This window comes from Campylobacter sp., assembly GCF_052169515.1.
Classification (GTDB): domain Bacteria; phylum Campylobacterota; class Campylobacteria; order Campylobacterales; family Campylobacteraceae; genus Campylobacter_A.
On sequence record NZ_JBQNCH010000015.1, the window covers coordinates 1 to 57,289 of the forward strand.

48 protein-coding genes, 1 other RNA gene and 2 pseudogenes are annotated in these 57,289 nt (G+C 37.9%); 29 read left to right on the top strand and 22 right to left on the bottom strand.

Annotated elements, in window-relative coordinates; genetic code table 11:
• Positions 1-164: 164 nt before the first annotated feature.
• The 7 genes from ACTTKV_RS06525 to dnaG form a co-directional block, all read right to left on the bottom strand.
• Positions 165-1,154 (bottom strand): argininosuccinate synthase domain-containing protein, encoded by a 990-nt coding sequence (locus tag ACTTKV_RS06525; protein ID WP_442549800.1) that lies wholly within the window; start codon positions 1,152-1,154, stop codon positions 165-167.
• A 59-nt stretch (positions 1,155-1,213) separates the two neighbouring features.
• Entirely contained in the window at positions 1,214-2,437 is a 1,224-nt protein-coding gene (gene pepT / locus ACTTKV_RS06530) for a peptidase T (protein ID WP_442549801.1), read from the bottom strand.
• A gap of 10 nt (positions 2,438-2,447) precedes the next feature.
• Positions 2,448-3,758, bottom strand: a complete 1,311-nt coding sequence (gene dcuC, locus ACTTKV_RS06535; RefSeq protein ID WP_442549802.1) for a C4-dicarboxylate transporter DcuC — start codon at positions 3,756-3,758, stop codon at positions 2,448-2,450.
• 14 nt (positions 3,759-3,772) lie between these two features.
• Complete coding sequence (gene pepE, locus ACTTKV_RS06540; RefSeq protein ID WP_442549803.1) at positions 3,773-4,471, bottom strand: dipeptidase PepE; 699 nt, start codon at positions 4,469-4,471, stop codon at positions 3,773-3,775.
• A complete protein-coding gene (locus tag ACTTKV_RS06545; protein WP_442549804.1) occupies positions 4,468-5,787 on the bottom strand; it encodes an amidohydrolase in 1,320 nt (439 codons plus the stop codon). Before ACTTKV_RS06545 ends, pepE begins: the two co-directional genes overlap by 4 nt.
• A 10-nt stretch (positions 5,788-5,797) precedes the next feature.
• A complete protein-coding gene (locus tag ACTTKV_RS06550) occupies positions 5,798-7,033 on the bottom strand; it encodes a M20 family metallo-hydrolase (protein ID WP_442549805.1) in 1,236 nt (411 codons plus the stop codon).
• Positions 7,034-7,136: 103 nt separating this feature from the next.
• The gene (gene dnaG, locus ACTTKV_RS06555; RefSeq protein WP_442549838.1) at positions 7,137-8,816 is read right to left on the bottom strand and encodes a DNA primase; all 1,680 of its coding nucleotides are present in this window, start codon (positions 8,814-8,816) and stop codon (positions 7,137-7,139) included.
• Positions 8,817-8,871: 55 nt separating this feature from the next.
• Here dnaG and ACTTKV_RS06560 point away from each other — a divergent pair, with 55 nt between their 5' ends.
• From ACTTKV_RS06560 to aroC, 4 genes are read left to right on the top strand one after another with little or no spacing between them, the layout of a single operon-like run.
• Positions 8,872-9,903: a tetratricopeptide repeat protein gene (locus tag ACTTKV_RS06560; RefSeq protein ID WP_442549806.1), complete on the top strand. Its 1,032-nt coding sequence runs from the start codon at positions 8,872-8,874 to the stop codon at positions 9,901-9,903.
• The gene (gene rnhA, locus ACTTKV_RS06565; protein WP_442549807.1) at positions 9,881-10,315 is read left to right on the top strand and encodes a ribonuclease HI; all 435 of its coding nucleotides are present in this window, start codon (positions 9,881-9,883) and stop codon (positions 10,313-10,315) included. The genes ACTTKV_RS06560 and rnhA overlap by 23 nt, the downstream gene beginning before the upstream one ends.
• Positions 10,312-10,983 (top strand): ribonuclease III, encoded by a 672-nt coding sequence (rnc, locus tag ACTTKV_RS06570; protein WP_107691527.1) that lies wholly within the window; start codon positions 10,312-10,314, stop codon positions 10,981-10,983. Before rnhA ends, rnc begins: the two co-directional genes overlap by 4 nt.
• An 8-nt stretch (positions 10,984-10,991) precedes the next feature.
• Complete coding sequence (gene aroC, locus ACTTKV_RS06575; protein ID WP_442549808.1) at positions 10,992-12,059, top strand: chorismate synthase; 1,068 nt, start codon at positions 10,992-10,994, stop codon at positions 12,057-12,059.
• A gap of 178 nt (positions 12,060-12,237) precedes the next feature.
• On the opposite strand, the gene ACTTKV_RS06580 is transcribed toward aroC, so the two are convergent.
• The 3 genes from ACTTKV_RS06580 to typA all read right to left on the bottom strand — a co-directional run bounded on the left by ACTTKV_RS06580 (position 12,238) and on the right by typA (position 17,271).
• Positions 12,238-14,679 (bottom strand): molybdopterin-dependent oxidoreductase, encoded by a 2,442-nt coding sequence (locus ACTTKV_RS06580; protein ID WP_442549809.1) that lies wholly within the window; start codon positions 14,677-14,679, stop codon positions 12,238-12,240.
• Positions 14,680-14,700: 21 nt separating this feature from the next.
• Positions 14,701-15,276, bottom strand: coding sequence for a hypothetical protein (locus ACTTKV_RS06585; protein ID WP_442549810.1), 576 nt, complete (start codon positions 15,274-15,276; stop codon positions 14,701-14,703).
• 192 nt (positions 15,277-15,468) lie between these two features.
• Positions 15,469-17,271, bottom strand: a complete 1,803-nt coding sequence (gene typA, locus ACTTKV_RS06590; RefSeq protein WP_442549811.1) for a translational GTPase TypA — start codon at positions 17,269-17,271, stop codon at positions 15,469-15,471.
• A gap of 1,223 nt (positions 17,272-18,494) precedes the next feature.
• Between typA and fliK the strand changes: the two are divergent.
• The 3 genes and pseudogenes from fliK to ACTTKV_RS06605 form a co-directional block, all read left to right on the top strand.
• A pseudogene (fliK, locus tag ACTTKV_RS06595) lies at positions 18,495-18,717 on the top strand (flagellar hook-length control protein FliK); the annotation flags it as partial.
• Positions 18,718-18,838: 121 nt separating this feature from the next.
• Complete coding sequence (locus ACTTKV_RS06600) at positions 18,839-19,546, top strand: flagellar basal body rod modification protein (protein WP_442549812.1); 708 nt, start codon at positions 18,839-18,841, stop codon at positions 19,544-19,546.
• A gap of 5 nt (positions 19,547-19,551) precedes the next feature.
• A complete protein-coding gene (locus ACTTKV_RS06605; RefSeq protein ID WP_442549813.1) occupies positions 19,552-21,153 on the top strand; it encodes a flagellar hook protein FlgE in 1,602 nt (533 codons plus the stop codon).
• 59 nt (positions 21,154-21,212) lie between these two features.
• Here ACTTKV_RS06605 and ACTTKV_RS06610 read toward each other — a convergent pair whose 3' ends face one another.
• The gene (locus ACTTKV_RS06610; RefSeq protein ID WP_442549814.1) at positions 21,213-21,638 is read right to left on the bottom strand and encodes a hypothetical protein; all 426 of its coding nucleotides are present in this window, start codon (positions 21,636-21,638) and stop codon (positions 21,213-21,215) included.
• Between the two features lie 113 nt (positions 21,639-21,751).
• Between ACTTKV_RS06610 and ffs the strand changes: the two genes are divergently transcribed.
• Positions 21,752-21,849: signal recognition particle sRNA small type (ffs, locus tag ACTTKV_RS06615), an RNA gene on the top strand.
• Here ffs and ACTTKV_RS06620 read toward each other — a convergent pair.
• The 5 genes from ACTTKV_RS06620 to dnaA all read right to left on the bottom strand — a co-directional run bounded on the left by ACTTKV_RS06620 (position 21,836) and on the right by dnaA (position 28,641).
• Entirely contained in the window at positions 21,836-23,071 is a 1,236-nt protein-coding gene (locus ACTTKV_RS06620) for an HD domain-containing protein (protein ID WP_442549815.1), read from the bottom strand. The genes ffs and ACTTKV_RS06620 overlap by 14 nt on opposite strands.
• Complete coding sequence (gene queF / locus ACTTKV_RS06625; protein WP_442549816.1) at positions 23,071-23,730, bottom strand: preQ(1) synthase; 660 nt, start codon at positions 23,728-23,730, stop codon at positions 23,071-23,073. The genes ACTTKV_RS06620 and queF overlap by 1 nt, the downstream gene beginning before the upstream one ends.
• A 53-nt stretch (positions 23,731-23,783) precedes the next feature.
• Positions 23,784-26,093 carry a DNA topoisomerase (ATP-hydrolyzing) subunit B gene (gene gyrB, locus ACTTKV_RS06630; protein WP_442549817.1) on the bottom strand — a complete coding sequence of 770 codons (2,310 nt, stop codon included), beginning with the start codon at positions 26,091-26,093 and terminating at the stop codon, positions 23,784-23,786.
• Between the two features lie 15 nt (positions 26,094-26,108).
• Positions 26,109-27,176, bottom strand: coding sequence for a DNA polymerase III subunit beta (dnaN, locus tag ACTTKV_RS06635; protein ID WP_103582138.1), 1,068 nt, complete (start codon positions 27,174-27,176; stop codon positions 26,109-26,111).
• Between the two features lie 154 nt (positions 27,177-27,330).
• Positions 27,331-28,641: a chromosomal replication initiator protein DnaA gene (gene dnaA, locus ACTTKV_RS06640; RefSeq protein ID WP_054195855.1), complete on the bottom strand. Its 1,311-nt coding sequence runs from the start codon at positions 28,639-28,641 to the stop codon at positions 27,331-27,333.
• Positions 28,642-28,763: 122 nt separating this feature from the next.
• Between dnaA and ruvC the strand changes: the two genes are divergently transcribed.
• The 6 genes and pseudogenes from ruvC (at position 28,764) to ACTTKV_RS06670 (ending at position 33,731) form a co-directional block, all read left to right on the top strand.
• Positions 28,764-29,243 carry a crossover junction endodeoxyribonuclease RuvC gene (ruvC, locus tag ACTTKV_RS06645; RefSeq protein WP_442549839.1) on the top strand — a complete coding sequence of 160 codons (480 nt, stop codon included), beginning with the start codon at positions 28,764-28,766 and terminating at the stop codon, positions 29,241-29,243.
• 17 nt (positions 29,244-29,260) lie between these two features.
• Entirely contained in the window at positions 29,261-29,950 is a 690-nt protein-coding gene (locus ACTTKV_RS06650; RefSeq protein WP_442549818.1) for an MOSC domain-containing protein, read from the top strand.
• A gap of 125 nt (positions 29,951-30,075) precedes the next feature.
• Positions 30,076-30,819, top strand: a pseudogene (locus ACTTKV_RS06655) (cache domain-containing protein); the annotation flags it as partial.
• Between the two features lie 741 nt (positions 30,820-31,560).
• Positions 31,561-32,001 carry a methyl-accepting chemotaxis protein gene (locus ACTTKV_RS06660; RefSeq protein ID WP_442549840.1) on the top strand — a complete coding sequence of 147 codons (441 nt, stop codon included), beginning with the start codon at positions 31,561-31,563 and terminating at the stop codon, positions 31,999-32,001.
• A 106-nt stretch (positions 32,002-32,107) separates the two neighbouring features.
• Positions 32,108-32,623 carry an S-ribosylhomocysteine lyase gene (luxS, locus tag ACTTKV_RS06665; protein WP_442549819.1) on the top strand — a complete coding sequence of 172 codons (516 nt, stop codon included), beginning with the start codon at positions 32,108-32,110 and terminating at the stop codon, positions 32,621-32,623.
• Position 32,624: 1 nt separating this feature from the next.
• Positions 32,625-33,731 (top strand): DNA adenine methylase, encoded by a 1,107-nt coding sequence (locus ACTTKV_RS06670; RefSeq protein WP_442549820.1) that lies wholly within the window; start codon positions 32,625-32,627, stop codon positions 33,729-33,731.
• A 52-nt stretch (positions 33,732-33,783) separates the two neighbouring features.
• Here ACTTKV_RS06670 and thyX read toward each other — a convergent pair whose 3' ends face one another.
• The 3 genes from thyX to ACTTKV_RS06685 form a co-directional block, all read right to left on the bottom strand.
• Positions 33,784-34,413: an FAD-dependent thymidylate synthase gene (gene thyX, locus ACTTKV_RS06675; RefSeq protein WP_442549821.1), complete on the bottom strand. Its 630-nt coding sequence runs from the start codon at positions 34,411-34,413 to the stop codon at positions 33,784-33,786.
• Between the two features lie 118 nt (positions 34,414-34,531).
• Complete coding sequence (gene flgE, locus ACTTKV_RS06680) at positions 34,532-36,985, bottom strand: flagellar hook protein FlgE (protein WP_442549822.1); 2,454 nt, start codon at positions 36,983-36,985, stop codon at positions 34,532-34,534.
• 122 nt (positions 36,986-37,107) lie between these two features.
• A complete protein-coding gene (locus ACTTKV_RS06685; RefSeq protein ID WP_442549823.1) occupies positions 37,108-38,475 on the bottom strand; it encodes a Na+/H+ antiporter NhaC family protein in 1,368 nt (455 codons plus the stop codon).
• A gap of 119 nt (positions 38,476-38,594) precedes the next feature.
• Between ACTTKV_RS06685 and pyrE the strand changes: the two genes are divergently transcribed.
• The 15 genes from pyrE (at position 38,595) to ACTTKV_RS06760 (ending at position 54,266) form a co-directional block, all read left to right on the top strand.
• Complete coding sequence (pyrE, locus tag ACTTKV_RS06690) at positions 38,595-39,203, top strand: orotate phosphoribosyltransferase (protein WP_442549824.1); 609 nt, start codon at positions 38,595-38,597, stop codon at positions 39,201-39,203.
• A 272-nt stretch (positions 39,204-39,475) separates the two neighbouring features.
• Positions 39,476-40,165 carry a response regulator transcription factor gene (locus ACTTKV_RS06695; RefSeq protein ID WP_442549841.1) on the top strand — a complete coding sequence of 230 codons (690 nt, stop codon included), beginning with the start codon at positions 39,476-39,478 and terminating at the stop codon, positions 40,163-40,165.
• A complete protein-coding gene (locus ACTTKV_RS06700) occupies positions 40,155-41,582 on the top strand; it encodes a c-type heme family protein (protein WP_442549825.1) in 1,428 nt (475 codons plus the stop codon). Before ACTTKV_RS06695 ends, ACTTKV_RS06700 begins: the two co-directional genes overlap by 11 nt.
• A 98-nt stretch (positions 41,583-41,680) precedes the next feature.
• Complete coding sequence (locus ACTTKV_RS06705) at positions 41,681-43,747, top strand: cytochrome C (RefSeq protein ID WP_442549826.1); 2,067 nt, start codon at positions 41,681-41,683, stop codon at positions 43,745-43,747.
• A 44-nt stretch (positions 43,748-43,791) separates the two neighbouring features.
• Positions 43,792-44,550, top strand: a complete 759-nt coding sequence (locus ACTTKV_RS06710; protein ID WP_442549827.1) for an FKBP-type peptidyl-prolyl cis-trans isomerase — start codon at positions 43,792-43,794, stop codon at positions 44,548-44,550.
• 21 nt (positions 44,551-44,571) lie between these two features.
• Positions 44,572-45,243, top strand: coding sequence for a 4Fe-4S dicluster domain-containing protein (locus tag ACTTKV_RS06715; RefSeq protein WP_442549828.1), 672 nt, complete (start codon positions 44,572-44,574; stop codon positions 45,241-45,243).
• A gap of 1 nt (position 45,244) precedes the next feature.
• Positions 45,245-46,186, top strand: a complete 942-nt coding sequence (gene nrfD / locus ACTTKV_RS06720) for an NrfD/PsrC family molybdoenzyme membrane anchor subunit (RefSeq protein WP_442549829.1) — start codon at positions 45,245-45,247, stop codon at positions 46,184-46,186.
• A 15-nt stretch (positions 46,187-46,201) separates the two neighbouring features.
• Positions 46,202-48,826, top strand: a complete 2,625-nt coding sequence (gene ccsA / locus ACTTKV_RS06725) for a cytochrome c biogenesis protein CcsA (RefSeq protein ID WP_442549830.1) — start codon at positions 46,202-46,204, stop codon at positions 48,824-48,826.
• Positions 48,827-48,831: 5 nt separating this feature from the next.
• Positions 48,832-49,659 (top strand): SEL1-like repeat protein, encoded by an 828-nt coding sequence (locus tag ACTTKV_RS06730; protein WP_442549831.1) that lies wholly within the window; start codon positions 48,832-48,834, stop codon positions 49,657-49,659.
• A 78-nt stretch (positions 49,660-49,737) separates the two neighbouring features.
• Positions 49,738-50,859 carry a nitrous oxide reductase accessory protein NosL gene (locus tag ACTTKV_RS06735; RefSeq protein WP_442549832.1) on the top strand — a complete coding sequence of 374 codons (1,122 nt, stop codon included), beginning with the start codon at positions 49,738-49,740 and terminating at the stop codon, positions 50,857-50,859.
• A 1-nt stretch (position 50,860) separates the two neighbouring features.
• Entirely contained in the window at positions 50,861-51,046 is a 186-nt protein-coding gene (locus ACTTKV_RS06740) for a hypothetical protein (RefSeq protein ID WP_149725087.1), read from the top strand.
• Positions 51,036-52,145 carry an ABC transporter permease gene (locus ACTTKV_RS06745; protein ID WP_442549833.1) on the top strand — a complete coding sequence of 370 codons (1,110 nt, stop codon included), beginning with the start codon at positions 51,036-51,038 and terminating at the stop codon, positions 52,143-52,145. Before ACTTKV_RS06740 ends, ACTTKV_RS06745 begins: the two co-directional genes overlap by 11 nt.
• Complete coding sequence (locus ACTTKV_RS06750) at positions 52,142-52,810, top strand: ABC transporter ATP-binding protein (RefSeq protein ID WP_442549834.1); 669 nt, start codon at positions 52,142-52,144, stop codon at positions 52,808-52,810. Before ACTTKV_RS06745 ends, ACTTKV_RS06750 begins: the two co-directional genes overlap by 4 nt.
• A complete protein-coding gene (locus ACTTKV_RS06755; RefSeq protein WP_103649229.1) occupies positions 52,807-53,760 on the top strand; it encodes a hypothetical protein in 954 nt (317 codons plus the stop codon). The genes ACTTKV_RS06750 and ACTTKV_RS06755 overlap by 4 nt, the downstream gene beginning before the upstream one ends.
• Positions 53,757-54,266 carry a hypothetical protein gene (locus ACTTKV_RS06760; protein ID WP_107793657.1) on the top strand — a complete coding sequence of 170 codons (510 nt, stop codon included), beginning with the start codon at positions 53,757-53,759 and terminating at the stop codon, positions 54,264-54,266. The genes ACTTKV_RS06755 and ACTTKV_RS06760 overlap by 4 nt, the downstream gene beginning before the upstream one ends.
• Positions 54,267-54,562: 296 nt before the next feature.
• Here the strand turns inward: ACTTKV_RS06760 and ACTTKV_RS06765 are convergent, their stop codons facing one another.
• The 3 genes from ACTTKV_RS06765 to ACTTKV_RS06775 all read right to left on the bottom strand — a co-directional run.
• Entirely contained in the window at positions 54,563-55,336 is a 774-nt protein-coding gene (locus ACTTKV_RS06765) for a pseudouridine synthase (protein ID WP_442549835.1), read from the bottom strand.
• 2 nt (positions 55,337-55,338) lie between these two features.
• Positions 55,339-56,292, bottom strand: coding sequence for a KpsF/GutQ family sugar-phosphate isomerase (locus ACTTKV_RS06770; protein ID WP_442549836.1), 954 nt, complete (start codon positions 56,290-56,292; stop codon positions 55,339-55,341).
• A 9-nt stretch (positions 56,293-56,301) separates the two neighbouring features.
• Positions 56,302-57,289 (bottom strand): ribonuclease J (locus tag ACTTKV_RS06775; RefSeq protein WP_442549837.1); only part of this gene is annotated, 988 nt, incomplete at its 5' end.

The window sequence follows — 57,289 nt, forward strand, 5'->3', positions numbered from 1 at the left end:
ACTCCCGACCTCCGGCTTATGAGACCAGCGCTCTAACCAGCTGAGCTACCGTGACACTTAAAAATAAGTTTTGGATTATATAATTTTTAAACTTATTTGTAGATAAAAACTATTTTTATTAATCCAAATACAAATCAAAAATGTCTGCAAAAATCAATAAAAAACTACCTTACGAAATAATTTTGAGCCAAGGCTTTATCGATAGGAGATATCCTAAATTTATCAGCTCCCACAAAAACATCAAATTTCTTCTCTTTATCGGCTTTTGTATATGCTAATGCAAGTTTAGCAGCAAGCTCTCTATCGGCCATACTAGCATTTTTACTTATAAAACTAACAGCTCCCACGATATCGTCACTCGCTTTAAATTTCACCTGTTCAAATTTATCGTTTGGGTGCGATAAAAGTTCGTTGTTGTCGCTCTCGTCACGGCCTATTATCATTTTAGCGCCATCTGGTAAACGCAGATGCCTACCAAGTTTTAGCCACTTCACGTCAATGTCTCGCATCTCTTTATCAAATTTCAAATAGTCTTTTATTTTTACGGCAAAGCTCTCGATGGTGAGCAAGCAACCACCTCCTGGCGTCTCGTAGTCCTCAAAGCCAAATTCCTTTGCCAAAGCAAGCTGTGGCTTTCTGTCGCGCCCACTTATACCAAACAGCTTCTCTCTATCAACCCAGCCCTCACGCTCAGGCTTTGTTGGCGGTAGAAGCTTGGCGCACATCGGACGAAGCACTAGATCGTCCTCATCATCAGCTAGACGTTTAACCTGGAAAAGTGCATCTCTGCGCTGGCTCATCGGCCTTTGTCCCACTACTTCACCTGTGATAATAAAATTTGCATTTTCGCTTTTTAACATATTAAGAGCTGTTTTAAACATATATCCATGGCAGTCAATACATGGGTTAAACTGCTTGCCGTAGCCGTATTTTGGGTTAAAAAGCACATCGCGAAGATATTCATTTCGTAGATCAACGACCTTTAAGCTTGCCCCAGCCATAGCCGCGCGCTTTCTTAATATCTCGTGCTTTTTCTCATCCGCACCAAAGCCAGTATCCATATAAAGTGCGACTACTTCAATGTTTTGATCGCTTATAATTTTGATCGAGAGCATGCTGTCAAGCCCTCCGCTAAACAAAGCTAAAGCCTTCATTTTTGTCCTGAAAGTGAAATTTAAAGCCTAAATTTACTAAATCTAGGCTTTTATGAAGTTTATTTAGCAGCGTTAATTATGATTTTTTTGATCACTTCGCTTGAGGCTTTTAGGCTGCCAACTGGTAGGTACTCATATATCGAGTGGAAGTTGTTAGCTCCTGTGAATAAATTTAGCGTTGGCACGCCTTTTGCAGAGATCCCAGCACCATCGTATCCGCCACGCATCGGCTTTATATTTGGTGTGATATTTAGTTCACTAAAGGCATCTTTTGCAAGTTTTATCGGGAGCGAATTTTCGTCTTTTAAAAATTTAAATACATTTTCATAGCGTGTTGTTAGCGTGATCTCACAGCAATCGCCATAAATTTTGTTAAAAGAATTTGCCATGTCGCTTAAAAACTCGAGTCTTTTTTGAAATTTAGGCTCGTCAAATTCTCTTATGTCGATCTTGAGTGTCGTTTTTGCGCTATTTCCGCTAAGCTCTTTTACCCAGAAGTAGCCCTCTTTGCCCTCGGTGCACTCTGGCACTTCGCCGCCTGGCAAGAGCGAGATAAATTTATGTGCTAGAAGTAGCGAATTTACAAGCTTACCCTTTGCATTCATAGGATGAGCCGGAACGCCTTTAAATACCATAGTGCAGTCAGCTGCGTTCCAGTTTTCATATATGAGCTCGCCTACCTCGCAGCAGTCTAAGCAGTAACCAAAGTCAGCTCCAAGCAAGCTCACATCAAGCGCCTTTGCGCCAAGCAAACCCTGCTCCTCATCAGGCACGAAGCAGATCACGATCTTGCCGTGCTTCACATCAGGATTTTGCATGAAATAGCTAGCCATATTTACGATACTAGCGATCGCGGCCTTATCATCAGCACCAAGCAAGCTAGTGCCATCAGTCACTACGATATCATCACCCTCATACTTTTTAAGCTCTGGGTTGTCACTAAATTTAAGATAAATTCCCTGCTCTTCGTTTAGACAGATGTCGCCACCTGTGTATCTTACGATCTTAGCTTTTGTATCGTTTTTTTGCTCGCTACTTGTATCTAAGTGCGCAAAAAAGGCTATGCTTGGAGCATTTTCACAGTTTGCAGGAATTTTTGCTATCAAGATAGCATTATCTTGCAAGAGGATGTCTTTTATACCAAGCGAGCTAAGCTCGTCTTTCAAAAAACAAGCTAGCTCGTACTCGGTTGGATTAGAAGGCATGATGCCTTTTAATCCATTCTCTTTATTTGTCGTGGTGTTAAATTTCGTATAGTTTATAAATCTCTCTACGATATCCATTTTTCATCCTTTAGATGACGAAAAATGCGATCGCCACAACAGAGATAAACATACCTAAAAATGTTCTTTTTGCAAGCTCGACTGGGCTAACCATAGCGATACCTGCACAAACGATAGCAGCACCTGCTATTGGAGAAGCTGAACGTCCAAGTGAGCCAGCGATGGCTGCGGCCATACCAAGCTTATCTTGTTCAAAGCCAAGTGCAGCGGCATTTGTTGTGACGGCTTCATTAAACGCAAATGTAGCAGCGTCACCAGAACCTGTAACTATACCCATGATAAATGGCACAAATGTTCCGCCAAATTTAACATAGCTTTGATCTGTCTTTAACCATGCAATAACTACGTCAACAGCTCCGCATGCCTTTAAGCCAGCGACAAAGACGCCAGCTGCGATGATGATACCGATAACATCAGCGTAAGCGTGACCCATGCCGTTAAAGAATTCTTTTGTGATCTTTTGTGGGTTGGTAAGCGTAGCAAAGATAGCTATGATCGCACCAAGTATCATTGCCTCAGCAACACCCATCTTTGTCCATGCAAGGAAGCTATAGTCTTTTGAAAGGCTTGTTCCGCCGATAACTAAGATCACAAGTGGAACAAGAGGCATAATAGCGTAAATAAAATTTACTTTGAAAGCCGAATTATCTTCGTTTTTAGCACTACCCTCAAGAGTGAAATTTGTATTTTTTTGATAGTCTTTAAAAAGTATCGCAACAATAGTTAGTGTAATAACTACGATAGCAAGAGCTGTAAATGCACTAGGAATTTGCACTTTTATGACATCTTGAACAGTGTAATTTGCAACTGTCTTTTTAACAAGATCAGCCACGTATACGTTGTGAGCAGAGCCTGGGCTTAGAACTGAGCCAAATGTACCAGCAAAAACAGCCGCACCAGCCATCGCAGGGCGAACGCCTGAAGCCATTAGAAGCGGTATAAGCGTCGCACCAACAGCGGCGGAGCATCCTGCAGCTGAAGGGATGGCTATGTTTATAAAATAAGTTAGCACTGTTGTTGCTGGGATTAATATAAATCCTACGTTTTTAAGTGGCTTTGTAAGAAGTCCAACAAGGTGTTTATCGCACATTGTATATTTCATAACAAAAGCAAAACCCATACTAGCACAAATCGCTTTTATAAGCCCTGCTTTAGTCATATAGTCAGTAAAAGCACTTAATGCCCCCATAGGTTTTAGTGCGATTAAACAAAGCACCAAACCAACGCCTATTAGCACCGTTCTTGTCTCTTTTTTTAAGACAAGAAGTGCCACAACTGCAACTATGCCAAGAATGGCAGCTACGAGTTTGAATGATTCCATGCCTCTCTCCTTGTTTAGATTTTAAATTTTGTTTTAATTGCTATCTTTTCTATCTCTTTTTTGTACTCAAGCTTTAAAATGTCGCTATGTCCGATGACCTCAACCTCATTACCCCTTATAACCAAAGCTGTGCCTTCAGGTAGAGCATAGATAGTATCTTTTGGATTTGCTATTAAAAATTCCTCCAGTCTCTCTTCTCTACTCTCGCCGTTATGACCAGCTAGCTTACCACTTATAAAGTGTGGGTTGATCTGATAAGGGAAGATATTTAGACTATCAAATGACTTTGGCATAATGATAGGCATATCATTTGTAGTCATCATCGTCTTGCCAGCGATATTTGCGCCAGCCGACCAGCCAAAGTATTTTGTGCCGTTTGTCACCGCCTCTTTTATAGGCTCAATCAAATTTAGCTTATAAAGCATATGAAGTAGCATGAAGGTATTTCCGCCGCCAACCGCAATGCTTTTTACATTTTTGATAGCAGAAATTTTATCTTCATAGCGGTGGATAGATTTGATATTTTTATTATTTAGACACTCTATCACCTTTTGTTCATATTCGTCATTTGTACGTCTAACCCCAGCATAAGGGATAAATAGTATCTCCTCGTCCGCGTCACTTCCTAAAAATTCCTTAATCCAACCCTCGCAGTGTCTTAAGTAACCAGTATCTTTATAGCTTGAAGCGCTGATTAGTAAAGCGTTTTTCATTTTTTTACTCCATTTAGTTTGTAAGCAGATCTTAGATAGACATCAACTCCGGCAACCAAACACTCCTCATCAAAGTCAAATTTGCAGTTGTGATGGCCTGCTTTTAGGTTTGTTCCTATCATCATATATCCGCTCTTTGCGCCTTTGTCTTGCAAAGCTCTCATAAAATGAGCAAAATCTTCGCAAGCACCAAAGTCAAGCTCTTTTACGATCTTATCATCATCTATAAATGGACTCTCTTTAGCTGCTTCATAGAAAATTTCTGTTACCTCTTTATCGCTGTCAGCTCCGCTTGTGCCACCAGTCATTACGACTTTACTCTCTACGCCGTAAATTTGGCTAACACCTTTAACGATATCCATGCATTTTTCATACATAAATTCGTTTAAATTTGTATCCTCGCCTCTTGTTTCGCAAGCTAGATAGCCGTTTGGAGCGATGACGTTTCTGCCTTCGCCCGCTTTTAAAACGCCCACATTTATCCTAGTTACACCCTTTGCATGTCTTGTGATGCCATGCATATTTAAAGCCATTTGTGCTGCGGCTAAAAGAGCATTTGCGCCGTCTTGCGGTGCTCCAGCTGCATGAGCCGAGCGACCTGTGATATGCACATCAAATTTAGAAGTTGCAAGTAGCTTATTTGTTCCGCAGATGATGCCGCCGTTAGTTTTTGCCTGAAAGCCGATGTGTCCGCCTAGTAAATACTCTACACCATCAAGCACACCAGCAGCTTCCATAGCTACAGCTCCTCTTGTGCCCTCTTCTGCTGTTTGAAATATAAATTTAAATTTGCCATTAAATTCATCTAAATTCTTAGCTATAAGTTTTGCTAGACCTAGGCCAATAGATGCGTGTCCATCGTGTCCGCAAGCGTGCATGATACCAGCGATATCTGCGCCAAAGCCCTCTTTGCAAGGTCTGTGATCAGCATCTGCGCTCTCCGTCACATCAACGCTATCTATGTCAAATCTAAATGCTGTAAATTTTCCAGGCCTTTTTGTATCTATAAAGGCAGTTAGGCCAGTTAATCCATCTTTCATATAAGGAAGATATTTTGCCTCTTCAGGACTTAGGAGTTTTTTGGCTCTTTCTATTGCTTTTTCGCATTGCTCTTTTGAGCCAAGGCCAAGCCTTGCATCGGCTTTAACGACCTTGTCGCCAAGGCTTATTTCATATCCTAGATCACTAAGCCTCTTTGCTAGTACGGCGGTTGTAAAAAATGTAAACCAGCCAGTCTCTGGATGTGAGTGAAAATACCTGCGATCCTTGATCAGCTCATCTTTTAAAGAAAGAGCCAAATTTGCTATTTTGTCCATAGATTTCTCCTTATTCATTTGATAGTTTAATTAGTACATTTGTTAAAATTTGTGTAGCTTTGAAAGCATCATCAAAATTTATAGCCTCTGCTATATTGTGACTAATGCCGCCAACGCAAGGTATAAAAAGCATGCCAACACTACTTGCAAGTTTTGTTAGATTCATCGCATCGTGTCCGGCTCCGCTTGGCAAAGTAAGCGTTTTTATGCCAAGCTTAGCAGCCTCTTGGGTAAGTAAATTTATAGCGTGTTCGCTTAATTTTACCGGCTCGTCGCTGCTAAGCTCTCTTATCTCGTAGCTAAATTTTAGCTCACTGCTTAATTCGTTTATAAAATTTCTAAGCTCATTATTTAGCTCATTTAAGCTCGCTTTGTCTATATCTCTTAGATCAACTCCTAGTATAGCTTCACCTGGAACTACATTTAACACTCCTGGTTTTGCATGAGCGTAGCCAACGGTTGCCACGGCCGTTTTTTTGTTTTTTGCAAATTTATTTGCAGCGATTATTATGTGTGAGGCGGCAAGCAGAGCATCATTTCGCATATTCATCGGAGTCGCACCGCTGTGATCTGCCTTACCATGAATAATAATTTCAAATCTAATAGGAGCGGCGATACCGCTTACTACACCAACGCTTATATCACTTCGCTCAAGCACTGGGCCTTGTTCAATGTGAAGTTCTAAATATGAATGAAGTGAGTGTTCTTTTAAAATAGAATCATTTAAATTTTGTGGGTCAAGTCCAAATTTACTCATCGCCTCAAAGAGCGAGATACCATCTTCATCTTTTAGCTCATGAAGCCTTTGCAAACCAAGCTTGCCACTTATTATCTTACTTCCGATAGTTGCTGTCTTAAAGCGACTCGATTCTTCGCAGCAAAAGTTAATCAGCCAAAGCGGACGCTTTAACTTAATGCCAGCTTCTTTTATCGAGGTTAGCGCTTCAAGTCCTGCCATGACACCAAGCGTACCATCGTAAAAGCCACCATTTGGCACACTATCGATATGAGAGCCCACACAAACCGGCTTTTCGCCTGGCTCACAGCCATCGTCATATACAGCATAGATGTTACCGATATTGTCAATTTTAAGCTTAAATCCATTTTCTTCTATTAAATTTATAAGAAAATTTCTAGCTTCCAAGTCTTCTTTGCTAAATGCAAGCCTTGTAAGACCACCTCCTTTTAATGCTCCAAATCTACTTATAGCATTAAAATTCTCTTCAAATCTTTTAAAATTTATCATAATAAACCCTTAAAAATAAAACTAATCTTAAAAACATTTATTACTTTATGCATTTTACATTTAGTTTTATGATTTGAAGCTGAAAACGTGTTAAATATTTAATTTAAGTTTTTTGTAGCTTGTTATGTAAGCCTTTTATGATCTCTGAAATTTTTTGCATTATTTCGATTTTGTTGGGTTTTTGTGACTCTTTAGTCTCCGCACGAAAATGTTCATAATATTTCAGTTTTAGCTTTATAATAGCCTCTCTTAAGCTCTCTTCGCTTGAAGCCACTTTTGCACTCTCTTCTACATAAATTTCTCTAATTAGCGCGGCATTGCTTTCGATCTTTGGTAATAGAATAGCTTGAAAATAATTTTTATGCTGCAAAAAGAATTTCTCATTAAGTTCGCTTAAAACGATGTTTTCATAATTTTTATCTGCAAGCATACTTTTTAAAATGCTAAGCTCCAAAAGATCGGTTTTTTCTTTTTTTTGAGAGCCTTGCTCATTTTGCTTATTTGCATTTGCAAATTTTTGATTTTGAACACTGCCATACCTTTGGTTGCTAAGACTAAACGTGCCTACCTCGATCTTAAGCAACTTTGCAACCAGCGACTCATAGCTTTTTGCGATTATTGGCTTTAGAGAATTTGTAAATTCCGCTATCTCTTCTAAGCATTTTTGCTTTTGTACTGGGCGTGATATGTCATATTTCTTGACAACTTGCTCGAGATAAAACTCGCCAAGCTCAGTCCCGGAGCCAAACATCTCTTTTAGCTCGTCGCTTCTGCCTGCAAAGACCATATCTGCAGGGTCTGCACCATCTTTTATGATTACAACACTTCCATCTATTTCATTTTGAACCAAAAGGCGAGATGATTTTATAGCCGCACCTATACCAGCACCATCACCATCAAAACAAAGCACAACACTTATCTCTCCTCTTTTTAAAAGTGGCAAGTGATTAGTTGTAAGTGCGGTTCCAAGTACGGCAACAGCGTTTGTAAAACCAGCAAAATGAAGCATGATGACATCTAAATAACCCTCAGTGATAATGATCTGCTTCTTTTCAAAAATACTTTGCCTAGCTAGGTGATAGCCGTAAAGTAGCTTTGACTTGTCAAAAACCATGCTTTGTGGAGAATTTACATATTTTGCAGGATGATCTGAGATCGTTCTACCACCAAAGCCAACTAGCTTTGCCGTATGGGCATATATTGGAAATGTGATACGCTCGATAAAACTAGCATAAATTCCTTTTTCATTTTGCTTTACGATACCGACCTCAAGCGCCTCTTTTGGCTCAATATTTTCATTTTGCAAAAGCCTGATAGTACTAGCACTATCCCCAGCCCAGCCAAGCTCAAATTTCTCAATCATCGCATCATTTATACCGCGAGAATAGATATATCTCACAGCGGCTTCATGCTTGAAAAATTCGCTCCTATAAAAAGCATTTGCCTTTTCTAAAATGTGCTTGTTTTCTTTTTGTGTTGAAACTTTATCGCTTGTATACTCAAGGCTAAAATTTACAAGGCTAGCTATTCTCTCGATAGCTTCTGGATAGGTAAGCTTCTCATAATCCATCACAAATTTAATCGCATCTCCGCCAGCCTTACAAGCAAAACAGTGAAAAATTTGCTTACTTTGACTTATGCTCATACTAGGATTTTTGTCGTCGTGAAATGGGCAGACGCATTTGTAGTTTGCGCCCATCTTTTTGACTGGCACAAAGTGCTCTATAATGTCAACGATATCGATTTGATTTTTAAGCTTTTCAATGGATTTTGGATCTATCATAAGCAAAATTATACAACTGCTTTGTTATAATTAAAGTAAAATTTTATTACAAAGTATGAGCGTGGATATTTTTTTCATTGGGCATAGAGATCCGATATTTAGCCTTATTATTTTATTTAGCATTATTTTGATGATCGCTGCACTAAGCTATGCTTGGGGTATCTTTTCAAGCAAAGATGAAAAAAAACGCATTGAAAAATTTATAAGAAAATTTGACAGCAAAGATGGTATAAGCGACGAGCATAAGCAGATGCTGCAAAGTCCGGAGATAGACGCTCAAAGCCTTTGTATGTTAGGGCAAACTTTCGCTAAAAATGGCGACTTTGAAAAGTCTATTAGCATCTATCTGATCGCCCTTGGCAAAGCTAGAGATAAAAATGAGAAGGAATTTATCCTAAACGAGCTTGGAGAGGTTTATTTTAAAGCTGGCTTTTTAAAAAAGGCTAGTGAGGTTTTTGAAAAGGCACTCGAACTAAGTCCTAGAAATGTCATCGCACTTCGCTTTCTAACGATGATAGATGAGAAGCTCAAAAACTACAAAGAGGCACTTTATGCACTAAATTCGCTTGAAGAGCTGGGAGTAAATGTAAAAGATCAAAAAGCCTATATAAAGGCCATTAGTACACTTGATGATAGAAATTTAAGCTTTAATGAAAAGATAGAAGTCCTCTCTCGTCTTAGCCAAAATTTTGAGCTTTTAAAACGTATGATCTTAGTGCTTTTTATAAGACACAATGAAAATTTAGAAAATTTAAAAGATTTTGCCAAATTTGAAGATGTGCTTGATCTACTTTACAACCTAAAAACGCCTATAAATTTGAGTGATGATAAGTATAGATCGCTATTTTACGCAAAGGGCGATATAAATGAGCCTTGTGAAATTTACGGCTTTGAGCTAAATGCTATTAAAAAGCTAAAAGACGCTAAATTTGACGCGGCAGGACTTAGTTTTAACTACATTTGTAAAAGCTGTAAGAACTCATTTCCGATGCACTTTTACCGCTGTCCAGTCTGCCACGAGCTTGGAAGTGTAAAAATTTTATCCCACATCACAGAAAAACCAAGTGAAGATAGTAACACTTTTTAGCGATGGTTCATGCCTTGGAAACCCTGGAGCTGGCGGCTGGGCTTACATTTTAAAATTTAATGAAGCACAGAAAAAAGAGAGTGGGGGCGAAGCATTTACTACAAATAATCAAATGGAGCTAAAAGCTGCGATAATGGGGTTAAAAGCGCTAAAAGAGCCTTGTGAAGTGAGACTATTTACCGATAGCTCGTACGTAGTAAATAGCATAAATGAGTGGCTTGCAAACTGGCAAAAGAGAAATTTTAAAAATGTAAAAAATGTAGAGCTTTGGCAAGAGTATTTGAAAATTTCAAAGCCCCATAAAGTCATAGCAAGCTGGGTCAAAGGGCATGCAGGACACCCTGAAAACGAAGAGTGCGACCAGATGGCAAGAGACGAGGCACAAAAGATAAAAGATGAGAACGAAAGATGAAAAATTTAGAAGAATTTGAAGAGAGTCTTGGATATAAATTTAAAAAAACAGAGCTTTTAGAAGAGGCACTGACTCACAAGAGCACTAAGCAGGCGTTAAACAACGAAAGGCTTGAGTTTTTAGGCGATGCAGTGATGGATCTGCTAGTGGCTGAGTATCTTTTTAAAAAATTTAGCAAGATCGCAGAGGGCGACATGAGCAAGCTAAGAGCTGCACTTGTCAATGAAAAAAGTTTTGCAAATATGGCAAGGCATCTAAAGATGGGTGAATTTTTAAGACTGAGCTTGGCTGAAGAAAACAATGGTGGACGCGAGAAAGATAGCATTTTAAGTGATGCTTTTGAGGCTGTGATGGGGGCTATTTATCTCGAAGCTGGCCTTCTTAAAGTAAGAGAAATTTCTATCAACTTACTTGAGCTTTGCTATCCGCAAATCGATTTTGCTCACCTTGAGAAAGACTACAAAACAGCACTGCAAGAGGTTACCCAAGCACATCTTGGCATCATACCATCTTACGAACTAATCAGCACATCTGGTCCTGATCATAAGAAAGAATTTGAGATCGCACTACTGCTAAATGGCGAGGAAATTTCAAGAGCTATTGGCAGCTCCAAAAAGCAAGCCCAACAGCTAGCCGCAAAAATCGCACTAGAAAAAATAAAAAAATAGGAACGAGCTTGAATACATTTGGCAAAAAACTAACCCTAACAACATTTGGCGAGAGTCACGGAGTAGCCATAGGTGGCGTTATAGACGGTCTTCCTGCTGGAATGAAAATCGATACACAGTTTATCCAAAGCGAGCTAGATAGACGCCGTCCTGGGCAAAGCAACTTCACAACCGCAAGAGATGAAGCTGACAAGATAGAAATTTTTAGCGGCCTTTTTAATGGCATAAGTACTGGAGCACCGATAGGTTTTGCCATTTTTAATAACAATCAAAAATCAAACGACTATGACAATTTACGTGAAATTTTTCGCCCTGGCCATGCTGATTTTACCTACTTTAAAAAGTATGGTTTTAGAGATCACAGAGGTGGTGGGCGTTCAAGTGCTAGAGAAACAGCCATCAGGGTAGCTGGCGGTGCTTTTGCACAGCTACTTCTAAATGAGTTTAATATTGAGGTTTTAAGTGGCGTATTTAGTATTGGCAAGGTTTTTAGCGATAAAGTAGACTTTAATTTTGCCAAAAATTCACAAATTTATGCTCTTGGCAACGAAGAGGCGATGAAAGAAGCGGTAAATAAAGCTAGAAATGACCACGATAGTGTCGGTGCAGTTGTTTTAAGTGTGGTTAAAAATGCTCCAGCAGGTCTTGGCGAGCCACTTTATGATAAGCTTGATAGTGCCTTGGCGGCGGCTTTAATGGGTATAAATGGTGTAAAAGCTGTCGAGATAGGTGCTGGTGTAAAAGCAAGTGAGACATTTGGGTCGGTAAATAACGATGAGATGGATGAGCTTGGCTTTTTAAGCAATAACGCAGGAGGTATACTTGGCGGTATAAGTAGTGGCGAAGATATCGTACTAAAGAGCCATTTCAAGCCTACACCTTCGATATTTAAAGAGCAAAAGACACTAAATTTACAAGGCGAAGTCGTAGATTTTGAGCTAAGAGGCAGACATGATCCATGCATAGGCATACGTGGTAGTGTCGTTGCAACTGCGATGATAAGGCTAGTGATCGCTGATATGCTACTACTAAACGCGACCACAAAGCTTGAAAATTTAAAGAAAATTTATAAATAAATTTATACACCTATAAATTTTTTAAGATATAGATTTACTTAATGAAACGAAAAAATTTTATAAGAATTTTTTTGATTTCGAGCTAAGTGATGAGCAGTTTGAGCTTATATCGAAAGGACTTGATACTAAATAATAAATTTGATTTAGCCCCCAAGCGAGGGCTAAATTAATACAAATTCTACAAAGATTGTAAAATTTTTGGTTTAGAAAATGCGGTGATCGGCTTGATCTCGCCTTTATATTTTTCAAGATCCGCTAGTATCGTATGTCCGCAGTTACTTTGAGCGATACTAGATGTGCCTTTATCACGTGTTAAGACATTGATGCAACCGTGCTTGCAAAGGCTTCTTTCGCCAAGCACTTCAGGGTCATACCATGCACCTTCGCAAATAGCGATGACACGCTCTGGGATGATGTCAGTGACAAGTGCTCCTACTAAAATTTCGCCCCTATCGTTAAAGACTCTCACTACATCGCCAGTTGCGATGCCTTTTTTCTTAGCGTCGTTTGTGTTTATTAGCATAGGCTCTCTTGCGCTCACTTCAGCGTAGTTTCTGATTATTGAGTTATTTAGCTGAGAGTGGAGGCGGTATCTTGAGTGTGGGGTTGTGATACTAAATGGATATTTTTTAGCTTTTTCACTACCAAGCCACTCAAACGGCTCGATCCAAGCAAAGTGTGGGGCAAAGTCTTTATAGCCAAATTTAGCAATAGTTGGAGAGTAAATTTCTATCTTGCCTGATGGTGTACCAAGGCGGTTTTTATGTGGATTTTCTCTAAATGCACTAAGTCTTGTGTAGTATTTTGTCTCTTCATTGTCTTTGTCAAATTTGACATATCCCTCTTTCCAAAACTCATCAAAGTTTGGCATTTTAAGATCTAGTGCTTTAGCTTGTTCCACCGCATCTGCGTAAAATTCTTTCGCCCATCCAAGCTCATCTTTACCCTCAGTAAAGACCTCTTCTCTACCCCAGCGTTTGCAAATTTGTGAGCAGATCCAGTAGTCACTTCTGCTTTCGCCCATTGGCTCAACTACTGGTTTGTATGCCACGATGTATTCGCTTGATGGGACACTTTGGTTGATGTCATTTCTTTCTACCTCAAGCGCCACTGGTAAGACGATGTCGCTTAGTTTGGCCGTGCTTGTCCAAAATGGCTCAGCTGTGATAACAGTATCAAATTTACGCCATGCTTTAACTGCGTTGTTTACATCTTGGTGTCTTGTAAACATCGAACCAGAAGCCATATAAGCTACTCTCATATGTGGAAGTTTGATCTTAGAGCCATCATAGTCTATCTCTTTGCCAGGATTTTGCAAGGCTTCGATTGATCTTGAAGATGGGATGGTTACGTTTTTAAATTTCTTCCACGGAGCACCATCTACGTTTTCATATTTCTCGCTGATTCTAGTACTGATGCCTTTTAGAGCAGGTGCTATCTTATCAGTGCTGCCGTTTCCGTAGTAGAGGTTAAACTCAAATCCAAGACCCTCTTTACCGATGTGGCCAAGCATCGCACTAAGAGTTACGATACCCCAAAAGCTCATTTCGCCATGGTCTTGTCTTTGAAGTGATCTACCAGCGATAATAGTGCTTGGCTCTTTTGCAAGTGCAGTAGCAAATTTTGCAATCTCTTCAGCTTTTACGCCACAAATTTTGCTAGCCCAGTTTATATCTTTTACCACTTTATCGGTCGTACCAAGCAAGTAGTCTTTAAATTTATTAAAACCAACTGTGTATTTTTTTATAAATTCCTCGTCATAAAGATTGTTTTCATAAAGATAGTGGCACATACCAAGTATCATTGCTACGTCAGTGTTTGGACGAACGATGATAGTTTCAGAGTCAAGGTATCTTGTGGTATCATTTTTAAAGACACATACGCTATAGGTTTTAATGCCAGCATCTTTTATCTTTTTGATACCAAGATAACCATCGTGTGTTGGAGGCTGCCATGAAATTTGACCAGTTACAAGCGGATCAGTACCCCAAAATACGATGTTCTTAGCATTTTTAACCATAGCTTCCCATTTTGTAGGAGCATCATAAACTGCACTATTTCCAAGAACGTGAGGCATAATGACAAGTCCGGCACCAGTTGAGTAGTCACCGCTCTCTTCAACATATCCGCCCAAAACCTTTAACATCCTGTGACCAACAGTCCTACCCCAGCTGATCTTACCACTACCACCCCACCAGTAGCATTCGCCGTAAATACTTTCTGGACCATATTTGTCAAAATTTTCTTTTAAGGCTTTTGCAGCAAGGTCAAGTGCCGTATCCCAACTAACACGTACAAATTCTTCTTTGCCACGAAGCTCGCTTTTTGCTACGCCTTTTGCCTTTAGGTAACTTTTTCTTACGTACGGATAGAGTACGCGACTTTCATTTTGGATGAGATCTGGCAAACTGTTATTCATTGTATTTGGGAATTTATCACCATCGAATGGATCAACAGAGACGATTTGATTTGAGTTGGTATTTGCCCAAAATAGACCAAATCTATTTGCTCCAAAAGTTTTCTTTTGGTCAAAAATAGTTTTTGTCACACCTTCAATCCTGTTTGCTTGTGCCGCAGTGGCTGCAAGTGCAGAAAATTTTATAAAATCTCGTCTTTTCATATTTTCTCCCTTATGAAAAATTTATTTTACTTTTTTGGCATTGTGTTGTAAGTATTTGAGCACTAAATTTAGGTCAGTTTCGTCTAGTGCTACAAATTTTGCATCGACCATTCCAGCTAAATTTGCCGGCCACTGAGCCGCTGTAAAGCTATTTGGCTCATGAAGTCTATGACATGCTGAACAAGTCTCCTCATAAATTTTTTGTGCTTTTGCATAAAGATTTTTTGTATCGCCACCAAGCACGTCATTTGGTATCTCATAAACACCCTCTGCTTGGTACCATACTTCGCCATACTCATCTTCAATATCTTTTACTTTTTTAAAATTTGTCCCACTTTCATCATTAAAAGCAATAAAAACTTCCGGATCTTCTATGCTTCTTTGAAGCTGGGCTAAATAGTTCGTTGAAACCACACCATTAACCTTTATCTTGCTCGTCTTTTCACCTTTTTCTATAACCTCAACTGGCGTTAAAACTTCGATCTTTCCAATATTTTTACCATCTAACGTTACATTGACATCTTTTGAGATTACATCAGCACCAAAGACAAATATCACACTGCAAGATAAAATAGCGGCTTTGCACATAAATTTCATAGGCACTCCTTAGTAATAAAATTAGTGAAATTTTATTCCTATCAGGCTTAAAGTTATATTGTTATATTTTAAAACAAGTAAGTATTTTAGGGACTTTGAAAGGGTTAAAGTAAAGACAAGGTAAAATTTAAATAATAAATTTTTGCAAAATCCTTTGGCTGGTACCAAAAGGATCTTGCTAACAAATTTGAATTATAGTTTTGCTTTTCTTTTGCGCTCTGTTGGATCGAGATAGCGCTTGCGAACGCGGATATTTATAGGTGTAACCTCGACTAGCTCGTCATCCTCTATCCACTCAAGTGCTCGCTCTAAGCTTAGCTTTCTAGGTGGGACAAGTTTAATCGCATCATCGCTACCGCTTGCACGTACGTTTGTTAGGTTTTTACCTTTAATAGGGTTTACATCAAGGTCATTTGGACGGCTGTGCTCACCTATAATCATACCGACATAAACTTTTGCCTGCGGATCGAGGAAGAGCACACCACGATCTTGCAAGTTAAATAGCGAGTAAGCAAGTGTTACACCATTTTCCATAGACACCAGTGCGCCGTTTGTTCTGTGCTCTACGCTTCCGCTAAGTGGCCTAAATTCCAAAAAGCTATGGTTCATAACACCCTCGCCCTTTGTATCTGTCATAAACTGGTTTCTAAAACCGATAAGTCCGCGTGCTGGGATCTCAAACTCGATCCTTGTTTGGCCATCGCCTGTTGGATTCATAGATACCATTTCAGCTTTTCTTTTACCAAGCTTTTCTATGACCGTTCCTGTCGTATCATCAGGTGCATCAATCACCAAAAGCTCGTATGGCTCACATTTTACGCCGTTTATCTCTTTTACAATAACCTCTGGTCTGCCAAGTAAAAATTCATAACCCTCACGGCGCATATTTTCAGCCAAAATAGTGATCTGAAGCTCGCCACGACCGCTTACTTTAAATTTGCCCTCGCCGATGTTTTCGTATTTCATTGCAATATTTGTCTTCATCTCGTTTGAAAGACGCTCATCAATCTTATTTGATGTGACGTGTTTGCCCTCAGTACCTGCTAGTGGGCCATCGTTTACAGAAAACACAACGCTAAGCGTTGGCTCTTCGATGTGGAGTGGATCAAGTGGATGAGGATTATTTGGATCAACAACGCTATCACCAACATCAAGTGCTTCAAATCCAGCGATCGCTACAATATCACCAGTACCGGCCTCGTTTATATCGGCACGCTCTAAGCCCATAAAGCCGATAAGCTTTGAAATTCTACCAGTTGTCTTTGTACCATCAGCCTTAGCAAGCATAACATTTTGGTTTTTAGCGATCTTACCGTTAAAAATTCTTGCAATACCAATCTTGCCGACATAGTTGTCATAATCAAGAGTAAAAACTTGAAGCTGAAGTGGGTTTTCGTCGCTACCACTTGGAGCTGGTACGTGAGATAAAATGGTCTCAAAAAGTGGCTGCATATCTTTGTTTTCATCACTTAGTTTTAGTTTCGCGTAGCCATTTTTTGCTGCTGCATAAACTACCGGAAATTCTAGCTGTTCGTCATTTGCATCAAGTGCTACAAAAAGGTCAAAAATTTCATTTATAACGCGGTCTGGATCGCCTGCTGGCTTATCGATCTTATTTACGACAACAATTGGACGAAGCCCCAAAGAGAGCGCTTTTTTAACGACAAATTTAGTCTGTGGCATAACGCCTTCTTGTGCATCGACAAGCAACAAAACGCCATCAACCATCTTAAGAACGCGCTCAACCTCACCACCAAAGTCAGCGTGGCCCGGAGTATCGATGATGTTGATCTTTGTATCTTTGTAACGAATAGCAGTATTTTTAGAAAGGATCGTGATGCCACGTTCTCTTTCGATGTCGTTGCTATCCATGACACGTTCGCCAACGCTTTGATGTTCGTTAAATGTTCCTGACTGCTTCAAAAGCTCATCAACCATTGTTGTTTTACCGTGGTCGACGTGTGCGATGACGGCTATATTTCGTATCTTTTCCAAAGTTTTCTCCGTTTATTAGTTTGCTATTTTCGCTTCATTAGTTTTAAAATAGGGGCAGATTATAGCCAAATTTTTATAAATTTTAAGCTGATATCAAGAAATTAATTTTTGGAATAGATTTTGCATGCTTGGCATTAAGTTTAAAAATTTGAAAGGTTTAAATGCAAGCTTATACAGCGAAAAACAATGTAGATTTGTTAGCTCCTGCGGCCACCAAAAAGCCCACAGCTGCAAAGAAATCTCAAAACAACGGCGAGTTTTTGTCGATGGTTTTAGATGCAGCTGCGAGCAAGGCAAATAGCGGACAAAAGATAACCGAAAAAGATGTCAAAGAGATAGTAAAAACAGTTACTACTCAAAAAGAGACACTACAAAAAGCTCAAAGTGAAAGTGCAGCAAAAATTTCAACCGCACTTGAAGAAAATTTGGACGAAAACACAAAAAACGAGCTCTATGAAAATGCAAATTTCATGCAGCTTTTGCAAGTTTTAGAAATTCTAAATGGTAATGAAAAAGTAAGCAAATTTCCAAATTTCAGCGACAAAATAGCAAATTTCTTAAGTGTTCCCGAAAACGTCGAAGAGCTTAGCAATATTAAAAGCGTTAGCGATCTTATCGATCTTGCTAAGAAATTTGACCTTGGCCTTGAAAATATAGAAATTTCAAATGAGGATGTGCCAAAACTAAACGAAATGTTTAAAAATTTAGGCAAGCAAGAATTTTTCACGCCTATAAAGACCGAGAACAAGCCTTTTTATCTAAAAGAGCTAAAAAACGAGGTCGAGCAAACTATCATAAAAAATGAACCAAAAGAGGTCGTAAAGCTCGATACCTTATTAAAAGAGGTTGTGACAAATCCAACTAGTGAAGTTAAAAATTTAGTCAAAGAAGAGCCTAAAAAGCTTGATAGCGAAGTAAAGGTTGATGATGAGCTAGTGGACGTTGAGCCAGAGGAGCAGCCAAAAGAGCCAAAAACAAAGGTAAATTTACACGAGCAAAAGGCGCAAAAAGCTCCAACTCTTGAGTCCCTACTATTCCCTGAAAGAGAGCAGATGACCAAAAATGAGCCAACCGAAGAGACCTTTGCAAGCGATAATAAATCAGAACTAAACCAAATGGTAAAAGACATCGCAAATAGCGCTAAACACCAGCTTCAGACAAAGGCTGAGATAAAAGAGACGCTTAGTAATTTCTCTTCTACACTAAAAGAACAGGTGCAAAATTACAAAGCTCCGATCACTCGTTTTAATATCACACTCAATCCGCTAAATTTAGGCGAGGTCGAGATCACGATGGTAAATCGTGGCAACAACTTGCATGTAAATTTTAACTCAACCACGGCTACGATGAATCTCTTTTTACAAAATCAAGCCGAGTTTAAAAATAGCCTTGTAAATATGGGATTTACTGAGCTTGAGATGAATTTCTCAGATCAAAACCAAAGACAAGACAAAAGAGAACAAGCAAAAAACAAATATAGCTCAAATCAAAGCGACGAGAGCGAAAATGCCCAAGCGGAACAAAGCTTGCTTGAGCTAGTAATACCAAGATATATTTAGGAGAGATTATGGCTTCAGTTTCAGATATCACAACACAAACAACACAACAAAAAAATGCTGAAAGAAAAGCTGCAGCAAAGCAAGCAGCTGCAAGTAGTACAGGAACAAACCCAAATTCTCAGCTTGATAAAGATGCCTTTATGAAGCTACTTTTGACTGAGCTTCAGTATCAAGATCCAACAAGCCCTATGGATACTGAAAAGATGCTTACACAAACTAGCCAGTTAGCGGCAGTTGAAATGCAAGAAAATACAAACAAAGCTATGAAAGAGCTTGTAAATCAACTAAAATCAAACGCAAACGCCTATGCCATATCAGCCCTTGGCAAGATGGTATCGACTGGCTCAAACTCGGTTTTACTAACTGATGAGAAAAAAGATGCAAATTTTCCACTTTATTTTAAATCAGACCTTGCAAATGGTAAGCTCGAAATTAAAAATGCAAATGGAGAGGTCGTTCGTTCGATTGATATAAAAGATATAAAATCAGGAGTTCACAAGATATCTTGGGACGGAAAAGATAATTCTGGAAAACAATTGCCAAATGGTGCGTATACAGTCTCTGTTAATTACACCGGAAAAGACGGCAATACATATAAGACTCAAGTAGGTAGCTATCCAGTTGAGGCAGTAAAATTTGTAGATGGCAAAGCCATGATAAAAGTCGCAGGTGAATATATTCCAATGGATAAAATATCTGAATTTTACGAGGGCTAAAAGCCATGATGAGAGGTTTTTACAACGGAATTAGTGGCATTAAAACACAAAGCTTTGGTATGGATGTTTGGGCAAATAATATCTCAAATATCAACAATGTAGGTTTTAAAGCCTCGATCCCTGAGTTTAAAAATTTAATCAATCAAAATATGGTCTCAGCTGGAAATTTTCCAACAAGCGATCAAGTGGGTCTTGGAGCTACGAAACAAACGACAGCTTTAAAGATGACAAATGGTAGTTTTCAAAATACTGATAATAACTTCGACCTAGCCATAGGTGGTAAAGGCTTTTTTGGTGTCGTTGATAAAAATGGCAAAAACTACTATACAAGAACAGGTAGCTTTGATATAGACGCGGCTGGAAATTTAGTAGACAATAAAGGTAACCTGCTTCTTGGCACATTAACAAATTTTACTCCAGTCACACCAAGTGCAAATGCTCTTAGAAAATATGGTCAAACAAAAGGTACCACGCAGGCATTTACTGCAAAAGAAGAAGATCTAAAACTAGCCGATACTGGCTCACAAAAAGGCATAAATTTACCTCATTTTTTATTTATGCCAGCCAAGCAAACAAAAAATATAGATTTTAAAGGCAACCTAAACTCAAGTCTAATAACAAATAGACAAACAACAGCTATTGATGCAGCAAATTTTAATTATACACTTGATAATACAAATAAAACTATCTCGCTAAATGGACAAATCCCACTAAGTCAGACGAACTTTGGTGCAAAAGCAGGTGACAGCGTGGTGGTAAAAGTAAAAGACGGTGATGGTAAATTTAGTGAATTTTCAACCACACTAGAGAGCGATGGCAGCTGGCATATAAACAATAAAAGCTTAAAATTTATGGATTTTGCTAATTTAGATGTGAAGGCTGAAGTTACGTCACTAGTTGAAGTAGCTAATAAAGAAAAACTAAGTTCAGAAATATATAACAGTGATGGTACAAAGAGCTTAGTAACTATAAATTTTACAAAGCAAATCCCTCAAGGTGGCAATCAAACTACATGGAATGCCACAGCTACGATAACTGATGCTAATGGTGTTGTACAAAATACAGCTATGGGAACACTTACTTTTGATGGTAGTGGCAGACTTGTTACAAATACATTAACAAGCGTTGGAAACGTTGCTTTAAATTTTCTTGGCGATGGAGATGCGAATGTCTATAATGGCATAACAAGCTCGGCTAATTCAAAAAAAGACTTTGTCATAAAAGCAGATGGCTACGCCGAAGGAAATCTCACAAAATATAGCGTCGATGACCGTGGTAATATCATGGCAAATTTTGATAATTCTCGTTCACTTATCGTGGCAAAAGTAGCACTTTATCACTTCCAAAACGACCAAGGTGTGGCAAAAGTTGGTGATAATCTCTATGAAGCAACTCCAAATTCAGGCGAAGCATTTTTTTACAAAAATAAAGCTGGTGAGACCATTTATGGTTCACAAATTCTTTCAAATAAACTTGAAATGAGTAACGTCGATCTTGGTCAAGCGTTAAGTGAGGTTATCGTTACGCAAAAGGCTTATGAGGCTAGTGCAAAAAGTATCACAACAAGCGACGAGATGATTCAGACTGCTATTCAGATGAAGAAATAATCTTCATATTAAACTATGACTGATTTTTAAATTAAGAATTTAAATATTAAATAGTAGCTTCAAGAATAGATTTTGACTTCACTGATCAAAAACTCATAAACCCTTTGTTGCACTAAAATTTCTTCCTCACAGCCACTCATCAATCTACGAAGATGTGAAAAATCTATCTTTTTAGCGTATCGGTTGTGATCTTTTAGATCTTTATCTATACATAAAAGAAGCGTGTCAAGTGTGATCCTATCGCTTCTTTTGACCCTTGCGACGTACTCTCTAACGGTTTGGATTAAGAAGTCTTTTCTAGTTTGGTCGTTTTCATAAATTTCACTTACGATATCGTTTAAAACGTAAAAATCATCTTCATCTGGGTCAAATTTAGCTGAAATCATAGCAGCAAAAATTTTTGCACGAAACTCTAAAGACTTGTGGTGATAGATGAAAAAATCCCTAAAAGCCGATAAAAAGCGAAGTTTGATCTTTCCTGGCATTGCCCTACTTTTCGTGAAATTTATGTGAGATTATATACTCTTAAAGCTAAATTTTAAAAAATGTAACTATAAAACAAAATTTAAGTATAGTTTCTGTATGATTTCGAAGCTCCTTCTTAGACCTGTGCAATGCTTTTTATGAGCACCGCTTCAGGGTGGGAACACAGCAGAGCACTTGTATTAAGTGTGTGCCGCAGTTATCTGAGAGGGGGTCTTTCTAAACCAAAATGCTCATTAAAATCATCGCAAATTTCTAAAAAATCCACTCCGTCAATCTTAGGTTTTTCACTAAAAAATTTATACATATTATTAAAACCATCAGTTAACTCTTTTGACTTGACGCCATAACTTATAGAAATTCCGGCTTCTATGTAGGCTGAGAGTTTGTCACAGTACTTTAACGCTTTTCCGTCTATTGGATTAAATTTATCCTCATTTACGTTTTCCATTGTACCTTCATGGCAGATGATCTTGCGCTCGAAAGTTCTATTTTCAAACTCATCTTTTATAAATTTCTCGCCATCTTTTCTGATACCAAGGATGTAGCTAAACTCATCTTTGATCTTTTCAGGCACAAATGGCAAAATCCTCTCATCAATAAGCCTCATCTCATATTCGCTGATGATCTCATTTAGCCCCTTTACGCCGTATTTTACAGGGCTTATGATATCCCTTGTAAGGCTCTCTGGTAGGTCGTGAAATAGTGCGCAAAAGAAGTTATTTTCCAAGCGTTTTTTACAAGCTTTTGCTTTTAGCGAGTAAAAATAACTAAGTATCGCAACTACTAGCATATGTCCTAAGACCGCGGTTTCAGGGATGCGAGGTGTTTGTGCCCAGCGCTTTTGAAACCTTAGCCTGCCACTTAGATCAACAAGACGGGCTAATTTTTGATTCATAGCGATCTTTCTAACACCAATTAGCTCGTAGTAATCCTCCATCTCCTCCTCAACTTTACCCTTAAGTTCATCAATGTCGCTTAAAAATTGGCTCGTTTGATAGACGATAGAAAATTCCCACCTCGTGGCAAGATAGCTCGCTGCTTTTAGTATGAGACGCTCTTTTTCGTGGGTTTTGTCGTTTTTAAAGTGGTTTTTAAATCTCTCTAAAAATTTACCATCTTCGATCTCTGAGATCAGCTCCTCTAGGTTGCTTAAGACCCAGCTATTTATCTGCTCTTTTTTTGTCTTTTGTATGTGATGAAAGACATCTGGTCGTATGTCAGTGACTACGACCCTACTTAAAAACTCAAAAATTCCAGCCTCGATGATGTAGTTCATATCGGCATTTTGCTCTTGTTTTGCTATGAAATAAGCGATGATAAATTTATGAGCCTGCTTATCAAGCTCGACTAAATTTGCCATCTTTGGATAGTCGTTCCAACGTGATATAGATGCTGCTTTAAAGATATGTTCTATAAGCTTAGCACTTATCATTATTTATCCTTTTTAACTACTTTTGGCTTCTTATCATCTGCGTAACTTATTTTTCTAAAGCCCTCTTTGTTTAAGCTTCTTCTTGGTTTGTCATCTTTTTGAAATTTATCATCTCTGCCACCTCTGCTGCCACCAGCTCTACTGCTGCCCCTGCTACTGCCACGATCGCTTGTACTTCGTCTTTCACGTGGCTTGTCGCCAAAGCTACTTCTCTCTCTAGTTCTTGGAGTAAATTCTTTCTCTTCAACTGGCTTTTTAACCACTAGATCAGAGCTGATCTCAATAACTGTATGGACATTTCCACGTGGGTTGAAGTCGCCAACTATCTTCATAAATTTTGGCTCTAGTTTTTTCTCTAAAACAGAATAAATTTCATTTATACTATCTTCGTGGCTGATGTTGCGGTTCATAAAGCTATTTATATAAAGCTTTATCGCTTTTAGCTCAACAACTAACTTATTTGGGATGTACTCAAGGTATATCGTCGCAAAGTCAGGATAACCAGAGCGAGGGCAAAGGCAACAAAACTCAGGCAGAGTGATCTTTATGACATAGTCCCTTGTTTGCTTATTTTCCCAGACCTCAAGGTCACTCTCTACGTCAAATTCTTTCAAAATTTTCTCGCCGTATTTTATCTCTATCTCTAGCTCTTCGCTCATTTTTTATCCTTTATATTTTTACTAACTAGGTCAAATTTAAATTTGATCACCTTTTAAATATCTAAGTGCTTAACGTCTTTCGCGTGGTCTTGGATGTAGTTTCTTCTTGGCTCGACCTCATCGCCCATAAAGAGATTAAACGTGTCAGAAGCACTTATAGCGTCGTTTATATCGATCTTTAAAAGTCTTCTGTTCTCAGGGTTCATCGTAGTCTCCCAAAGCTGCTCAGGGTTCATCTCACCAAGACCTTTATAACGCTGGATATATGCACCTTTTTTCGCATTTTTCTCTACTTCATCAAGCACATCTATAACGTCACTATGCAGGTCTAAGCCGCGCTCTTTTATCTTTTGGCTGATATAAAGTGCCTCTTCATAAAGTGGGTTTGTGAATAAATTTTCATTTACTACAAGCTCTTCTAGGCCGCTTTCAGTTTGCACGTAAATTCTAATCTCATCTTCGCTAACGTAGTGGTTTAGGATGTTGTGACCCTCAGCTTTTAAGAAATTCTTTAAAATTTCAAAAATTTCATTGTAACTTTTTGAGACGATGTCTGGATTTTCTATCATATAGCGGATCGCTGAAAGGACGTTAAAGCGTTTTTCAAGCTCTTTTAAGACACTTCTATAAGCTGCAACGATCTTTAAAAAGTCAATCAAATCCGCACTACCGATACCCTCTATATCAACGCCCTCGATGCCAGTTTCGATAAGAAATTCGTTTAATGCCTTTTCATCTTTTAGATAAATTTCTTTCTTACCTTTTTTATAGCGGTAAAGTGGCGGCTGAGCTAGGTAGATGTGGCCGTTTTCTACAACTTTATTTAAAAATCTAAAGAAGAAAGTTAAAAGCAGTGTCTGGATGTGGCTACCATCGACATCGGCATCGGTCATGATGATAATCTTATGATATCTAAGCTTCTCAGCGTCAAATTCATCTCCGATACCGCAGCCTAGTGCTGTTATCATATTTTTTATCTCATCAGACTTTAAAATTTTATCCAGTCTTGCCTTTTCAACGTTTAGAATTTTACCCTTAAGCGGCAATATCGCTTGAAAAACTCTATCACGCCCCTGCTTAGCAGAACCGCCCGCAGAGTCACCCTCCACTAGGTATAGCTCGCTGATAACTGGGTCTTTACTCTGACAATCAGCTAACTTACCAGGGAGTGTACCTACGGTCATGCTCTCTTTTTTACGAGTTAGATCTCTAGCTTTTTTAGCAGCTTCTCTACCACGAGCTGCCATTAGAGCTTTTTCCATTATCGCTCTTGCTTCGATAGGATTTTCTTCAAAATACTTTGTAAGTACGTCAAAAACCATCTTTTGAACGATCGGTTTTACGTAGCTAGATCCTAGTTTGCCTTTTGTTTGCCCCTCAAACTGTGGCTCTGGCACTTTTACGCTCACAACAGCGATAAGACCCTCGCGGATATCTTCACCAGTTATCTTTGTATCTTTTTCACGTGCAGCAGCGTTTGCTGAGACATAGTTTGTGATAACTCTTGTAAGGCCCGCTCTAAATCCAGCTTCGTGTGTACCACCATCTGGAGTTTTGATGTTATTTACAAAGCTTAGTAAATTTTCACTATAAGTGTCGTTATAAAGCAGGGCAAAATCAACAAGCACGTCATCTTCGCCACCGCTAAATGAGACAGCTTTGCTTACTGGATTTGCCTTATTCATATCAGTTACAAAGCTCTCTAACCCGCCTTCATAGTGAAAGCTCTCGCTTCTGCCGTTTCTTTGATCTTTAAAATTTATAGTTATCTTTGGGTTTAGATATGCTAACTCGCGAAATCTTTTTGTTAAAATTTCATCATCAAATTCAGTCACTTCAAATATACTATCATCTGGCCAAAACTCAACCTGCGTGCCTGTTCGGTTTGTAGTTTTTATAACTTCAAGGTCGCTTTGTGGGATACCACAAGAAAATTCTTGTCTATGAAGCTTGCCATCACGCTTTATATTTACGACTAGTTTTTTAGAAAGAGCATTTACAACAGATACACCAACACCGTGAAGACCGCCTGAGACCTTATAAGTATCTTTGTCAAATTTACCACCAGCGTGAAGCACAGTTAAAACAACAGTCGCAGCTGAAATTTTCTCAGTCGGGTGCATATCTACTGGGATACCACGTCCATTATCACTAATGATCGCTGATCCTTCACGTGTAAGCTCAATCTCGATCGTATCACAGTATCCTGCCATTGCCTCGTCGATAGAGTTGTCAACAACTTCGTAGATCATATGGTGAAGACCACTAACGTTTGTATCACCTATATACATGCCCGGGCGTTTTCTAACTGCCTCAAGTCCTTTTAGTACTTTAATATTTTCTGCGCCGTAATTATTTTCCATAACCTAGACCTTATCTTATAAATTTATTGGCATTATCACTGTTGTTAGTTCCTTTGAACTTACAACAAATGCCAACGAGCTTTCATTAAATCCAAGCTCAAAATTTTCATCTTCAATACTAGTTAAGAAATCAAGCAAGTATCTATTTTTTATGCCTATAAAGAATTCATCTTCTAATCCAGTTTGATAATCAATCATAGTTTTTGCTTCAGAGTTATCTTCTATAACACTTTCAAATGTTATATTGTCTTTTGAAAAAGTTATTTTCATTGTATCACTTAGCATTGAGATAGTTTTTATACCCTCTATCATCTTATCTCTACTTAGCTGAAGTCTTTTTCTTACCTCTTTTGGTATGACACGCTCATAGTCTGGGAATTTACCATTTATAAGTTTTGTGAAAAATTCAAAATTTTGGCTTTGAGCGATTAAGATATTCTCATCATAGTAAATTTCTATCTTGTCAAAAAATAGTTTTTGTATTTCATTGATAGCTTTTTTAGGGATTATAAGTGAAAATTCTTTTTCAGTTGGTGTTTGAAATTTAAAAACACTAAGTCTTCTTGTATCAGTACCAACGATATTTATAAAGTCTTGTTTAATATCAAGGAAAGCACCATTTAATTCAAATTTTGGGTTATTGCTATCAATACTTGGTAAAATTTTCTTTAAACTTCTTCCTAACATAACAGCATCAACATCAAATTTTGATTTGCCTTCTATCGTTGGAAATTCTGGAAAATCTTCAAATTTATACATTGGAAGTTTGTATTTTGAGTTTTTTTGTTTTATATAAAGATAGTTATTTACAGTTTCTAACATCACTTCTTCATCTTTTAGACTTTTTATAATGTCAAGTAGTTTTTTACCATTTGCAGTTGCATAGCCTTGATCAACGATTTTTACATTACTTAGCTTATATGCTAGTCCTATCTCATGATCAGTTGCTTTTATATTTAAAACTCCATCTTTTGCTGAAATATAAATGTGAGAAGTTATAGCACTAAGATCTCTTTTTTCAAGATATGGGTTTGTATTTGTTACTATGCTTTCAAGCATATTTTTGTTTATTAAAACTTTCATTAAAAACTTCCTTCTATTTTTAAATTTAATTTTTTTGTTTTAGTAGGTGATGTTAAAAAGTGAAAAGTGCTTTTTAACACCGAAATACAGCTATTTGAAATGTGAAAAATTATATTTTCTTTTTCACATTTATTCACAAATTTCATATTGTATTTTATCCTTTTGTCAAAATTTTGTTTTTTAACTCAGTAACTTTTAGACTAAAAATTTCATTAGTTTGTATTAGCTCATTTATCTTTTTAATATTATGACTAACGGCACTGTGATCTTTCATGCCAAAATAGTTTGCAATTTGTGGCATTGAGTTTGTTGTAAGCATCTTTGCAAGATATATGATGATTCGTCTTGCTTCTACGATATTTGTAACTCTTGATTTGCTTTTTATATCACTTTGTTTGATATTTAGCTCTTTACTAACTATTTCAACGATAGTATCGAAATTTATGTTTTCACGTTTTTCTTTGATCAGATCTTTTAATATACTTTTTGCAAGATCAAGTGTTATCTCTTCTTTCATAAGAGTTTTAAAAACATTTAAATTTATGATAGCTCCCTCGATCTCACGGATATTATCTCCCATATTTGTAGCTATGTAGTTTATGACCTCTTTATTTAGATCGATTTTATCAAATTCACATTTTTTGATGATGATGGCTATCTTTGTATCAAGTTCAGGCGGCGTAATATCAGCCATAAAAGCCTTATCAAATCTTGAAATCATCCTATCTTCAAAGCCTTTTAGTGTTTTTGGTGGTCGATCTGAAGTCATAACTATTTGACCATTTTTTGCTAAAAGTTCATTATATGTGTTGAAAAATTCCTCTTGAATTTTATCGGTTTTGCCAAGAAATTGCACGTCGTCTATTAGTAAAACATCACAGTTTCTATATTTTTCACGAAATTTTGGCATTGAGTGGTTATTTATGTGACTGGTAAAATCTATCATAAATTGTTCACTAGTTACGCAAATAACGGTTTTTCCTTTATTCAAACAATGATTTCCAACCGACTGGAGTAAGTGAGTCTTGCCAAGTCCCGTAGTGCCATAGATAAAAAGTGGATTATAAAGTACGCCAGGTTTTTCAGCGGCTGCTTTTGCACTTAAAAATGCGTATTGATTTGACGCTCCACAGACAAAATTTTCAAATGTGTAGCTTGGATTTAAAATGCTACTTTGTGTTTTTATTTGCTTAACATTTATTTGATTTTGCTTCGATACCTTGCTACTTTTAGTAGATGAAATTTCTATATTTGGCTTTATACCTGTTCTAACTTCATATAGATGAGCGATCTTATCAGCATATCTTGTATTTATAAATTTAGCCATTAACTCATTTGGTGCAGTGAATACTATAATATGATCGTCTGAAGCCTTTTCGTTAAATTTTAATTGTTTGATATAACTTTGGTATTCTTCAGGTGAAATTTGTGTTGAAAGATTTTCTAAAATTTCGTCTGCTATCAAATTTTTATGCCTTAAATTTCGAGAATTTTTATAGTGATACTATCTTAATTTTAATAAAACCTTTGTTAAACTCTGACAAACTTTTTCACATCGTGAAAAAGTCGTGAAAAAGTATTGAAAAGATAGTGATGAAAATTTTAGGAATCGACCCAGGTACGAAGAATTGTGGTTATGCAATACTTGAAAAAAATAAATTTAAAACTATTCTTCTTGAAGCAGGACTCATAAAAATAAAACCAAACACACTTCAATATCAGATTACCGAGCTTTGTGACGGGCTTGATCTCATCTTTAAAAATCATAAATTTGACGAGGTCGCGATCGAAGATATATTTTTCGCTTACAACCCAAAAACTGTTTTAAAGCTTGCTCAGTTTCGTGGTGCACTTAGCCTTAAAATTTTACAGCTTCATGGCGATTTTGCCGAGTATACACCACTTCAAGTAAAAAAAACTGTCACTGGCAAAGCTAAGGCTGACAAAGAGCAAGTGGCATTTATGGTGAAGAAAATTTTAGGTATAAACAAAGAGATAAAACCGCTTGATATAACCGACGCGATCGCGATCGCACTAACTCACGCAAATAATTTAAGAATAAGCTAAATTTTGATAGGAAAAAGATGGCAATAGTAAAAGCATTATTAATTGGCGAGGTGAAAAACTACGGCTCGCAAAGTGCGACTGACAAGCTAAATACACCTTGGAGCTCAGCTATATTTAAAGTAGCTCAAAATGGCGAAATTTTCGCAAATGAACTTGGCTTTGTGGGCGATAGTGTCGCTGATACGAAGCACCATGGAGGCCCTGAGAAAGCTATATTTGCAAATTCACTTTCAAACTATGCCAAGTGGGAGAAATTTTTAGGATTTAAAAATATGGCTTACGGAGCTATGGGTGAAAATTTATGCATTGATGGCCTTGATGAGAGTAGTGTCTGCGTGGGGGATATCCATAAGATCGGCTCACTAGTGCTTCAAGTCTCGCAGCCAAGAAAGCCATGCTTTAAGCTATCAAAAAGATGGGGCAATGAAAATATGGCTACTCACATCTTTGAAACCGGCTTAACAGGCTGGTATTACCGTGTCATCACTCCAGGATCGTGCAAAGCAGGTGACACCATAGAGATAGTCAAAAAGGATGAAGTTGGCATGAGTATTTTGGAGGTAAATAGGCTCTTTTACGCACCAAATGAGAATTTAAAACTATTAGAAAAATTTAATGCTCTGACTACTATTACAAATGGCTGGCACGATGATGTTAAAAGACGTCTTAATAATACATATAGTATTGAATTTATGAAAATTATTTAAATTATCTTTAAACTATAAATCTTTTTGTTTTTGCTCCGATTGTACTTTGGTTAATGTGTTTTAAATAAAAATTTAAAGGAGCAAAGGTGTTTAGGTCTATTACAAATAAGATGGCACTTGCCTTGATGTTTTTACTCATCATCTCATTTAGTGCTATTTCTGCGGTTAGTTACTTTACCTCAGAAAAGAAGGTTATTGAACTTGTTAGTGAAAAAGAAGAACAGGTTGTTAAAGATATAAAGGGTGTAACAGATACATTTTTTGACGAATATTTAGGATATGTTCAAAAAGCTTCAAATGTTATCAAAGATTTGCAAAGTGGTGATGAGATAATGGATTTTATCCTACTTGAGAAAAAGATATCAAATAGCGTAATAACTTATGTATATTATGGTGACGAAGATGGAAATTTCTTTCAATCAGACGGCAAAAGAACAACAATTGCTGATAAATACGACCCAAGAACTAGAGGCTGGTATAAAAATACAAAAGAGAAAAATAAAGAAATTTATGGTGAACCAAGGCTTACTTCTACAAAAGATCTAGTTATTACTTTCACATCTCCTGTAACTAAAAATGGAAAATTTGCTGGTGTTGTCGGCATTGATATAGATATCAAAAAGATAAGTGATAAAATTCTTGAGATCGGTATGACAAAGGATGGTGGATATGCTTATATAATGAAAAAAGATGGCACATTGCTTTTTTCTGACATAGCTTCTGCTGTTGGCACGATCTTACCTGTCACAAAGATCGTTTCTGAAAAATATAACAATAAAGAATTTGACGAAAATGGTTTAATCACATATAAAAACACAAAAGATCAAGATGTAACTGTTAAAATTTTACCTATAAATGAAGAAGGTTGGCTTGCGGTAGTTGCGATAGGTGCTGATACTTTTGCAAATCACACTATGCCTATTTTAAAAACACAACTAATAGTTGCAGTGTTATTTATAATAATCCTTTCAGCTATTGTATTTTTCCTACTAAAGCGTTCTTTGAGACCTATAGGAGTCATCCAAGAGAAGCTTACAGATACATTTAAATTTATAACTTATGAGAGCAGTAACGCTCCAAGCAAGCTAGATATCCATACGACTGATGAATTTGGTGTAATGAGCGAAGAGATAAATAAAAATATTGACAAAGTTATAGCTGGTATCCAAAGAGATAATACTATGCTTGAAGAGCTAAATGTAGCCGCAAATAATATGATAAGAGGAAATTTAGGTGTTAAACTAAATGAAAATCCAAATAATCCATCGCTTATCAAGCTAAAAGACCTACTAAACACTTTCTTTAGTTCTATTAGTCAAAATTTAGGTAGTGCTATAAACATCCTAAATGCCTACTCAAAGAACGACTATACCGCTAAGGTCGAAATAAGAGACGATCTAGAGGCTGATCTAAAAGCGATGATGGTTGGCATAAATAGCTCTGGTATCGCGATATGTGATATGCTAAATAGCAGCCTAAATCAGGCTCAAATTTTGGAAGAAAAAGCAAAAATTCTATCTGAATCTATGAAAAATTTAACATCAGGAGCAAATAAACAAGCAGAATCTATCCAGGAGAGTGCAGCAGCTATTGAAGAGATGTCAAGCTCAATGAATGCGATCTCACAAAAAACAAGCGATGTTATTAGACAAAGCGATGAGATCAAAAATATCATAGTTATCATCCGCGATATAGCCGATCAGACAAATTTACTTGCCCTTAACGCTGCCATAGAGGCTGCACGTGCAGGCGAGCATGGACGAGGTTTTGCGGTCGTGGCCGATGAGGTTAGAAAACTAGCTGAACGCACACAAAAAAGCCTTGGCGAGATCGAAGCAAATGCAAATGTCCTAGCTCAATCAATCAACGAGATGAGTGAATCTATAAAAGAGCAAACAAATGTTGTTGATATGATAAACCAAAGCGTTGCTCAGATAGATAATGTCACAAAAGAAAATATCTCAGTTGTAAATACTACAAATGAGGTAAGTAACGATATAGATGGCATGGCAAAGGTCATACTAACTGACGTTAGAAAAAATAAATTTTAATACCCACAAATACTCAAATATTATTAGGCTCGTGTAAGTTTACATGAGCCTTTAAAATTTTAAACATTTTTTTCGCTAGAATTACCAAAAATTTAAAGGAGAATATATGCCATTACTTGATAGTTTTTGTGTAGATCATGTGAAAATGCAAGCCCCAGGAGTAAGACTAGCAAAAAGTATGAAAACGCCAAAAGGCGATGATATAAGCGTTTTTGATTTGAGATTTTGCAAGCCAAATGAGGAAATTTTACCAGAAAAGGGCATCCATACTTTAGAACACCTATTTGCTGGTTTTATGAGAAATCACCTAAATGGCAATTGCGTTGAGATTATAGATATCTCTCCAATGGGATGTAGGACTGGCTTTTATATGAGTGTGATAGGCACACCTAGTGAAGATGCCGTTAAAAACGCTTGGTTAGCTTCTATGAAAGATATCTTAGAGGTTAAAACTCAAGATCAAATCCCAGAGCTAAATAAATTTCAATGTGGCACTTACAAAATGCACTCTCTTGATGAGGCACACGCCATAGCAAATAAAATTTTAGCCCAAGGCCTAGTCATCATAAACAATGAAGAGATCAAACTTGATCTTGATGCCATGGGGCTAAAAAAGCACTAATTTGAAGACGACTAAGTTAGAAAATCAAGCCTATCTAAAAGAGCAAATTTTAACCTATCTTGGTAATAAACGCTCGCTTTTAGGCTTTATCGAACAAGGCGTAAAGTACGCAAAAGACGAGCTTAAAAAAGATAAGCTTAGCTGCTGCGACCTCTTTAGTGGTAGTGGCGTGGTGGCTAGGTTTTTAAAACAAAATAGCGAATTTTTAGTCGCAAACGACTTGGAACTTTACAGCTTTATCACAAACTCATGCTACCTGCAAAACGCCACAAATGAAATAAAAAATGAGATAAATTTCTGGCAAAAAAAGCTTGAAAAAGAGATAGAAAATAACCTTTCTGAAGGCTTTATAACAAGGCTTTACGCCCCACAAGATGATAAAAATATTACCGAGGGCGAGAGGGTTTTTTATACTAGAAAAAATGCCATTTTTATTGATACAGCAAGAAGGCTCATAGATGAGTTAGTGCCAGCTGAAATGAAAAATTTCTTCATAGCTCCGCTTCTTTATAATGCAAGCGTACATGCAAATACAAGTGGAATTTTTAAAGGTTTTCATAAAAATAAAGAGGGCATCGGTCAATTTGGTGGACGAGGACAAAATGCCATCTCAAGGATCACTTCTGATATAAATTTGACTAAGCCAATTTTTTCAAATTTTAGTGTGCCATTTGATGTCTATCAAAAGGATGCAAATTTGCTCGCAAAAGAGCTTGATGGGCTTGATCTAGTCTATCTTGATCCGCCATATAACCAGCACCCATACGGCTCAAACTACTTCATGCTAAATCTCATCGCAAGCTACGAAGAGCCAAGTAAAATTTCAAAAATTTCTGGTATCGCAAAGGATTGGAATAGATCGGTTTTTAATAAAAAATCATCAGCAAGCGAGGCATTTTTCGAGCTGATAGCAAATTTAAAGGCAAAATTTGTTCTGATTTCATTTAACTCGGAAGGCTTTATCAACCAAGATGAGTTTGATAGAAATTTAAAGCAGGTTGGCAAGGTTCATCTGCTTCGTAAAAAATACAACGCCTACCGTGGTAGCAGAAATTTAAAAGCTAGAAACATCCACGTAGACGAGCTTCTTTACGTTTTACAAAAGTAAATTTAGCGCTCACTTTATCACTTCTAAACCACAAACCGCACTAACATAAATGTTAGTTTGACTCATCTTCTGGCAAACATCTCTCAAATATAAATTTATGCTCATCAGGTAAGGCAGCGAAAATAGCATTTGCTAAATTTCTTATCTCCCAAAGGGCTGATTTTGAGCTGCGAAGTGAGATAAAATTTTGCAAGCTTCTAGCGTTTATGCTCCATGTAAGCTCTGTTTTGTAGCACTCTGGCAGGCAGTATTTGACGATGTCTAGGCTCTTTGTCGTTGAGGCTAAAATTTCACGTAAATTTTCAAGCGCTTTTATGCTCGCGTTATCCACTAGCTCGTCATTTGTTAGTACGATAAATTTAGCCGCACGCTCAAACTGCCCTACTTCAAATTTCTCCTCTTTTTTTAGCTCTTTTAGCGTGTAGCGGGTTGATTTGACACTTAAGCTCGCTAAGCGGTGACGAGCTAGCTCTTGAAGTAGCGCACGAGAGATATCTTGGATGTAGAAGTTATAGTATAGGTGCTCTAAGGTCGAGGCATGTTTAAATTTATTGCCTACTCTATCTATTAGCTCAACATCTTTTTCGCCGCCGTTGTCGCCTTTTTCAAAGCTTTGCCAGCATGTGCGGATAGCGTGAGAGCAGATATTTAGTGGAGTATGATTTAGTAGTGTTACTTGCATTTTTTCTCTTTTGTAAAATTTTTTAACATTTTACAAAAATAAGGCTGATTTTATTTGTAAATTTAAAGCATAAATTTCAAAGGGAGACAAACGCTCCCTTTTGTAAAAGTCTTAGTTATTATTGTTTTAATTGAAGAAGTGTATTTAGCATCTCATCGCTTGTTGTGATCGTTTTTGAGTTTGCTTGGAAACCTCTTTGGATTACTATAAGATCTGTTAGCGCACGGCTTAGATCGACGTTACTAGCTTCAAGTTTTGAAGCCGCGATCGTTCCCTTATCGCCTGTGCCAGCCGCACCGATAACTGCTTCGCCTGAGTTTGCGGTTTGTGAAAAGACATTTCCACCCTCACTTTGAAGACCTTCGTTGTTTGTAAAGGTAGCAAGTGCTACTTTAGCTAGGCCAAAGCTTTGGCCATTTGAAAATGAGCCTATTATCGTTCCAGTCTCATCTATTTTTATGCCATTTAGAGTACCACCTGTGTAGCCATCTTGTGAGATTGACTCAGTTGATGAGTCTTTATCAAAGCTTGTTAAGCCGTTAAAATCAGTTCCAAGACCAAAATTTAAACTAATATTTTGACCACTTTGTGAGCCATTGTTAGCTGAAAACGTTATCGTTGCTGGGTGAAAACTTGCAAGTGAGCCATTTGAGTTAAATCTAGCTGAGCCAGTTATAACATTATCTGGACCTTCGCCTGTGTAGTTTATCTTAGCTGGCTCTGGTACTTGGATGATCATGCTCCACTCTGTACCACCATCTGTTGTAGTGCCCGTTTTTGCCCATTTTATACTAACTGTGTGTTTTGAGCCAAGTGAGTCAAAAATTTCTGCCGTTGAGCCGTGGCTTGACATCATCATCTTTCCGCTTGCTCTTAGTGCTTGGCCAGGGCTTAATGCACCATCAAGTGCTTTCATAATATTTGTAAAACGTACGTTTTCGTTTATTGCCGCATTGTTTGTGCCTTGAGCTGGTTTTGTAAGAGCAGTTGTTGTCATATAAAGGGCTTGATCAGCGATTTCATTTGTTGGGTTTTCTAGCTGGAACTGACCTAATTTATTTACAGTAACCTTTACACCATCGTTTGTATCATCACCTGCAAGTGCTTGAAGTGCTGCAACACCAGCTGCGTGAGCTTGGTCCGGCGTATGACCTGCAGCGATTTCAGCATTATAAGCAGTGTTATAGGCTGTTTGGTATGCAGTATTTGTTATAGCTGCTCCGCCAGTACCAGCAGCTATCTTATGAGCTGCAGTTGCTGCTTTTGCAGCGTCAAGTGCGTCAGAGTTTGCTCTTATTTGACCGTCGCCGTTGTAGTCAACATGGTTTCTAGCATCCTCTTGCATAGCAGCACGAAGATCTTCTGTCGTTGTTATTTGTCTTGCGATTTTATCGTTATTTGGATGAACAGCTGTTGTTTGAGAGCTTGTATATACATATTGATAAGCTGTTATGATATCTTTATCAGCTAAACCAGCAACTGTATTGCCACCATTTATTTTTAGATGAATATTTTTTGTCTCTTCAGTAGTGCCTGAGTTGTTTCTGTTTATAAGTGTTAGTTTATTACCCTCTGAAATTTCAGCTCTAACACCAGTTTTGTTGTACTGAGCATTGATCGCAGCTGCAACGTCACTGATACTTGTCATTGAATTTGCTTGAGATTTTATAGTAGTACCATTTATTGTGATATCAAGTGTTGCCGCTGGATTTATCTGGCCGATATTTTGAGCAGCTCCACTTCCTACAGTAAATTTTTCAGTTTTAGCATTTGCGTAGCTTACCCAGATACCTTGCCCATCTCTTAACGCAAGACCATTTCCAAGCTCATCAAATGTAACACCAAGATCTACACCACGCTCTGTTAGGCTTTGTTCTTTTCTTGAGTTCGTATAAAACTCATCGTTATTTGTATCATTTTCGTTGTGGACTTCATTTGCGTTTAAAATTCCGTCATTGTTATAGTCACGTCCGCCAGCAACCGAGTCTAGTGAATAAATAGGAGTGCTTCTTTGGTCGATGGTGTTGCCTGAGTCAAGGTTGCCTTTTATCTTTACTTCTGTTGTGGCTCTTGCTGGAGTTGTAAGACCCTCTTTGATCACGATATTTTTTATCGGACCTGTTGAGTCGATAGTGCCAGTCTCTTCATCTCTTGTCCAGCCTTGAACGATATATCCGCTATTGTTTACAAAATTTCCCGCTTTATCACGGACAAAGTCACCATTTCTTGTATAGTATCTTGTAGTTCCACCATCTGGAGATACGACGAAGAAGCCATTTCCTTGAAGTGCAAGGTCTGTTTGCTTATCAGTAGATGTTAGTGTGCCTTGTGAGAAAATTCTCGTAGTTGAGTTTATAGTCGTTCCTAGACCTATTTGCATAGCATTTTGACCGCCTAGCTGACCTTGTGGAGCAGTAGCGACTCTTGGAGTTTGGCTTAGTATATCAGCAAAGTTTGCACGGTTGTATTTATAACCATAAGTATTGACGTTTGCGATATTATTGCCTTCTACGTCCATGGCTATCTGGTGGGCTTGTAGGCCTGAAACACCAGACCAAAGTGATCTCATCATTGACTTATCCTTTTTGCATTTTAAATTTTTATATTTTTCAAAAGCAAAAGATGTTCCAAAAAATTTATATTGATAAAAAGAAGAAAAATAAAAAAGAAATTTGGCGTAATTAACGCCAAATTTTATCCAAGTATCATTGCACCTACGATACCACCGATGATAAGTGGGATATTAAAAAATACAAATGTAGGCACACAAGTATCATATATGTGGTTATGTTCGCCATCAGCATTTAGACCGCTTGTCGGCCCAAGTGTGCTATCGCTTGCTGGGCTTCCAGCATCTCCTAGAGCTGCAGCTATGCCAACTAACAAGATGATGGCTGGTACTCCAAAACCAAGATTAAGACAAAGTGGCACATAGATAGAAGCTAAAATAGGTATCGTACCAAAGCTAGTGCCTATACCCATCGTGACTAAAAGACCGATAAGCAGCATCAAAAATGCACCGCCTATCTTGCCGCCAGATACCAAGCTAGCGTATTTTACAAGCTCATCGATGCCGCCACTCTCTCTTAAGATAGTGCCATAACCTGCCGCAACTAGCATGATAAAAGCGATAAATCCCATCATAGCAAGGCCGTTATCCATGATCTTATCTACTTTTTTATATTCGATACCACCAAAAACAACCATGACTAAAAGTCCAAGTAGTGCGCCAAGCGGCAAGAGCGATGTATAAATTTGTACGACAAAAGCTACTACCGCACCAGCTAAAACTGCCCACTCCTTTTTAGTCATCTCAAGGCTTTTTGCACGCTCGATCTCATCAAGCTCTTCTTTTTCAAATTTTGAAGTTTTATAAACTCTTTTTTTACCGTAAAAAAGTATGGCGAGGATAAGTCCAACAAACATCGAAGCACCACCTATCCACATAACAGAAGAGATATCAGAAATAGATGTGGTTATGCCGTTATTTGCTAGCTCTTTTTTTAGGATATTGTGAAAAAGCAGACCAAAGCCAACGCTAAGGCTTACATAAGGTGCTTGAAGACCAAATGTCAAAGCGCAAGCCACGGCACGTCTATCTATTCCCATCTTGTTCATAATAGCAAGAAGTGGTGGAATCAAAATAGGTATAAAAGCTATGTGAACTGGGATTAAATTTTGAGATAAGCATGCTATAAATGCGATAGTTAGTGTAAAAATTACTTTATTTGAGCTAAGGAATTTACTCAAAGCATTTATCAAGATAGCAGTTAAATTTGTATTTGCAATGGCAGCTGCTAGAGCGCCAAGTAAAATATAACTAAGTGACGTTTCAAGGTTGCCTTGCATGCCGCTTATGAGGCTTTGCGTAGTCTCTTTTAGAGCTGTAAAGAGGCTATCGATCCCATTTATAATACCACTTTCAAATCCGCTAAATCCATGCTTATACATCACACCAGCAAAAAGAGCAGAAATAAGGATAGAAAGCAAGATGTTAAAACGCAGCAGACAAAGCACCGTCATCACCAAAATGCTAAAAACAACAGGGTTAAAAATAAGCATGAGCATCCTTTTTGTAAGAGTGTGAAGATTATACAAATGTGTGGCTTATTAAATTTTAAAAAGAGTGGCTTAAGTGGGCTTGTGTTAAAATTTTGAGTAAATTTTAAAAGGAAAAAACGATGGATTTAGAGAAAATTTATAAAGAGGCCGGAGCATATTTAGAGGGACATTTTTTACTAAGTAGTGGTAATCACTCGCAGTTTTATCTCCAAAGTGCAAAGGTGCTTGAAGACCCAGCTTTGGCTGGAAAACTAGCTGACGAGCTTGCCCGTGTGATAGAGAAATTTGGCATTGAATTTGATAGCGTTTGCTCGCCTGCACTTGGAGGAATTTTAGCTGGCTATGAGCTCGCACGTGCGGCAAAGAAGCGTTTTATCTTTACAGAGAGAGTTGAAAAGGTAATGAGTCTTAGACGTGGCTTTGAGGTAAAAAAAGGCGAGAAATTTATCGTCTGCGAAGATATCATCACAACTGGCGGTTCAGCACTTGAAGCAGCACGTGTTATAGAGAGTCTTGGTGGTGAGGTAGTTGGCTTTGCAGCGCTTGCCAATCGTGGCTTTTGTAAGGTCGCAAATTTAGACAACGACTCAAAACCAAATGCAAAACTACCAAGCGATAAGCCGTTTTTTGCTTTAGGAAATTTTGAGTTTGAAATTTATGAGCCTGAGCATTGCCCACTTTGTAATGATGGAAGTAAGGCGATTAAACCTGGAAGCAGGGGAAATTAAAACTATTATAATTTTTGGATTTGAGTAAATTAATCTTTAGCAAATCCAAAAATACTAAAGATGTGCAAGGAGTATCTACTAAATTTTAAGCGGCTAAAGCGATTTGAGTTTCTTTTATTGCCAAAATAGCATTATTTCTATATCACATTAACAAAAATTTTTACTTTAATTTAAAAAATAATTTACTTTTTATATTGGTATGAATTATTTTTTGTATAATCTTATTTTTAAGCTATCAAGTGATAATATCTGCCCAAAAGCGAGATCAGGCTATGCAAGAAAATGATATTTTAGATGTTTTATCAAATAAAAAAGTCCTTTGTCTTGAGGATGAAGAGGCGATTTTAAAAAACATTTGTACTTCGTTGGAGCTCTTTTTTGGAGAGGTAACAGGTGTGCAAGACGGCTGTGAAGCACTTGAGCTAGCTCTGAGTGATGCATATGATGTTTTGGTACTTGATATAAGCGTGCCAAATATCGATGGCCTAGATGTCGCCAAAAAAGTAAGAGCGATCAATCAAAAAATTCCCATTGTGATCCTATCAAGTCATGTCGAACAAGAGTATTTGTGGAGAGCGGTTGAGCTAAAGATCACAAGATATCTCGCAAAGCCATATGATAAACAATCTTTCATAAAAGCCCTTGAAGATGTTGCTTTGGAGCTTGTCGGACGCATTCCTACTATTAGGTTAAATGATGAATTAGAATATGACTTTAGCAAAAAGGCACTTTATTCAGATGGTAAAATTTTTCATCTAAGCAAGAGTGAAAGTAGGCTTTTAGAGTATTTTTTAAATAATAAAAACAAAACTATAACTTACGAACAGATATTTGATTATATTTGGGAGTATGAGCAGCCAAGTAAAGAGGCGATAAAGACGATCGTAAAAGAGCTTAGGCGAAAGATCGGCAAAGATGTGATTAAAAATTTATACGGTGTAGGTTATCTTTGTGAAATATAAATTTCAGCTAATTGTTGGTGCTTTTATCTTTGTTTATCTTTTGGTATCGGCACTTGTTTTAAATTTTTATAATAATCTTGCAATGAAAGATGCTAAAAGAGAGGCGTACTATGTCCTTGAGAGTATAAATTCTGTAAGAGAATATATAGCAGGCGTCCAACGTCCGTTGATCGAGCAATTAAAGCATGATGGCATTTTAAAAGAAGACTTTTTTGACGAGAGACTACTATCATCTTCATATATAAGTCGTGAAATTTATAATATCCAAAAACAAAAATATAATCTTGACTTTGACTATAAACTAGTCGCCATAGCACCTTTAAATAAAGCCCATGAACCAAATGAATTTGAAGCGCAGGTATTAAGAGGCTTTAAAGAGAATCAATTTACCGAATTTTCAAGGATTATAAAAGATGAAAACGGTTCGAAGCTTTTTGTAGGATTGCCTATAAAAAATCAAAATGCGTCTTGCTTGGTTTGCCATAATAGTGAAAATGCTCCAAAACAGATGTTGGAGCGTTACGAAATGCCAAATGGGCAAATTCCTGAGGCAAGTGAAATGGTGGCAATGCTATCTTTTAAAATCCCACTGCGTGCCATTTTTGCCTATCATTTAAAAGAGATCGTCATTATAATGAGTGCGATTACACTTATATTTGGGCTATTTTTACTACTTGTTTATAAGATGCATAGGCGTGGAGAAGAGAGCAAAAGGCAGACTGAACAGCTTATGATACATCAAAGTCGTCTAGCTTCGATGGGTGAGATGATAGGCAATATCTCGCATCAGTGGAAGCAACCACTGGCACAGATCAGCTCAGCTTTAATAAATTTAGAGCTTTATCAGGAGCGAAAAAAACTTGATGAAGCTAAAATTTATGAATTTATAAAAGAGACAAGTAAACAGATAAATTTTATGTCAGAAACAGTTGATGATTTTAGAGACTTTTTTAAGCCAAATACCTTAAAAAGGGAATTTAGTGCAGATGAGGTTATAAATCAGACCATAAAAATTCTAAACGCATCACTTAAAAAATATCAGATTGAGATGGATATCGATATAAGAGAAAATTTTACAATCTTTGCAAATTTTAATGAAATAATTCAAATCTTAATAAACATTATAAATAATGCAAAAGATGCATTTAAACAAAGCTATGTAAAGCCTAGAGTGATAAAAATTTATACTTTTATAAAAGATAATCGTAAAAATTTATGTATAGAAAATAATGCAGGTGCCATAAAGACTTCGTTTTTAAATGTTATCTTTGAGCCACACTTTAGTACAAAAGACTCTGGAAGTGGACTTGGACTATATATGAGTCGTCTTATTGCTAGTAAAAATAATGCTCTGATATTTGCTAGAAATACGGATGAAAATAGCGTTACATTTACAATTAGTTTCGAAAGTTTATAATTTATTAAAAATTCCCCCTTTTCTACCCTTTTTTGCTGTTAATATTATCAGTATGAAATCATTTTGATTTTAGGCTCAAAAAATTCAAAGGAGGACACGTGAGAAATTTACACAAAGCCCTAGCCGGCTTACTCATGGGTGTTAGCATCTTCGCGTCACAAGCCTGTTGCGAAGAGCATAATATGCAGATGTCCAATAAAGCACGTGATGTTATCGCAAATCCTAAAGGCACACTGCAAAGTAGAGGTGTTATCTCCTTGCAAGACTACATAGTAGAAGAGCAAGAGATGTATAACTGGTTGTTTAAAAACCACCCTATTTTTACAAAATATGGTGGCAAAACTGTCGGTAAGCTAGATGTTCATGACCGTGGTTTAGAGTGGCTTGCTGAAGGCCATGGTTTTGATATGTCAAAACTTAGTAAGAGAGATGGTGGTAATGGCTACAGTTCTATGATGTATAGAATTCCAGCTACTTCATCACTTCAGTTCCCTAATAAATTTGTGGGACCAGAAAAGTGCGGTGAGTGTCACCCAGCTCAATACGAGGTCTGGAGCAGATCTCGCCACGCAACAACTATTCGTTTCCCTGGTGAGCACCCAGAGGTAAACAACAATCTAACAGAGCCTGTATTTGACAAAGATACAGCTTCTATCCTTCCAAAAGGTATCACACCAGATGTAATATATGCGACTGTTGGTCACTTAAGAACAAAAATGGGCTATGTGGATGCATGGTTGCTTCGTGGTACTTATTACGTTGAGGGCGGCTTGCTAAGAGATGGCACAGGTCAGATCGTAGCTGGCGGTAACCAATGGCAAAGAACATGGGCGTTAAATTTAGACGACGCTACTGTTAAGAAAATCAAAGAGCTTGTTCCAGAATTTCCTGGTACTCTTGAAGAATACGGTGACAATGGCGGATACATACGAGGTCTTGCTTCATACGCTGCAAAACACAAAAAATCAATGTTCTTCCAAGCAAACTCATCATATTGTGAAGTTTGTCACCCAGTTAAATTCGACTTTAAATCAAAAGCAGAATTTTATGCAGCACTTGGTAATGCTAAAGAGCTTCAAAAACACACTATCTCAAAAGGTGTAAGTTGCGAAGAGTGTCACGGAGCCGGTGGTCACCTTGACGGAGCTACAAACTTTAGAACATCAAACTGCGAACGCTGCCACCAAAGATTTAACTTTAGCCCAGACTTAATGCGCGCCAATCCTCTAAACAATGGCAAGCTTGATCTATCATTAAGCTCTAAATTTAAATCAATGGGACCAGGATGCGGTTCTGAAGGTTCACAATCATACTTTACAGCTCACTACGACAAAGGTATGAGATGTGTAACTTGCCACGATCCACACGACAATACAGGCCTAGTTGTAGGCGATAAAAACGTAAAAGGCATGAACTATAACTCAGAGCAAGGTTATTTAAGTGCATTCTACACTAAACCAAAACTCAAAAAAGAGTGTAAAGATTGCCATGAGACTCAAGCATATATCGCATCTAAAGCAGATACACACAAAGATAACACTTGTGCATCTTGCCACATGCCATTTATGATGAGCTGCGAGAACTTCTACGCTGTTCAATTCCAAGATAATGCTGGATTTGATACTCAAAGAAGATCTCATATCTGGAAAATCATGGTTGATCCAAAAGAAAAATCTCTAGTTCCAGGCGATGCTGCTAAAGGTCCAAGAGATACTAAAGATTGGCACTTCCAAAGAGATAAAAACGGTCACAACTATGTTGACTTAATGTGGGCATGCGCTAGAACATCTTGGGCTGATAAAGATATGCAAGATACTAAAGGCTGCCACAGTCCAGTACTATCTGAACTAAAACCAACACTTCACTTCAAAAACCAAAAACAAGTTTATGATGAAGTTATGGGCTGGCAAACTCCAGTGAAAAATCAATTCTCTGAAGTTAAGATCGGTATCGAGGGTCTTTATACATTGCTTGAGACTAAAAAACTTGACTCAAGTGATAAAGCAAGAGTTTACGAGCTAATTCAAAGTGCTCAAGAAGTAATCGATATGGTAGAGAAAGATGGTTCGTGGGGTATGCACGGATTTAAATTTACTAAACAAAAACTCGATGCATCTAAAGAGTATATAAAAGAAGCTCAAAGAATTCTAAATAAGAATTTATAGCATCTAGGGGCTAGTTTTAGCCCCTTTAAATTTAAGGGTTTGATATGAAAAATGAGGTTTTAAAATTTACATTACTACTTAGCCTAAGCGCAGCTAGCCTTATGGCAAGTGCAGACTACAACGAGTCTTACGCCATGGGAGCAACAAGTGGTGGATATGTTTTAAATGGACTACAACAACAAAAAGAGATAGGCATTGGCTATGATGCTGATGCGATCATCAAAGGTTTCGCTGATGCTTTAAAGCAAGAGCTAAAACTAAGCGATGCTGAGATAGCAAAGCTACTAAATAAAAGAGCTGAAAATTTAGACAAGATATTAAAAGAAAAAGAAGCTGTCCTGCTCAAAGAGAGAATGGAGCAAGGCAAAGCTTTTATGAATAAAAACGCAAAAAACAAAAATGTAAAAACAACAAAATCAAAATTACAATATGAAGTCATCAAAGCAGGCTCAAAAGGAGAGACTCCAAAGCCTGAAAGCATCATAATAGCGAACTACAAAGCAAGCTTTATCGATGGTAAAGTCTTTGATGAGACAAAAGAAGCTCCAGCTCACCTTTCTATGCTAAATTTAATCCCTGGTCTTGAAGAGGGCTTAATGCTCATGAAAGAGGGCGATAAGTATAAATTTGTTATCCCACCAGAGCTTGCATATGGCGATAGCGGAGTTGATGGCATACCAGGAGGAGCTACTATCATTTTTGAAATAGAGCTTATTAAGGTCTTAAAGCCTGGCGAGTTAGCTGAGGCTGCAAAGAAAATTCATGAAAAAGAACTAAATGAGGGCATTAAAAAGCCTCATTAATCCATAAAAATGGAGTTAAAAATGCAAAATCAAAACAATAGAAGAGCATTTTTCAAACGTCTAGCAGTGGTTGCTGCTGGTGCTAGCGTAGCGAGCAGTGGTTTTGCTTTTAAAGAAGAGGAAAGTGTAAAAAAACCACATTTTGGCATGATATTTGACCAAAATAAATGCGTTGGTTGCACGGATTGCGAGATAGCCTGCAGAGAAGTAAATATAGTCCCAAAAGGACAGATGAGGCTTTTTGTTCAAGATAAGACTGATCCTAAGAATTTACTAGATAAAAGATATGTCAGAGTCTCTTGCCAACAGTGTGTGGATGCTCCTTGCGTCAATGTTTGCCCAACAAACGCCTGTCACAAGGATCCAAAAACAGGCATACAGACTACAAATATAGATGACTGCATCGCCTGTAAATACTGTATCGTGGCCTGTCCTTACGACGTGAGATATATCGACAAAGTTACTCATTCAGCTCAAAGCTGTAACTTCTGCGTAGATACAAATTTGAAGGATAAAAAAGATCCAGCTTGTGTCGAAGCCTGTAGGTACGAAGCTTTGGTCTTTGGTGACTTAGATGATGAGAACTCACATATAAGCCAGCTTTTAGCTGTTAAAGATAGCATAAGGCTAAGAGCGGAACTTGGTACAAAACCAAGTCTTAGATATATTCCTAAAGTAAAAACGGGGGTGTAAGATGGATGGTGCTATAAATTTTAGCGAGACATTTTCGCACGGAGTTGAATGGGGTTGGCCGATCGCTGTTTATCTTTTGCTGGCTGGCATGAGTGGTGGTGCTTTGATCGTTGCTATACTTTTAAAACACTATAAAAAACAAGAAAAATTTAGCCCATTTTTTAAGGCTGCTTCGCTTTTAGCGTTCGTTAGCATCATGCTTGGTATGGTTTGTCTAATAGCTGACCTTGAAAAACCGCTTTTGTTTTGGAAAATTTTGATCAACTATAACTTCAAATCAGTTATGTCTATCGGTGTTGCTGGGCTTTGTGTATTTATACCGCTTAGCTTTTTGATGTGCTTATATGCATTTAGTACGGAGTTAAAATCTTTTTGTGGCATTTTTGATGGCATAATGAAAATTTTAAACCCTCTCTATCCGCTTTTAAGTGCGCTTTGCCTACTTTTTGCGGTGGTTATTTGTGCATATACGGGCTTTTTGATCTCAGTGCTTATTAGATTTCCACTACTAAACACAGCTGTACTTCCAGCCTTGTTTGTCGCTTCTGGTTTAAGTGCTGGTATAAGTGGCAGTAGCTTAGTGGCTGCGCTATTTTTCAAAGAAGATCCGCATTCAAGCGACCTTCATTCACTTCACAGCGTAGAATTTAGCGTTTTAGGGGCTGAGATTTTACTCATCTTAATGCTTTTTGTATCGCTATTTATCGGCTCAACCTATCAACAAGAAGCTGCAGTTGCGTTTTATAGCGGTGTTTGGGCGAAATTCTTTTGGTTTGGAGTCGTTTTAGTTGGCTTTGTTGTGCCTTTTGTCTTAAATTTCGCACTTGGCAAAAGCGTAGCAAGCTTAAAATTTAGCTTTTATGCCAGCTCAATAGCGGCTGTTGTTGGTGTTTTGTTACTTAGAATTTTTATTCTTTATGCAGGACAGACTTACGGTATCTAAGGCCTAAAGCAAGCGATGAAAATTTCAAATGTTTACCTCTTGTCTTTAGTGTTATTATTTATCCTTGCTTTTGGTGCAGGGACTGCGACCTTTTTGGAAAATTTTTATGACACGCAAACGGCTAGAGTGCTAGTTTATGAAGCACTCTGGTACGAGTGCGTCATGGCTGCTTGTGCCATCTGCTTAGCTATTAGTATCATTAAAACCAAGATGTATAAAAAACCTGGAGCATTTTTTGTACACCTTGCTTTTATCGTCATCTTTATTGGAGCCGCGCTTACAAGGCACTTTGGTGAAGAAGGTGTGTTACATCTAAGAGTTGGCGAGAGTGGCAACACTATGCAAAGCGTAAAGCCTTATTTGAGAGTGGAGATGTCAAATGAGAGCTTTAGCTTTCCATTAAAATTAAGCCTACTTGGCAACAACGACTTTTACTTCAAAAAAGATATAAACGGCAAAGAATTTGAGATAAAGATAGCTGGCTATAAAAAAGATGAGAAAAACGCTCCAGCTACGCTTACCATAGAGGCTGGCTTTGCTGGACAAAAGAGCAAAACCGCCAAGGTAAAAGGCGGAGCTGGCTATGACCTTGAGCCTAGTATTTTAAGCTTTGATGGGCAAGAGGCTAAATTTTACTTTAGTTCACGGGCTATAAATTTACCATTTTCACTAAAACTTGAGAAATTTATTCTAGAGCGATACGCAGGACTAAACAGCCCATCGTCTTACACAAGTAGGGTGAGTATTGCAGGCAGCGAGCATGATATCTCATTAAATAATCCACTAACACTGGGTGGCTACAAAATTTTTCAGTCATCGTATGATCCAGATGAGCAAGGAAGCGCACTTGAGATAAACAAAGACCCAGGCAAAATCCCAACCTACATCGGATATTTTCTGCTTTGTCTTGGCTTTGTGGCAAATTTATTTAGTAAAAATAGCCGATTTTTTAGGCTGCTAAATTTCATAAAAGGCTCTCAGATAGCATTTTTAGCTGTTCTTTTACTAAACGCAACGCCAAATTTTGCTAACGAAAATAACAAAAATTTAGAAGCACATGCGGGTAAATTTACCAAAATTTTAGTTCATACTGATAACAGGATCGCTCCAGCTAGCTCGGCTACAAGGGCTGTGATAAGCAAAATTTCAACCAAAACCACGCTATTTGGGCTTAGCAGCGAGGAGCTCATGCTCTCTTTTGCCCTTTCTCCAAAAGAGTGGATGCAAAAAAGGCTTGTAAAGATCACAAATGAGAGGATAAATGAGCTTTTAGGGCTTGATAAGAGCGAGAGATTCGCTAGTTTTAGTGATGTTTTTAGCGAGGACGGCGACTATAAACTGGGTAAATTTGTAGAAGCTGCAAATGAAAAATCTGCCTCAAAAAGAGATAAATTTGACAACGACGTGATCAAATTTGACGAGAGGCTAAATGTCTTATATTTTGCATTAAAAGGCGAGATGCTTAAATTTATCCCAGCTAAAAATGGCGATAAGCTCACGTGGTTATCGGTAAATGAAGCATTTGGCTCAAATGAAATTCCAAACGAATTTAAAAATGTTTTAAGTAACTATATAGGAAATTTAAGCCTTTGCATGCAAGATGGCGAGTGCAAAGAGGCTGATAAGAGCTTGGAACAAATTTCAAGCTTTCAAAGAGGCGTTTTGGGCTCTCTTGCGCCAAGCGAGGCAAAAGTTGGCCTTGAAGTGCTCTATAACCAAATGGAAATTTTTAAATTTCTCATATATTTTTACATGATCCTTGGGCTAGTTTCGCTCGCTCTTGGCTTTTATAGGCTATTTTTTGGCAGAAAATTTAGATTTGAAAAGGCTCTAAATCTTGCATTTTTCACCGCATTTGTAGTGCATGCCGCAAATTTAGTCCTTCGTGCCTACATCTCAGGCCACGCGCCTTGGAGCGATGCCTATGAGAGCTTAGTATATATCTCATTTACAAGTGTGCTGGCTGGAGTTTTATTTTTTAGAAAGCAAAGCTTTGCACTATCGGCTGCGTCACTCTTTGCGGCTATATCTTTGCTGGTAGCTCATCTAAATTTCATAAATCCACAAATAACAAATTTAGTCCCTGTCTTAAAGTCATTTTGGCTTAGCGTGCATGTAAGTGTCATCACGGCTAGCTACGGCTTTTTGGGCTTTGGCTTTGTGCTGGGGCTTGTAGGGCTTATTCTAATGGCTCTAAAAAATGATAAAAACGAGCAAAAACTTAGCGAGCAGATAAGATACCTCGCCGCGACTGACGAGCTAAGCCTCATCATAGGCTTAAGCTTGCTAACTATCGGAAATTTCCTAGGCGGCGTCTGGGCTAACGAGAGCTGGGGTAGATACTGGGGCTGGGACAGCAAAGAGAGCTGGTCGTATATCACGATCATCGTCTATGCCATAGTGCTTCACTTGAGATTTATGCCAAGCCTAAAGGGCGTTTTTGTATTTTTAGTCGCTAGTGTGCTATCATTTGCCTCGGTGATATTTACATATTTTGGTGTAAATTTCTATCTTAGCGGACTTCACTCATATGCAAATGGTGAAGGTTTTGGCGTCTCAGGGCTAATATATTTGATCTTAGCAGGCCTTGCCTTGCTGATAGCCCTAGCCTACCGCGGCAGAGATATAAAAGTAGTTTAGGAGATATGATGAAAAAGAGTTTGGTTTTATTGTTTGCTAGCTTGTGTGTTTTAAATGCTGGCTATATCAAAGAGGCTTTAAGTGCAAAAGACGACCACAACAAGCTAGCACAAATTTATGAAGATGCTTGTGACAAAGAGAAAAAGGCATCAGGCTGCTATAATCTAGCTGTACTTTACAGCAGAGGTGATGGCAACGTCAAAAAGGACGAAGCAAAGGCAGCTATGCTTTATGAAAAAGCTTGTGATCAAAATTTCTCTATGGCTTGCAGTAATCTTGGCTATGCATATGAAAAGGGCAAGGGTGTAGAAAAAGACCTAGCTAAAGCAGTGAAATTTTATGAAAAAGCCTGCAAAGACAACGAGGGTTGCACAGAGCTTGGCTTGCTTTATGCAAATGGCACCGGCGTAACAAAGGATCTTAAAAAGGCAAAAGAGCTCTATGAAAAGGCTTGCAAGGCAGGGGACGGCATGGGTTGTAGCAACCTTGGCTACCTATACGCTCAGGGCGAAGGCGTCGAAAAAGACTACGCAAAAGCTAAAGCAAACTACGAGATGGCTTGTGCAAACGAAGCTGGCATAGGGTGTGACAACCTTGGCTTTTTATATGTCTATGCCCAAGGCGTCGATCAAAATTTAACAAAAGCTACAAAGCTTTACGAGCAAGCGTGCATATATGGATATGAAAAAGGCTGCAACAACTACGCTATCATGCTAGCTGAAGGCAAAGGCGTGAAAGAAGATATAGAGAAAGCACGTGAAATTTTTACTAAAAGCTGTAAAAATGGCTTAAAAGAAGCGTGCGAGAATTTAGAAATCTTAGGAAAGCATTGATGCTTTGATAGAGCTAGGCTAGTGGCATTTAAAGCTTATGTAATATAAAAAATGAGTTAATACACTAAAGGAGATAATATGATTTTACGTTCTATCTTGGGTTCGGCACTACTAGCAACCCTACTTTTTGGTGCCTCGGCAAATGAGCAAACTGTCAAAATGAAACCAATGTTTCAAAGCGTAGAGCCAAGCAAGGCCACACTAGTAGGAAGCGGTGAGGGCAAGGAGTATTGTGCTGTTTGTGGAATGAATTTGGTTAAATTTTATAAGACCAATCACGTCTACAATGGCAAGCAAGTAGCATCACTCCACTGCTTATACGAGCTAACAGAAGGCAAGATCCCAAGTGACGCACAAGTTGTAGATACTAAAAATCTAAATTTGATCGATGTAAATAAAGCCTTTTATGTCGTTGGTAGTAGTGTCAAGGGCACGATGACTAGAAATAGCAAATACGCTTTCTCAACCGAGGCTGACGCAAAAGAATTTCAAGCAGAAAATGGCGGCGAGATAATGAATTTTGCTAAAGCTTACGAGATCGCTGGGCAGGATTTTGAGGGCGATAATAAAATGATAAAAGCTAAGCGTGAGGACGGTGTTTATGCGCATGGTAAAGAATTTTATGAAGCAAACTGTGAAAAAACAGATCCAAAAAGCTTTAAAGCTATCTCTGAGCTAAAAGCCCATCTTAAACAAGTATGTGACTCAAAAGAGGCTAGCAAAGCTCCAGAGTATGATAAACACCTACAAGCTGCCGCTTTGTATCTATGGGATGCTCCGGCAAATCTAGGCACTAGCAACCAAGCTTCAAAACCTAAACAAGAAATAAAAAAACCTGAGAGAATAGTCGTACCAAAAGGTGCAAGATGTGCGGTATGTGGCATGATCGTCAAAAATTCTCCATGGGCGACACTTATTAAAGCAGATGGCAAGGACTATTATTTTGATGGCGTTAAGGATATGGCACAATTTTATTTTGCAGATGGCAAAATGAAAGATGCCTATGTGAGCGATTACTATACATTAGAAAAGCTTGACGCAAAAGATGCTTTTTATGTTCATGGCTCAAACGTTTATGGGCCGATGGGCGATGAATTTATACCATTTAAAGATGAAGCAAAGGCTCAAAGCTTTTTAAAAGATCATGCTGGCAAAGGTGTCATAAAATTTGACGAGATAAAGAATTTTATTGGTAAATAGTGTGAAATTTCTAGTTTTTTTGGCGTTATTTTTTGGACTTTTTTATACGCTTTTAGCAGCACACTATCTTAGCTTTGATCATAAAGCAAAGCAAGATGAGCTAAGAGAAATTTCTAAGATAACAAGAGCAAATGCTGCTTTTAGTTTTAACCAAAAGGGGCAAAAAGGCTTTGTCTATGATAGGTAAAAATTTTATAAACTATGCTGTGGTTCTGCTTTTTAAAGATAGAAAGGATCACCTTTTTAGCTTTTGCCTCTTTGCACTCATTATATTTGTGCTAAGCTCGGTACTTTTCATCTCTGGATCGATCCAACATGATCTTATAAATTTAGTAAAAGATAGATCAAGTATTGTAGTGAGCGCATTTCGTGCTGGCAAAGACGATCTAATGCACCCTGGCTATATCTACGACATCTCAAAGATTGATGGCGTGGCAGACGTGAGAGGCGTGGTTGATGGAGAGTACTACTTCGTTCAAAAGCGTGTTTGGTTTCATCTATATGAAGATGATAGTCTAAAAGAAGATGAGATGATCGTCGGAGAAGGTGTAAAAGCGGCTATGAATGAGCTTTACTACAACGAGAGCTTTAATTTTCTAACTGAAGAGCGCATGATACCAGTAAAGATATTAAAGACTATGCCGGCACAAAGTGGTTTAATCTCAAATAACGCTATATTTTTGCATCCAAATACGCTAAGGGCCATCTTAAATTTAAAAGAGGAAGAGTATACGAAGCTCTATGTCGAGGTACCAAACACAGATGAGATCAGTGAAGTAGCTTTAAAGATAGAGAATTTATATCCAAATTCTTTCGCTCTTAGTATAGAAGATGAGGTGGCTAAGGTTAGGCACCTTTACTATTATAAGGGTGGAATTTTTATGAGCATTTATATTAGCGTTATGCTTATATTCTTTGTCTTGCTTAAAAACCAAATTTCACTCGCCTATGGTAGTAAAAAGCGTGAAATAGCTATTTTAAGAAGCATTGGTTTTTGTATAAAAGATATTATATTTTTAAAATTTATACAAAATTTCATCGTTAGTGTTAGTGCTTTTTTGCTCGGTGTTATGCTGGCTTATCTCTTTGTTTTTGTATTAAATGCTCCACTTCTAAAAGGGATATTTTTAGGTGATGAGCTTTTAAATTTTACAAATTTCACGCCTATTTTAGAGTTTGACAAACTCTTTTTGATCTTTGTTTTTGGCGTGATACCATTTTTAGCATTTGTGCTCATACCTTCATGGCGAGTAGCAAGTAGTGACATAAATGAGGGGCTAAAATGATAAATATAAGAGGTGTTAGCCTAGTCTATAACCAGAACAAACAAAATGAGTTTTGTGCTTTAAAAAATATAAATTTAGATATTAATGACGGCGAGCTAGTGATACTAAAAGGCATTAGCGGAAGCGGTAAAAGCACCCTACTTTCACTTATTGCCCTACTTCAAAAGCCAACTAGTGGAGAAATTTTGATAGATGGCACTAACATCGCAAAGCTGCCTGATGCCTTTTGTTCTGAGCTTAGACACAAGAGGCTTGGATTGGTTTTTCAAAATTTTAACCTTATTGATGGCTTGAGTGTATATGAAAATTTACTAGCTCCATTTGCTCTAACAAATTTCAAGGCAAATGTGAGAGATGAGATGATAAAAAAGGCTCTTGAGCTTGCAAATATCGCTCATAAAAAAGATGAAAACGTATCAAATTTAAGTGGCGGTGAGCGTCAAAGATGTGCAGTAGCTAGGGCTTTATCTATGGATGCTAACATCATCTTGGCTGATGAGCCAACTGCAAATTTAGATAGAGATAATGCACGTGCGTTTTTAGGTCTATTAGAGTCGTTTAAGAAGCTAAAAAAGAGTGTTATTGTCGCGACTCACGATAGTATTTTTGATGAGCTAACTGTCACAGATAGGGTTGTAAGCTTGCAAAATGGAGAGATAGTATGAGTGTCTTTTTATCAAACGCCGTTATTGCCTTTTTGTTAGCGGAGTTTGTACTGTTAGTTTTGATGAGTATTTCGCTCTTTTACGTCGTTAGGATCGTGAGGTCGTGGGACTACAATGCACTAACATCGCTTCAATACTCGCTTGAAAAACAAAACTACCTTGTAAATACGATCTTGCTTTTTTGCGTATGTATCAAGATCGTATTATTTATATTTTTTGCACTTTGCCTAAATGAGCTCTCTGACATCGTACCTGGTGCCATGTGTTCAGCTGGCGTGATCGGCTCGAATAAATTTGGTGGTATATTGATGCTCACTAAAATTTTGCTGATCTTTGGGCTTGGCATTTGGCTGGTTATAAATAAGCTTGACTTGCAGGCTCTAAATTTCCCTTATCTAAAGAAAAAATACGCCATTTTTATCTGCCTTTTTGTCATGATATTAGTCGAACTTGGTATAGAAATTTCGTTTTTTTACAATATCCCACTAAAAGTGCCGGTCTTTTGCTGTTCTGTTACTTTTCAAGCTCCAAAGCTACCATTTGGCTATACAAATTTTGGCTTAGTGAGTGCATTTTATGTGCTCTTTTTTGTCATTTTGGTGCTAAATTTTTTAAAGCAAAGTATGGCAAGCTTTGTGGCAAATTTGTTGTTTTTGGTGCTTAGCTACTATGCCATCACCTACTTTTTTGGCCTTTATGTTTACGAGCAGCCAAATCACAAATGCCCATACTGCATGCTAAAAGGTGACTATTTTTATGTTGGCTACCTCATCTGGGGCAGTTTGTTTCTCGGTGTATTTTACGGTCTAATGCCGTATCTTGTTGAGATTATCACAAAGACCAACTACTCACACAAGCTCAAATTTTCATCTATCTGGCTAAGTGTTTGTGTGCTGATCTGTGCACTTTATGTCCTAAAATATTATTTGTTAAGAGGATTTTTATTTTGATAAAACAAATTTTTTCTTTGTGTTTGTTAGCTCTAGTCTTAGCCGTACTTGCCTATAATGCTGATATAAGCGATGATAAAATTTTGGTTTTAAATAACGGCAAATCAGAGCCGATCGAAGAGCTAACACCAAATAAATTTATATGTTATGAGAGCAGGACACTCATCGCTGATAACAACGACACAGCTCAAGCCATCATGCCAAATGGCAATATCTACTTCTTTAACGATATTACAAATTCTTTTATCTGGTATATGGCAGAAAAAGATAAAGAAAAGATAAAGCTATATGTATACACAAAGGATACAAACCGCTATATCCTGGCACAAGACGCTTGGTACTCAAGGGTTGACATCACACCGATGGGATATGGCATAGGGGCATATGAGTTTCACTTGTATGGCATATGTGATAACTATTTTAAAGAGGTCTTGCTATACGCAGCACGCGGTGAAACGTTGCTAAATCCATACATAAACATCCTACTTTCAGAAAATAAGATATAAATTTGTAGGGCTCTAAATTTATTAAAGCTAATGGCTTGTTTTTGGTATCGAAAGCCTTGTTTGTTTAGTTTTTTGTAAAAATCGCACCCTTTTTGATTTCCTAAATCACAACAATCATCATCAACTCATCCGTTACAAATTTTTAATTGTTCAGCTACTGTTAATCACCTATTTGTTTTTTGGTAGATTTTCAAAATAATTTATCTATCATCCAAGTAGACTTTTGCGGTTTTGGCGAGTGTTTGTAGTAGAAATGTTTAGCTTGCCTCTCTTTATTAGAGAAGGCAAACTAAAAGTTAGTATCTAACGTTATTAACTTTTAAAAAGTCTCTTAGGTCTTCGTATTCGCTGTTTTCGAAGTAGCGCCATTTACCAGGCTTTAGCATATCAAGGCTAACACGTCCAAAGCTAACCCTTTTTAGATCCATCACTTCAAGGTCAAAGTATCCAAAGAAGCGGCGAAGCTCTCTGTTTTGACCCTCGTTGATGATGACTTTTAGTTTTGTATAACCGCCGCTTGAACCAAAGATTTTATAGGCTAGAAAAGGCTTAAATTCCATTGATTTTATAGTGGTTTTTGCGTGAGCGCCTTTGGTGGCGTCCTTGGCAAAAAAGCCATTTGTCATCGCCTCTATCACCTCTTTTGATATCTCGCCTTTTACCTTTAGATAGTACTCTCTTTCTATGTCGCTATTCATTAGCGCTGTGGCGATCGCTGGAGCGTCAGTTAGTAAAAGTAACCCTTCGCTTGCATAGTCTAGGCGCCCTACACTAACAAATTTGGCAAATTTCTTATCTAACGTGTCGTAGATCGTCTTTCGTCCGCGGTCATCTTTCTTGCTAACAAGCTCACCCTTTTGTTTGTGGTAAATGATAACAGTAAATTCCTTTTTTAACTTTACTAAACGGCCGTTTATGCGCACTTTGTCATCTTCATCGACGCTCGTTGCAAGGTCGCTAACCACACGCCCTGCTATACTAACCTTGCCAGCTTTTATCAGCTCATCTGCCTCACGGCGTGAGTAGTTTGTGTTGTGTGAGATAAATTTATTAAGTCTTGTTTTTTCCATTTTTATAGTCCTAAATTTGCAAGGTCGTGGATATGTAAAACACCCACAGGTACGCCATTTTCTACGACGGCTAGAAGCTGAATTTTATACTTTTCTATCAAAGCTAACGCATCTACAGCTAACATCTCTTTGTTGTCTATCTCTTTTGGATGCAGTGTTGCAAATTTCATCGCTGGCTCGTCTAAGTCAAAGTCTTCTCTCATAAGCGCACGCCTAAGATCGCCGTCACTTAAAAGGGCGTCCAACACACCATCTTTATCGACTATTAAAACCGTGCCAAGCTTGCCATGTGTCATTGTATCGATCGCGCTTTTTAGGGTTGCATTCCAGCGAACTATCGGTAAATTTTCGCTTCTCATCACATCTTTGACCTTTAAAAATAGCCTCTTGCCAAGGCTACCACCTGGGTGAAAATTTGCAAAGTCCTCTTTTTTAAAGCCGCGCTTTTGCATCAAACAAACAGCTAACGCATCGCCAAGGGCTAACGTTAGCGTGGTTGATGCTGTTGGGGCGGCATTTAGTGGGCAGGCCTCTTTCTCTACGTCGATACTAATAAATGCGTCGCTAAATTTACCAAGCGAGCTTGTTTTGCTTCTTGCCATGGCGACGATTTTCACGCCAAAGCGCTTTACGTGAGGCAAAATTTTGATAAGCTCATCACTCTCGCCACTAAAGCTAATTGCCAGCAAAACATCGTCCTTTTCTATCATGCCAAGGTCGCCGTGCATAGCCTCTGTCGGATGTAAGAAAAAGCTTGGTGTGCCAGTGCTTGCAAGTGTGGCAGCGATCTTTGCACCTATATGACCACTTTTACCTACGCCTGTGACTATGACCTTGCCCTTTGCGTTATATATCAAATTTACAGCGTCTTCTATGGCTAAATTTTTAGCATGCCTTAAAAGCTCATTTGCTTCTATCTCTAAAACCTCTGCTGCGATTTGGTTCATTGTCTGCATAAATTTCCCTTACATTAGATAGATAATAGGCACGATAGTCGGGTATTTTTTGACTTTTCTAAAGATGTGTTTTCGGATAACCTGACGCACCTGCCCCTCGAGCATCCTGCCATCTTTCAAAAGCTCCTCTTTAACGTTGCTTAGGTATTGCTCCAGCACGCCCTCCATCTCTTTTCTAAACTCGCCATCTTGCTTATCGCCCACAAGGCCGTAGCTAATGACGCGAGGCTTGTTGATGAGTTTTGCGCCGTGACGTGAAATTTGAGCGATTATCATGACTACGCCAGCTTCAGCTAAGTTTTGTCTATCGATGACAACATCATCTGAAATTTGTTTATTTATTTGATTGTCAATAAATACCTTGCCTGTTTTTACTGTTTTTACACGCTTTAAGTACTTTTGACATATCTCCATCTGATCACCGTCACTCATTAGATAGATATTTCTTTCATCTACACCACAAGCTACGGCTGTTTCTTTGTGTTTCGCGATGTGATTGTATTCGCCGTGCACTGGTAGGAAGTATTTTGGTTTTATAAGACGAAGCATCAGCTTTTGCTCCTCTTGCGCTGCGTGACCGCTCACGTGTATCTCGCTAAAGTCCTGGTACGCGACGCTAGCGCCTGATTTGATGAGGAAATTTAGCACCGTTGAGACACTATTTTCGTTACCAGGGATCGCCTTTGAGCTGATGATGATCTGATCGGTCGGCTTTATTTTTATATATTTGTGTTCATCTGTAGCCATGCGATAAAGTGCGCTCATGGTCTCACCTTGGCTCCCTGTTGTTACGATTAACACCTCATCATCTTTAAATTTGCCAACCTCATTTGCGTCAATAAAAATTTTCTTATCAAGTTTGATGTAGCCAAGCTCCATTGCAGTGTATAAATTTCGCTCCATTGATCTGCCGATGACACAGACTTTGCGGTTGTATTTTAGTCCCCATTCTATAGCCTGATAGACGCGGTGGATGTTTGAGCTAAATGTGCTCATT

What these genes read in the sequence shown, in the direction of transcription:
- ACTTKV_RS06525 (WP_442549800.1), bottom strand. Translation starts at nt 1,154, where the DNA reads ATGAAGGCTTTAGCTTTGTTTAGCGGAGGGCTTGACAGCATGCTCTCG.
- pepT (WP_442549801.1), bottom strand. Translation starts at nt 2,437, where the DNA reads ATGGATATCGTAGAGAGATTTATAAACTATACGAAATTTAACACCACG.
- dcuC (WP_442549802.1), bottom strand. Translation starts at nt 3,758, where the DNA reads ATGGAATCATTCAAACTCGTAGCTGCCATTCTTGGCATAGTTGCAGTT.
- pepE (WP_442549803.1), bottom strand. Translation starts at nt 4,471, where the DNA reads ATGAAAAACGCTTTACTAATCAGCGCTTCAAGCTATAAAGATACTGGT.
- ACTTKV_RS06545 (WP_442549804.1), bottom strand. Translation starts at nt 5,787, where the DNA reads ATGGACAAAATAGCAAATTTGGCTCTTTCTTTAAAAGATGAGCTGATC.
- ACTTKV_RS06550 (WP_442549805.1), bottom strand. Translation starts at nt 7,033, where the DNA reads ATGATAAATTTTAAAAGATTTGAAGAGAATTTTAATGCTATAAGTAGA.
- dnaG (WP_442549838.1), bottom strand. Translation starts at nt 8,816, where the DNA reads ATGATAGATCCAAAATCCATTGAAAAGCTTAAAAATCAAATCGATATC.
- ACTTKV_RS06560 (WP_442549806.1), top strand. Translation starts at nt 8,872, where the DNA reads ATGAGCGTGGATATTTTTTTCATTGGGCATAGAGATCCGATATTTAGC.
- rnc (WP_107691527.1), top strand. Translation starts at nt 10,312, where the DNA reads ATGAAAAATTTAGAAGAATTTGAAGAGAGTCTTGGATATAAATTTAAA.
- ACTTKV_RS06580 (WP_442549809.1), bottom strand. Translation starts at nt 14,679, where the DNA reads ATGAAAAGACGAGATTTTATAAAATTTTCTGCACTTGCAGCCACTGCG.
- ACTTKV_RS06585 (WP_442549810.1), bottom strand. Translation starts at nt 15,276, where the DNA reads ATGAAATTTATGTGCAAAGCCGCTATTTTATCTTGCAGTGTGATATTT.
- ACTTKV_RS06600 (WP_442549812.1), top strand. Translation starts at nt 18,839, where the DNA reads ATGGCTTCAGTTTCAGATATCACAACACAAACAACACAACAAAAAAAT.
- ACTTKV_RS06605 (WP_442549813.1), top strand. Translation starts at nt 19,552, where the DNA reads ATGATGAGAGGTTTTTACAACGGAATTAGTGGCATTAAAACACAAAGC.
- ACTTKV_RS06610 (WP_442549814.1), bottom strand. Translation starts at nt 21,638, where the DNA reads ATGCCAGGAAAGATCAAACTTCGCTTTTTATCGGCTTTTAGGGATTTT.
- ACTTKV_RS06620 (WP_442549815.1), bottom strand. Translation starts at nt 23,071, where the DNA reads ATGATAAGTGCTAAGCTTATAGAACATATCTTTAAAGCAGCATCTATA.
- queF (WP_442549816.1), bottom strand. Translation starts at nt 23,730, where the DNA reads ATGAGCGAAGAGCTAGAGATAGAGATAAAATACGGCGAGAAAATTTTG.
- gyrB (WP_442549817.1), bottom strand. Translation starts at nt 26,093, where the DNA reads ATGGAAAATAATTACGGCGCAGAAAATATTAAAGTACTAAAAGGACTT.
- dnaN (WP_103582138.1), bottom strand. Translation starts at nt 27,176, where the DNA reads ATGAAAGTTTTAATAAACAAAAATATGCTTGAAAGCATAGTAACAAAT.
- ACTTKV_RS06650 (WP_442549818.1), top strand. Translation starts at nt 29,261, where the DNA reads ATGGCAATAGTAAAAGCATTATTAATTGGCGAGGTGAAAAACTACGGC.
- ACTTKV_RS06660 (WP_442549840.1), top strand. Translation starts at nt 31,561, where the DNA reads ATGAATGCGATCTCACAAAAAACAAGCGATGTTATTAGACAAAGCGAT.
- luxS (WP_442549819.1), top strand. Translation starts at nt 32,108, where the DNA reads ATGCCATTACTTGATAGTTTTTGTGTAGATCATGTGAAAATGCAAGCC.
- thyX (WP_442549821.1), bottom strand. Translation starts at nt 34,413, where the DNA reads ATGCAAGTAACACTACTAAATCATACTCCACTAAATATCTGCTCTCAC.
- flgE (WP_442549822.1), bottom strand. Translation starts at nt 36,985, where the DNA reads ATGATGAGATCACTTTGGTCTGGTGTTTCAGGCCTACAAGCCCACCAG.
- ACTTKV_RS06685 (WP_442549823.1), bottom strand. Translation starts at nt 38,475, where the DNA reads ATGCTTATTTTTAACCCTGTTGTTTTTAGCATTTTGGTGATGACGGTG.
- pyrE (WP_442549824.1), top strand. Translation starts at nt 38,595, where the DNA reads ATGGATTTAGAGAAAATTTATAAAGAGGCCGGAGCATATTTAGAGGGA.
- ACTTKV_RS06695 (WP_442549841.1), top strand. Translation starts at nt 39,476, where the DNA reads ATGCAAGAAAATGATATTTTAGATGTTTTATCAAATAAAAAAGTCCTT.
- ACTTKV_RS06710 (WP_442549827.1), top strand. Translation starts at nt 43,792, where the DNA reads ATGAAAAATGAGGTTTTAAAATTTACATTACTACTTAGCCTAAGCGCA.
- ACTTKV_RS06715 (WP_442549828.1), top strand. Translation starts at nt 44,572, where the DNA reads ATGCAAAATCAAAACAATAGAAGAGCATTTTTCAAACGTCTAGCAGTG.
- nrfD (WP_442549829.1), top strand. Translation starts at nt 45,245, where the DNA reads ATGGATGGTGCTATAAATTTTAGCGAGACATTTTCGCACGGAGTTGAA.
- ccsA (WP_442549830.1), top strand. Translation starts at nt 46,202, where the DNA reads ATGAAAATTTCAAATGTTTACCTCTTGTCTTTAGTGTTATTATTTATC.
- ACTTKV_RS06730 (WP_442549831.1), top strand. Translation starts at nt 48,832, where the DNA reads ATGATGAAAAAGAGTTTGGTTTTATTGTTTGCTAGCTTGTGTGTTTTA.
- ACTTKV_RS06735 (WP_442549832.1), top strand. Translation starts at nt 49,738, where the DNA reads ATGATTTTACGTTCTATCTTGGGTTCGGCACTACTAGCAACCCTACTT.
- ACTTKV_RS06745 (WP_442549833.1), top strand. Translation starts at nt 51,036, where the DNA reads ATGATAGGTAAAAATTTTATAAACTATGCTGTGGTTCTGCTTTTTAAA.
- ACTTKV_RS06750 (WP_442549834.1), top strand. Translation starts at nt 52,142, where the DNA reads ATGATAAATATAAGAGGTGTTAGCCTAGTCTATAACCAGAACAAACAA.
- ACTTKV_RS06755 (WP_103649229.1), top strand. Translation starts at nt 52,807, where the DNA reads ATGAGTGTCTTTTTATCAAACGCCGTTATTGCCTTTTTGTTAGCGGAG.
- ACTTKV_RS06765 (WP_442549835.1), bottom strand. Translation starts at nt 55,336, where the DNA reads ATGGAAAAAACAAGACTTAATAAATTTATCTCACACAACACAAACTAC.
- ACTTKV_RS06770 (WP_442549836.1), bottom strand. Translation starts at nt 56,292, where the DNA reads ATGCAGACAATGAACCAAATCGCAGCAGAGGTTTTAGAGATAGAAGCA.